A 57049-nucleotide genomic window follows, 5' to 3' on the forward strand; every position below is an offset into this window, starting at 1 on the left:
CGGCCGGCATGTCACGCATTTCATGGGGGGTTCGGGGGGCTCGGCCCCCCGGGCCGGCTCAGCGGTTGAGCAGGGCCGCGCGCATCGGCTCCACCGGCGCTGGGGTGCCGGTGAACAGCTCGAACTGCCGGACTCCCTGCGCCAGCAGCAGGTCGAGGCCGCTGACGATCGGGCACCCGGCCCGCCGGGCCGCCTCGGCCAGCGGCGTCGGCCACGGGTCGTAGACGACGTCGAACACCACGGTCGGCGCGCTCCAGGCGGCCACCGCCAGGGCGTCGGCGCCACCCTTCGGCACGGTGGAGATCACCACGTCGTAGGCGGCCGCGTCGGCGGCGCGTCCCCAGGTCTCGACCGTCATCGGGACGCCGAGCGCGTGCGCGACCGGGCGCAGGTCCTCGCCGGCCTCGGGCCGCCGCACGTACACGGTGACCTCGGCACCGAGGTCGACGGCCGCACCCAGCGCGGCCCGGGCCGTGCCGCCGCCGCCCAGAACGGCCATCCGCGCGGCGCGCTCGGCACCGGCCGTCGTCAGGGCGTCGGTGATGCCGGGCGCGTCGGTGTTGTACGCCGTCCAGCCGTCGGGCCCGCGGACCAGCGTGTTCGCCGCGCCCAGCGCGGTGGCGAGGGGGTCGACCCGGTCGGCGACCTCGAGCGCCACCTCCTTGAGCGGCATCGTCAACGACAGCCCCCGCCACGTCTCGTCGAGGCCCTCGACGAACCCGGCCAGCTCCGCCTCGGCGCAGTCGACGGCGGTGTAGCGCCATCCGTCGAGACCGGCGGCGGTGTACCCGGCGGAGTGCATCACCGGCGACAGCGAGTGGCTCACCGGCAGACCGAGCACGGCGGCCCGGTTCAGCACAACGCGATGCCGTTCGCGCAGGCCTGCCGGATGTTCCGCTCGTGCTCCTCGTTGGTCACCGCGAACGCCGAGTTGCCGGCCTTGTCGATCGCGACGAAGAACAGCCACTCGCCGACCGGCGGGTCCATCGCGCCCTGCAGGGCCGCCTCGCCCGGGTTGTTGATCGGCCCGACCGGCAGGCCGAGCCGGCTCTTCGTGTTGTATGGGCTGCTCTTGTCGTCGAGCTCGCTGGCGGTGAGCTTGCCCGACTCCTTCGGCTGCTTACCGTTGAGCTGGAGCCAGTAGTTCGCCGTGACGTCCATCTCGAGCGGCATGTTCTTCTTGTAGACCCGGTTGTACGCGACCCGCGACACCTTGCCCAGGTCACCCGGCACGCCGGCCTCGGCCTGCGACAGCGACGCCACGATCAGAGCCTCGAACGGGCTGATCTTGCGTTCGGCCTGCACCCGCTCGACGAACTTGAGCTTGGTGGCGACGTCGAGGAAGTGGGTCACCATCTCGGTGAGGATCTCCTTGGGCGTGACCCCGGGGTTGAACTCGTACGTCTGCGGATACAGGAAGCCCTCGATGCTGACCTTGACTTCCTTTTTGTCGGGCCGGTTGAACCAGAAGTCGGGAACGCCCAGCGCCTTAGGGTCCTTCGCCGCCTCCTGGAACTCGGCCAGCGGCAGGTTGGTGGCCTTCGCCACGATGGCCAGCGTGTCGATGACCGTCTTGCCCTCGGGCACCGTGAACTTCAACAGCTGCCGGCTCTGGTCGCGGTCGAGCAGCAGGAGGACCGCGTCGGCGGCGCGCATCTGCTTGCGCAGCTTGTAGACGCCCGGCTGGATCTCCTTGCTGCGCGGGTTGTCCTTGGCCGCCTCGACGAACGCCTTCTGGCTCTTCACCACGTCGAGCTCTTCGAGCTTCGCGCCGATGTCGGTCGCCGACTGGCCCTCGAAGATCTGGACCTGGACCTCGCCGGAGCCGCCGGAGTTGTAGTCGGGCGCGTCGAACAGGCCCGAAAGCTTGTTGAAGCCGAACCAGACGCCACCGACGCCGCACCCGAGAATCGCCACCACCACGATCAGCGCGATCGCGGTCTTCCCGCCGCCCGCGGCCCGGGGACGCCGACGGTGCCGGCCCCGTTCGCCGTCGCCCTCGCCCTCGTCGAAGGACAACCCGAGGTCGTCATTCCTCACGTTCGCCTCCGCTGCGCATCAAGCCAGCCCTGCAGAATCTCGACCGCGGCTGCCTGATCGACCACCGCCCGTTGCTTCTTCCCACGGACGCCACGCTCACGCAGCCTACGCGTCGCCACCACTGTAGACATGCGCTCATCGACGAAACGGACGGGTACCGGTTCGAGGACCGTCGCTAGGCGGTCCGCGTATTCCCTGGTCAGGGCCGCGGCGCGCTGCTCGGATCCGGACAGTGAGACAGGAATGCCAACGATGACCTCGACTGCCTCGAGTTCCTTAACCAGGCCTGAAATCTCAGACATGTCACTGGGTACCTGGTCGGGCTCGACCTTCGTGGCGCGCGGCACGGTGCAGACCGGGGTGGCCAGGATCCCGTCCGGATCACACCTGGCCACCCCGATGCGAACGGTGCCCACGTCGATACCGACGCGTACACCGCGTAAGAAGCTCACGCCTGAGCGACCGCCTTCTCGACGGCGGCCAGGAGGTTCGTCGACTCGGCCGCCGGCACGCCGCCGCCCTGGGCCAGGTCGGGGCTGCCGCCACCGCGCCCGGACAGGGCGCCCTTGACCAGGTCGGAGGCGGAGATCCCGCGCTCGCGCGCCGGCGGGTTGACGGCCACGACCAGCGACGCCTTGCCACCCGCCTTCGCGGTGACCGCGACGACCGCCGGACGGTTCGCCAGCTTGCCGCGGATCTCCTGGGCCAGCGTGCGCACGTCGTTGCCGCCGGCGCCCTCGGGGGCCTCGACGCCCACGTAGGCGACGCCGTTGATGTCACGCGCCTGGTCGGCGAGGCCGGCGGTACCGGCGAGCACCAGCTGGGCCTTGAGCTTCTCCAACTCCTTCTCGGCGTCGCGGAGCTGGGTGATCGTGTTCTCCACCCGGTCGCCGACCTGGTCGAGCGGCACCCGGTACAGCTCGGCCAGCCTGCTCACGAGCAGGTGCTCCTTGGCCAGGAAGTCGAACGCGTCGATGCCGACGAGCGCCTCGACGCGGCGCACGCCCGAGCCGATCGACGCCTCGTGCAGGATCTTCACCAGACCCAGTTGACCACTGCGGGCGGCGTGCGTGCCACCGCACAGCTCGCGGGCGTAGTCGCCGACCTCGACGACCCGCACCTCGTCGCCGTACTTCTCGCCGAACAGGGCCATCGCGCCGATCTTGCGCGCCTCGGCCTGGCTCGTGATGAACCAGCGCACCTCGAGGTCGTCCATCAGGACCTCGTTGACCTGCTGCTCGACGTCGCGCAGCACCGAACCCTGCACCGCCTGCGGCGTGTTGAAGTCGAACCGCAGCCGGCCCGGCGCGTTCAGCGAACCGGCCTGCGTGGCCGACTCGCCCAGGAAGTTGCGCATCGTCTGGTGCACCAGGTGGGTGGCGGTGTGCGACCGCGAGATCGCGCGCCGGCGCGTCACGTCGATCTCGGCCAGCGCCGGAAGACCCGGACGGATCTCGCCCTGCGTCACGACACCCTTGTGGACGATCAGGCCGGGCAGCGGCTGCTGCACGTCCTTCACCTCGACCACCCCACCGTCGACGGTGATCGTTCCGGTGTCGGGCTGCTGGCCGCCGCCCTCGGCGTAGAACGGGGTGACGTCGAGGACGATCTCGACCTGCTCGCCCTCACCGGCCGCCTGCAGGTTCGCGCCGGTGGGCGCGAGCACCGCGCGCACCGTGGTCTCGCGGCGCAGCTCCTGGTAGCCGGTGAACTCGATCGCGCCGCCGGAGTCGAGCGCGGTGCGGTAGGCGGACAGGTCGGCGTGGCCGGTCTTGCGCTGCTGCGCGTCGGCCTTGGCCCGGGCGCGCTGCTCGGCCATCAGCGACCGGAAGCCCTCGGTGTCGACCGTCAGGCCGGCCTCCTGGGCGATCTCCAGCGTGAGGTCGATCGGGAAGCCGAACGTGTCGTGCAGCTGGAACGCCTTGTCGCCGGTGAGCGCGGGCTTGCCGGCCTTGCGGGTCTCGGCGATCGCGGTGTCGAGGATCGTCGTGCCCTGCCGCAGCGTGGCGAGGAACGCCTCCTCCTCGGCGTAGGCGTACGACGCGATGCGGTCGAACTCCTCGGCGACCTCGGGGTACGACGGCGACATGCAGTCGCGGGCGACCGGCAGCAGCTCCGGCAGTGCCGGCTCCTGCCAGCCCAGCAGCCGGATCGCGCGGATGGCCCGTCGCATGATGCGGCGCAGCACGTAGCCGCGGCCGTCGTTGGCCGGCGTCACGCCGTCACCGATGATCATCAACGCGGTGCGGACGTGGTCGGCGATCACCCGCAGGCGGACGTCGTCGGGGTGGCTCTCGGTGGCCGCGTGGCCGCTCTTCGCGCCGTACGTTCTGCCGGTCATCTCCGCGGCGCGGGCGAGCACCGGGCGGACCTCGTCGATCTCGTACATGTTGTCGACGCCCTGCAGCAGCGCCGCGACCCGCTCCAGGCCCATGCCGGTGTCGATGTTCTTCGCCGGCAGCTCACCGAGGATCGGGAAGTCCTCCTTGCCCGATCCGGGACCGCGGAGGTTCTGCATGAACACGAGGTTCCAGAACTCCATGTACCGGTCCTCGTCGACCTCCGGGCCACCGCCCGGGCCGTACGTGGGGCCGCGGTCGAGGTACAGCTCGGAGCACGGGCCGCACGGCCCGGGGATACCCATCGACCAGAAGTTGTCGGCCTTGCCGCGGCGCACGATGCGCTCCTTCGGCAGGCCGATCACCCGGTGCCAGATGTCGATGGCCTCGTCGTCGTCGAGGTAGACGGTCGCCCAGATGCGGTCGCCGTCGAGGCCGTAGCCGCCCTGCTCGACCGGGTTCGTCGACAGCTCCCAGGCGAGCTTGATCGCGCCTTCCTTGAAGTAGTCGCCGAACGAGAAGTTGCCGTTCATCTGGAAGAACGTGCCGTGGCGGCTGGTCTTGCCGACCTCGTCGATGTCGGGGGTGCGCAGACACTTCTGGACGCTCACCGCGCGGTCGAACGGCGGCGTGCGCTGGCCGAGGAAGTACGGGACGAACTGGACCATGCCGGCGTTGATGAACAGCAGGTTCGGATCGTCGATCGCCGGCAGCGGGGCACTCGGGACGACGGTGTGGCCGTTCGCCTCGAAGTGCGCCAGGAAACGCCGGCGGATCTCCGCTGTCTTCATCGTGTCTTTCCTCCGTGGAGACCCCCGGCTGCGGCCGTGGGGAGGAAGCGGGGGCGACCGTGCGGCGCGCCACCACAATAGTTATCGATCGGTTGCGTAGTTTGTGAGCCGTGGGCCGACGGGTGAAGCGGGCATTCCGATACCGCTTCTACCCGACAGCTTCTCAAGCGGCCGAGTTGGCGCGGACGTTCGGGTGTGTTCGCAAGGTCTACAACCTGGCGGTGGTCGCACGTACCGAGGCGTGGAAACTGCGGCAGGAGCATGTCAACTACAGCGCCACCAGCGCCATGTTGACCGCTTGGAAGAAGACCGAGGAACTTGCGTTCCCCAAACAGGTGTCGTCGGTTCCGCTTCAGCAGACGCTGCGGCACCTGCAGTGCGCGTTCACCAGTTTTTTCGCCAAGCGGGCGAGGTATCCGACATTCAAGAGCAGGAAGAGATCGCGCCGGTCGGCCGAGTACACGACCAGCGGTTTTCGCTACCGCGACGGCACCCTGACTCTGGCCAAGATGGCCGAACCCCTCGCCGTCGTGTGGTCGAGGCCCCTGCCCGAGGGCGCGTCCCCGTCGACGGTCACCGTTTCGCAGGATGCGGCGGGCCGTTGGTTCGTTTCGCTGCTGTGCGACGACGTGATCGAGGAGACCGTCGCGCCGAACGCGGCGGTCGGAATCGATGCGGGGCTCGAGAACCTGCTCACCATGTCGACCGGCGAGAAGATCATCAACCTGCGGCACGAGCGGCGTGACCGGATCCGGCTTGCCCGACTCCAGCGCAGCCTCGCCCGCAAAGAGAAGGGCTCGGCCAACCGGACCAAGGCTCGGCTGAAGGTTGCCCGGATTCATGCCCGGATCGTTGACCGGCGGCGAGATCACCTGCACAAGTTGACGACTCGTCTCGTTCGTGACAACCAAACGATCGTGATCGAAGACCTGACCGTGCGCAATATGATCAAGAACCGTAGCCTCGCCCGTGCCATCTCCGACGCGGCGTGGCAGCAGTTCCGCACGCTGCTGGAGTACAAGGCCGACTGGCATGGCCGGACGGTGATCGCGGTGGACCGGTGGTTCCCGTCGACCAAGTTGTGCTCGGCCTGCGGCGCGGTCGTGGAGAAGTTGCCGCTCAACGTGCGCACGTGGACGTGCCGGTGCGGCACCACGCACTGCCGCGACGTCAACGCGGCACGCAACATCCTCGCCGAGGGGCTCTCGGTGGCTGCCTGTGGAGGCGGTGTAAGACCCCAACGGGAGTACTCCCGCGCGGGGCAACCGCCAGCGAAGCAGGAAACCCAGCGGGTGACCGCTGGAATCCCCCGGTTCCAGACAACGGGATGAAGTCAACGGTAGTCGATGCCCTTCTCCGGATGCAGGTCCTCGTCCAGGGTCAGGTTCTCGTCGAAGGCCGAGCGGATCTCTTCCTCGCGCTCGGCCATCGCGTCCCGGACGTCATCCACAAAGGTACGGACCGACTCCAGCACACCCACAGCGCCCTGCTGGACCGAGCCGGCGATCCCCTGCGGGGTGAAGGCCTGCGCCTTCTTCGTGACCGCACGGAAGACGAGAGCACCAACGGCGAGCCCGATGCCGAGCCAGAGCAGGCGACGCATTCTTCTATCTCCTCGGATTGTGGCGAAGCTTCACGGCGCCGGCCGTGTTCACGCGCGTCACCTATGGTCTTTACGCGCGACGGGCCTTGCGCTGACGACGGAGCTCGCTGCGGACGGCCTTGTCCTCGTCGGCCTGGCGGCGGTTCGCGGCGGCCTTGCGCACGCCGTAGCCGAGCGCGGCGACCTTGACCAGCGGGTTCGCCGCCGCGGCACTGACCACAGTGGACAGGTTCGCGACGTTCGTGCTGATGTGCTGGACGTTGTTGGTGATCGCGTCGAGGCGGGCCAGCTGCAGGTTCACGCCGTCGAGCGACGTGTGCACCTGGCCGAGGGCGGTGTTGACGTTGCCGATCGTGCCGTTCACCTGGGTCAGGAGCGGTCCGGTCTGGTCGGCGACGTCGCTGAGCGCCCGCGTGGCCGCGTCGACGGTGTGCCGCAGCTTCAGGATCGGCAGGGCCAACGCCACCACGAGAACGGCGAATGCGATTGCGGCGACGAGCCCCGCGACCTCCAACGGTGACACGGCACTCCCCTTTCCTCGTGTTTCCCCGTGGTCAACGTGGAGACCCTACCGTCCGTAGTGGACATTCGCCTTCCGGGACGGGTGTGTCGTCGGCATTGGGCGCTTTGGGTCAGGCGCCGTTCTCGGTCTCGAACGAGACCCTGTTGATGATCTTGAGGGTGACCACCGTGGGCGGACAGACCGCCTCGGCCAGCGGCGTGGCCGGCTGGTTCGGATCGGGGACCTTGAGCTGCACCTCGCACTCGGGCTGGTACACCCAGAGGTCCAGCACGTACTCGTCACGCTGCCAGCAGCTCTCGACGCCCTGCTGCCCCTCGGCCGGGCAGCCCGCGATCTTCCACGGCACCCAGCCCGCCTTGCGCAGCGCGGTCGTGTAGACGGCGCTGGTCTCGTCGGGCGCGCGCTCCGACCGCAGGATCCGCTGACGCAGGCGGCACTGGCCGATGCACCAGCGGCTGCCGGTCACCTCGTCCTGCGGGTCGCGGGCCGCCCAGCCGGGCACCTCGAGCGCGCCCAGGTGGCCGAGCACCGGGTCGCTGGCCGCTTCCCGGATCGCGTAGAACGTCAGCGGCGCACCGAGGATGGCCAGCACCAGCAGGATGACCGTCGCGGTACGGACCCGACGCACCTCGTCCAGCTCGCGCCGCAGCGCCGCCCGCCGGTTGGTGCGGATCTCCCGCGTCCCGGAGAACAACGGGTCGACGGTGATACCCGGCTCCGCGGCCATCGGCTCATCGTCGAGGTCGGGGAGCTCCTCCGGCTCGGGGGCGGCCTCCGCCGGCGCGTCGGACCGCGGGGTGGCGGCGGGGCCGGCGATCGAGCCGAGCGCCTCGGCCAGCCCGGCGGAGGGCGGTTCGACGTCGTCGATCGGGGCTGTGGGGGCTGTCGCCGTTCCTTCTGCTGTTCCTGACGCCGCACCTTGGGCCGCCTCTTGCGCGGCCTCTGACGCTCGGCGGCGGTCGGCACGGGTGCGGCGGCTCCGGCCGCCGGTCTCGTCCGGCGCCGGGCCGATGCGTGGGCCGGCGGGCTCGTCGGTCGGGCGACGCCGGTCGTCGGCGGGCGACGGGCGCGGGCCGGGCGGCAGCCCTTCACCGGGCGGCGAGGGCCGCGGCACCGGTGGACGAGCCGGAGCCCCGGACGGCCGAGCGGGGGGTGCCGGCGGGACGGACACGCGCGCGGACGGCACTGACGTCGTGGGCGACGCTGGCGGTGCGGGAGGCGCGGGCGGTGCGGGCGGTGCGGGCGGCGCCGATGGTGCGGACGCGCGCGCGGAGGGTGCGGGCGGCCCTGAGGGCGTGGGCGGTGCTGGCTGGGCTGGCGGACGTACGGACGGGGCGGGCGGCGCGGACACGCGTGCCGCTCCGGCGACGCCCGCGACTCCGGCTACTCCCGCCACGCCAGGACCACCGGCAATCCCCGGCGCACCGTATCCACCGGGCGCACCGTGTCCACCGGCGACACCGGCCGGGCCGCCGGGGGCGGCACGTCCGGGATGTGGCGGCGCGACAGCGTGCGCGGCCCTGATCGGCCCCGTCTGCTCGGACCCGACCGGACCCGGCCCGACCGGTCCCGGGCGCCCGGGACCGGAACCGGGGCCGGGGCCGTGTCCCGGCGGCACGGCGCCCGGAATACGGCCGGCCGCCGCGTGCCCCGGCTGACCGTGCGGGCCCTGACCGTGCGGGCCCTGACCGTGCGGGCCCTGACCCGGTGGGACCGCGCCCGGGATACGGCCGACGGGAGGTCCGGCCGGGGGTACCGGCCCACCCGGGATGCGTCCCGCGGGGGGCTGCGCCGGTGGGTGGGCGTTCGGCACGGGGTCACCGGGTAGGCGGCCGACGGTCGCGGCACCACCCGGTATCCGGGCCGGCGACTGCGGCGCGGGGCCGGGGCCGTGCGCCAGGGGTGCCTGTGCGCGGCCGGCGGGGGGCGGGGTCGCGCGGCCGGCGGGGGTGGGTGGGCGGTGGCCGCGGGTGGCGCTGCGGCGTCCGGCCCGGGACTCGTCGTTGACGACCGGGATGTGTTCGGTGGCCGCCTCGGCGGGAGGGACGGGGACGCGGCGGTTCTCGCCGGTGTCGCCGGGGTGTTGCCGGGGGCCCGGAACGGCGCGGCCGTGGGGCTGGGTCGGATCGGGACCGCGGCGGTCCGCGCCGGCGGCCGGCCAGCCGCCCGTGTGCTCGCGGGGCACGGCCGGGTACTCGCCCGACTGGTGGCGCGGCACCGGCGGGAAGCCACCCGTCCGGTCCTGCGGCACCGTCGGGAAGCCACCGGTGCGATCAGGGGCCGGGAAGCCACCGGTCCGGTCCTGGGGCACCGGGGGGTACTCGCCCGACTGGTGGCGTGGCACCGACGGGTACTCGCCGGACTGGTGGCGGGGCACAGCGGGGTACTCCCCCGACCGGTGACGGGGGACCGACGGAACCTCGCCCGTGCGCTCGTCCGCGCGTCGGCGGCCGCCGGTGGAACGGGTGGGCTGGTCGTCCTGGCGGTCCTCAGCGCGGCGGCGGCCACCTCGGGTCGGCGTCTCGTCGTCCCAGCCGGGGTCACGCGGTGTCACACCGTCTCCTCTCCAGCGCCGGACGTGCGGCCCGCGGCTCCCGATCTCACGCCCGTGGCTCCGGCGCCGGCTCCGGGAGCGCCGGAACCCGCGCCGCCACGCACGATACGCCGCAACTTCGGCAGTCGGTCAGCCACCGAACGCTCGGCACCGTGGTCGCTCGGTTGGTAGTACTCGGCGTCGGTCAGGCCGTCGGGGGCGTACCGCTGGGTGACGACGCCGCGCGGGTCGTCGTGCGGGTAACGGTAGCCGGCGCCGTGACCGAGGCCCTTCGCGCCGGAGTAGTGGGCGTCGCGCAGGTGCGGGGGGACGGCACCGCCCCGGCCGGCGCGCACGTCGGACAGCGCCGCGCCTATGGCGACCGTCACGCGGTTCGACTTCGGCGCGGTGGCCAGGTGCACCACGGCGTGGGCCAGGTTGAGCTGGGCCTCCGGGAGTCCGACGTACTCCACGGCGTGGGCGGCGGCGTTCGCCACCAGGAGAGCCATCGGGTCGGCCATGCCGACGTCCTCGCTCGCGAAGATGATCATGCGTCTGGCCACGAACCGCGCGTCCTCGCCGGCGGCCAGCATCCGCGCCAGGTAGTGCAGCGCGGCGTCGGGGTCGGAGCCGCGCATGCTCTTGATGAACGCGCTCACCACGTCGTAATGGGCGTCGCCGGCCCGGTCGTAGCGCAGCGCGGCCACGTCGACCGCCTGCTCCGCGGTCCCCAGATCGATCTCGGCGCGACCGGCGGCGAGCGCCGACGCCGCCGCGGCCTCGAGCGCGGTCAGGGCCTTGCGGACGTCGCCGCCGGCGAGCCGCACGAGGTGGTCCTCGGCGTCGGTGGCCAGGGTCACGGCGCCCGCGAGGCCGCGCTCGTCGGCCAGCGCGCGGCGCACCAGGCCGCGCACCGCGCCCTCGTCGAGGGGACGCAGGGTGAGCAGCACACACCGCGACAGCAGGGGCGAGATGACCGAGAAGTACGGGTTCTCCGTCGTGGCGGCGAGCAGCGTGATGGTCCGGTCCTCGACGGCGGCGAGCAGCGAGTCCTGCTGGGTCTTGCTGAAGCGGTGCACCTCGTCGATGAACAGGACGGTCGGGTCGCCACCCGAGCGGCGGCGCCTACGCGCGGTGTCGATCACGGCGCGCACGTCCTTGACGCCCGCGTTCAGCGCCGACATCGCGACGAACGTGCGGCCGCCGGCCTGCGCGACCAGGTGCGCGATCGTCGTCTTCCCCGAGCCCGGCGGGCCCCACAGGATGACCGACATCGGGCTGGTCCCGGTGACCAGCTGGCGCAACGGCGCACCGGGAGCGAGCAGGTGACCCTGCCCCACCAGCTCGTCGATGGAGGCGGGGCGCATCCGCACCGCGAGCGGTGAGTCGTCGTCGGGTGCCGTGAAACCGTCCGCGGGGGCGGCGGTGGCACCCGGGAGGTCGAACAGCCCGTCATCCACGAGGACCGACCCTAGCCGCTCGGAACCCGCCGCTGCCGTTGTGGTGAACTCGTATGTCGTGGGCTACGAGGTGCTCGGCGGGCGAAGCGCCCTCCTGGAGGCGAGCGGGAACCACCCGTACGTGATGCTCACCACGACCGGCGACGTCACCGGCTACCGGACCGACGGCCTGCTGGCCTGGATCGACCGCGACCCCGCGCGTCCCATGGTGTGGGCCCTCGGCGACGGACCGGCGGCGGTGGAGTTCACGCTGGCGATGGGCGGCGGGGCCCGCTGGGCGCACCTGCCCCACCTGACGCCGGAGCAGGCGGCGCCGCTGCGGTCGGACCTCCACGACGACTGGGACCAGCTGACCACCTGGACGGCACCGCCACCCGTGCCGGGCGAGGCGGCGGTCGGGCCGCTGGACGCCGACGCCGAGGTCGACGCGCTCCTCGACCTCGCGTTCCCGGCCAGCGTCAGCCGGCCCGGCGACCCCCGGGTACGCCGCTGGTACGGCGTCCGGGCCGGCGGAAAGGCCGGCGGAGAGCTGGTCGCGTGCGCGGCGGACCGGTCGCGCGGCGGTGCGGGTCACATCGCGGGGGTCGCCGTCCACCCGGACCACCGGCGGCGCTCGCTGGGAACGGCGGTGACCGCCGCCCTCACCCGGCTGCTGCACGCCGAGTTCGGGAACTGCTCGCTGAGCGTGATGTCCGACGCGTCGGGGCCGCGCCGCCTCTACGAGCGGCTCGGCTACGGCAACCCGCTCGCCCGCACGACGGTGCGACCGGCGCCCTGACGCGCCCGGCGCACCGCATGCGCCCAAGAGACGCCGCCACGACACGCCGCCCACGAGACGGGTGGGAGGTTATCAACATCATCGGGGCCGGATGATGTTCCTGACCTCCCACCCCTCACAAATCAGACGAGCACCGGCAGCTCCACGCCCTCGCGGTGGCGCTGCGGGCTCACGCCGTGCTCGCGCTTGAACGCGGCGCTCAGCGCGAACGCGCTGCCGTACCCCACCTTGCGCGCCACCGAACCGAGCGTCGCGTCGGGTTCGCGGAGCAGGTCGGCGGCCAGGGCCAGCCGCCAGCCGGTGAGGAACTTCATCGGCGGCTCGCCGACCAGGTCGGTGAAGCGGCGGGCCAGCGCGGCCCGCGAGACGCCCGAGCCGGCGGCCAGCGAGGCGACCGTCCACGGGTGGGCCGGGTTGTTGTGGATCATGCGCAGCGCCGGACCGACGACCGGGTCGGTGTGGGCGGTGTACCAGCCGGGCGAGCCGGCGTCGGGACGCGCGAGCCAGGCCCGCAGCACCGCGATGAGCAGCAGGTCGAGCAGCCGGTCGAGCACCGCCTCCTGGCCCGGCTCGTTCTTGACCAGTTCGGCGTTGAGCAGCGGCACCAGCGGCGTGTCGAGGGTGCCGGCGGGCACGGTGAGCAGCCTCGGCAGCACGGTGAGCAGGCGCCGGCTGACCTCGCCCTGCATCTGGTAGCTGCCGACCAGCATCAGCACCTTTCCGTCGGGGTTGGTGCCCCAGGAGCGCACGCCGAGCGTCAGCTCCTCGGTGAGGCTGCGCCCGTCGGGGGTCATGCACTTCTCCCCCGGGTGGATGATCACGTGCGGCGGGGTGGCGAGGTCGTCGGCGACCGTGTACGGGTCGGGGCCGCAGGTCACCATGATGTCGCCGGGGTCGAGGTGCACGGGCTCGCCGCCGTCGTGGCGCACCCAGGCGTCGCCTCGCACCATCGCCACCACGCACAGCGGCGACCGGCTCTGCACGCGCAGGCACCACGGCGGGTCGAGCAGCGCCCGGATCAGGAACGCGTTGCGGGCGCGGGGGCCGTCGAGCAGCGAAGCGAGGGCGTCCATGGCTGTAGACGATCGCGCATGTCGGCGCGGCTCTCAACCATGTTCCGGCAGCACCGGAGCTTGAAGACTTCTCCGCATGACGACACTTGTGATCGGCGGAACCGGCAAGACCGGCCGCCGCGTGGCACAGAAGCTGGCCGACCGTGGCGCGGCGGTGCGCATCGGCTCCCGGGCGGGCAGCCCGCCGTTCGACTGGGAGGACCTCACCACCTGGGAGCCCGCGGTCCGCGACGTGACCGCGGTCTACCTCACCTACCAGCCCGACCTGGCGTTCCCCGGCGCCGCGGAGCAGATCGGGGCGTTCGCCAAGCTCGCGGTCGCCGCCGGCACCCGGCGCATCGTGCTGCTCTCCGGCCGCGGCGAGGAGGAGACGTGGCCGTCGGAGGAGTCGGTGCGCACCAGCGGCGCCGACTGGACCATCCTGCGCTGCAACTGGTTCGCGCAGAACTTCAGCGAGTCGTTCCTGCACCCCGGCGTGATGGAGGGCGTGGTGGCGCTGCCGAGCCCCGACGTGCCGGAGCCGTTCATCGACGTCGCCGACATCGCCGAGGTCGCGGTCGCCGCCCTCACGTCGGACGACCATTCGGGACGGCTGTACGAGCTGTCCGGTCCGCGGGCGATCACGTTCGCCGAGGCGACGGCGGAGATCTCGGCGGCGTCCGGTCGGGAGGTCCGCTACCAGCCGGTGTCGGTCGACGAGTACGCCGCGGCGGCCGTCGAGTTCGTCGGCCCGGAGGCGGCCCCGTCGGTCGCGGCCCTGTTCGCGAAGGTCCTCGACGGGCGCAACTCGGCCGTCACCCCGGATCTCGAACGCGTCCTGGGCCGCCCCGGCCGCGACTTCCGCGACGTCGTCCGCGAAGCGGCCGCGGCGGGTGCCTGGTCCTAAAGGGTGAGAGCCTGCTCCAGGTCCGGGAAGTGCTTCAGGACCAGGGAGCAGTCGAGACGGATCTCGGCGGGGCGCACCAGGCCGCTGTCGGCCAGCGCCGCCGCCGGGACCCGCGACGGGTCCAGCCCGTGTGCCAGGGCCACCCGCACCCCGAGGTCGTGGCGGCTCATCGCCTCCATGCCGGCGACGTTCACCACCCCGGTGAGGTCGCTGGAGGCGAGCGCCACCAGGGCGGCCGCCAGGCCGCCGACCGGCACGGGGCAGCGGATCTCGTCGGTGAACAGGGCGCCGGGAGCGGCCCCCCGGATCATGGCGAGGGCGGTCTCCTCGTGCCGCGACAACGGCGCGACCCCGTCGGAGACCAGCAGCGACGTGCGGACCAGCACGGCGGAACCGCACGCGTGGGACACGGCCGCCTCGCCCGCCGCCTTCGCCGCGCCGTACGGGAACACCGGCGACGGGTCGTCGGCCTCGGTGTACGGCGCGGGACGCCCGCCGTGCAGCGCGTCGGAGCTGACGTGCACCAGCCGCGCGCCGACGGACGCCGCCGCGAGCGCGACGTTCCCCGCGCCCCGGACGTTGACCGGCCAGCTGTCGGCCGGCGCCCCGCCCGCGTTGCCCAGCGCCGCGGCCGCGTTGATCACCGCGGCGGGTCGCACCTCGCGCATGAACGCCAGGACGGCGGCGCGGTCGGTGATGTCGAGCCCCGTCCGGCGGGACGCGCCCACGACCGGCCGGTCGCCGGCGGCCCGCCGCACGGCGGCACCGAGATAGCCGCCGGCTCCGATGACCAGCAGCATCAGGCCGGCGCGACGGGCGCCGCCGCACCGGCGGTGCCCGCGGGAGCTGCCTTGGGCTTCGCGTCGACGCCGGCCTCCAGCCGTTGCTGCGCGGTGATCGGCGTGGGTGCCTGGGTGAGCGGGTCGAAGCCGCCGCGGGTCTTCGGGAACGCGATGACCTCGCGGATCGACTCGTTGCCGCTGAGCAGCATCGTGACCCGGTCCCAGCCGAACGCGATGCCGCCGTGCGGCGGCGGGCCGAACTTGAACGCCTCCAGCAGGAAGCCGAACTTCTCCTCGGCCTCGTCGGGCGTGATGCCGAGCAGGTCGAACACCCGCCGCTGCACGTCGCCGCGGTGGATACGCACCGAGCCGCCGCCGATCTCGTTGCCGTTGCAGACGATGTCGTAGGCGTAGGCGAGGGCGTCGCCGGGTGCGGTCTCGAAGGTGTCCATCCACTCGTCGGTCGGCGAGGTGAACGGGTGGTGCACGGCGGTCCAGCCGTCGTCGGTCGGCTCGAACATCGGTGCGTCGACGACCCAGCAGAACGCCCACGCGTCCTTGTCGACCAGCCCGGCCCGGTTGGCGATCTCGACGCGGGCGGCGCCGAGCAGCTCCTGCGCCTCGCGCCTGTTCCCCGAGGCGGCGAAGAACACGGCGTCGCCGGGCTTGGCGCCGACGGCGTCGGCGAGGCCGCCGAGGTGCTCGGCGCTCAGGTTCTTCGCTACCGGCCCGCGGGCCTCGCCGGTCTCGGCGTCGAGCACCACGTACGCGAGGCCGCGCGCGCCGCGGGCCTTGGCCCAGTCCTGCCAGCCGTCGAGCTCGCGCCGGGTCTGCGACGCGCCGCCGGGCATCACCACGGCGCCGATGTAGCTGGCGGAGGCGAAGACGCGGAACTCGGTCCCCCGGAAGTAGTCGGACAGGTCCGTCAGTTCGACGCCGTACCGCAGGTCGGGCTTGTCGGACCCGTAGCGGGCCATCGCGTCGTGCCAGGTCAGCCGCGGGATCGGGGTGGTGATCTCGAACCCGGCCAGTTCGCTCCAGAGCGCCTTGACGAGCTCTTCGCCGAGGGAGATGACGTCGTCCTGGGTCACGAACGACATCTCGATGTCGAGCTGGGTGAACTCGGGCTGCCGGTCGGCGCGGAAGTCCTCGTCGCGGTAGCAGCGGGCGATCTGGTAGTACCGCTCCATCCCGGCGACCATGAGCAGCTGCTTGAACAGCTGCGGCGACTGCGGGAGCGCGTACCAGGTGCCCGGCTGCAGCCGCACCGGCACCAGGAAGTCGCGGGCGCCCTCGGGGGTCGACCGGGTGAGCGTCGGGGTCTCGATCTCCAGGAAGTTCCGCGCGTGCAGCACCTCGCGGGCGATCTGGTTGGCCCGCGACCGCAGCCGGATGGCGTTCGACGGTCCGGAGCGGCGCAGGTCGAGGTACCGGTAGCGCAGGCGGATGTCGTCGCCGGCGTCGACGTTGTCGTCGACGGGGATGGGCAGCGGCGCCGCCTCGGACAGAACCGTCAGCTCGGAAGCCACGACCTCGACCTCACCGGTCGGCAGCTCGGGGTTCTCGTTGCCGGCGGGCCGCGCGGTGACCTCGCCGACCACCTTGACGCAGAACTCGTTCCGCAGCGCGTGGGCATCGTCTTCGCGGAACACGACCTGCACGATCCCGGACGCGTCCCGGAGATCCACGAAGATGACCCCGCCGTGGTCACGGCGGCGGGCCACCCAGCCGGCGAGCGTGACGGTGGTACCGGCGTGCGACGCGCGCAGCGTACCGGCGTCGTGGCTACGGATCACGGTGTGAGCTCCTGTCGAACGGGTACGGACCGTGGGACATTCTGTCAGGCCTCGTGCTCGTGCAACCCTCCGGCCGCCACGTGGATGAACACCGCGCCCACCTCGTCGATGGTCTCCGGCGTGTCGACGTACCCGTCCACCGGTTTCACGACCGCCTCCAGCGCCGCCTCCTCCTTCACACCGCCGTACGCGACGATGCTGAGCTGCACCGGGCGCTTCGGGTCCATCGCCGCGGCGAGGGCGGACGCCGCGGTGGCCGGCACGGCGCCGCCCTCGTTGCGGCCGTCGGTGAACACGAACACCTGGTTCGGCATGCCGGGGACGTACGCGTCGCGGGCGGCGGTGTAGGCGGCGAGGATCGTGTCGAACAGGTTGGTCCCGGTCTTCTGGACGGTGAGCCCGCCGATCGCCGACGCCCACGCCGCCCGGTGCTGTTCGGTGAGCGGCGCCGGTGCCAGCAGTTCCCGGTGGCCCTCGCCGAAGACCCACAGTCCGGCGCGGGCCTCGTCGGGCAGCAGCGTGCCCAGCGACCGGCCGCCCTGGCGCACCAGGTCGATCACCGGGGTGCCGGTGCCGGGCGTGGGGTTCGCCATCGAGCCGGACACGTCGACGACCATGAGCAGGCTGGTGCGCCGGTCGGCCGGGTACCAGGTGGCGAAGACGTGGTCGACGTGGTGCGCGCCGAGCACGTCGAACGGCTTCGCCGCGAGCGTGGGCAGCGGGCTGACCGCCGCGCCGGCCACCGGCAGCGTGTCGGCCCGGCGCAGCCTGGCGGCCCCGAGCGCCTCGTCGGACCGGTTGCCGCGCAGGGCGTCGAGCAGCCGGGTCACCGCGGCGGCGTTGTCGAGGGCCGCTTCGGTGGGCAGGAAGGTGTACCGCAGCACCGCGCTGCGGTCGGTGCCGGGCAGGTAGGTGAGGCCGGTCGGCGGGTCGGCGAGGAGCGCGTACTCGGCGACGAGGCCGACCTCGCCGGGCTGCCGGGGCAGGGCAGGTCCGGCGCCGGCGACGGTGCGCACCTGGGGCAGGGCGCGGCTGAGGGCGAGCGACGACGCGTCCATGCCCTGCGCCACCCACACGCCCTCGCCGACCGCGCCGGCGCCGACCATGCCCTCGCCTGACCCGGCGGGGTCGCGGACGGCGAGCGTGACGCCGGCCGGGTCGCCGGCGAGCGTGGCCAGCGCCAGCCAGGACCCGCCGGCCTGCTGCACGCGGGCGGCGGTGGCCCGGTCGGCGGCCATGTAGATCGGGCTGGTGGCGAGGACGGTGCCGGAGCCGAGGGTGCCCTTGGCGGCGAGCTTGAGCCGGCCGGCGGCGGCGGTCCAGGAGGCGTCGTCGGGGATCCACAGGTCGGCGCCGAGCTGGGCGGCGCGGGCGGGTGCGGCCCGCCCGTCGACGACGTCGACGGTGACCGAGAGGCAGTCGTCGCCGGCTTCGAGGGCGGGCTTGAGGTACTCGATCACCGGTGCGAACGAGGCGGCGGTGACCACGCGGACGGTCGCCGTGCACCGGCTGGTCGCGGTGTCGACGGGGGTGCCGTGGCGCGCGTAGAGGGCTGCGGCCGCGGTGACGGCGGCGATGACCGCGATCGCGGCGACGGTGGCGACCAGCGGTGCCGCCATCACGCGCCTGAGCCGGTGCCGCCCCATGCGTCATCCCGTTCCGTCGATCCCCGGCAACTTTCGAAGACGACACACTAACGACTACCGCCGTGACAATCGATCGGTCGGGTACCCGCCGTTTCCGGCTATCCGGTCAGCCGCACAATTCCGCCAAATTGCCGGCGGCGGGTCGTAACGCGTCCGAAACTTCTCCCTGCGACGATCCAGACCCCCGCGAGGAGGTGCCCGCATGTTCCTCACCCAGCACGAGCAGGAGCGGCTGATGATCCACGTCGCCGCCGAGCTCGCCTGGAAACGCCGCGGTCGGGGGCTGCGGCTGAACTACCCGGAGGCGGTCGCGGTGGTCACCGCGTTCCTGCTGGAGGGCGCCCGCGACGGCCGCACCGTCGCCGACCTGATGTCCGCCGGCCGCACCGTCCTCACCCGCGAGGACGTGCTCGACGGTGTGCCGGAGATGCTCGCGGAGGTCCAGGTGGAGGCCACGTTCCCCGACGGCACCAAGCTCGTCACCGTCCACGGGCCGATCCCGTGACGCCGGGCGAGATCCTCTTCGGCGACGGCGACATTGAGATCAACGCCGGCCGGTCGACGGTCGCCCTGCGGGTGGTCAACACCGGCGACCGCCCCATCCAGGTCGGCTCGCACTTCCACTTCGCCGAGGCCAACGCCGCCCTCGAGTTCGACCGCGCCGCCGCGGCCGGCCACCGCCTGGCGGTTCCGGCCGGCACGTCGGTGCGCTTCGAGCCGGGGATTCCGCGCGAGGTCACCCTGGTCGCGCTCGGCGGCAGGCGCGTCGTGCCCGGGCTTTCGATCAAGAGGTGACGCACGTGGGTCGACTCTCTCGCGCCAGGTACACGTCCTTGTACGGACCGACCACGGGTGACCGGATCCGCCTGGCCGACACGAACCTGCTCATCGAGGTCGAGCTCGACCACTGCGCCGGCGGCGACGAGGCGGTGTTCGGCGGCGGCAAGGTGATCCGCGAGTCGATGGGCCAGTCCACCGCCACCCGCGCGGCCGGCGCGCCCGACACCGTGATCACCGGCGCCGTGGTGCTCGACCACTGGGGTGTGGTCAAGGCCGACGTCGGCATCCGCGACGGGCGCATCGTGGCCCTGGGCAGGGCCGGCAACCCCGACACGATGGACGGCGTCCATCCCGATCTGGTCATCGGTCCCGGCACGGAGATCATCGCCGGCAACGGGCGCATCCTCACGGCCGGCGCGATCGACTCGCACGTCCACCTGATCAGCCCGACCATCCTCGACACGGCGCTGGCCGCGGGCATCACCACGATCATCGGTGGTGGCACGGGCCCGGCCGAGGGCACCAAGGCCACCACGGTCACGCCGGGCGCGTGGCACCTGGCCCGCATGTTCGAGGCGCTCGACCCGTTCCCGGTCAACGTGCTGCTGCTCGGCAAGGGCAACACCGTGTCGGAGGAGTCGATGTGGGAGCAGCTGCGCGGCGGCGCCGGCGGCTTCAAGCTGCACGAGGACTGGGGCACCACGCCCGCGGCGATCGACGCCTGCCTGCGGGTCTGCGACGCGTCGGGCGTGCAGGCGGCGATCCACACCGACACCCTGAACGAGGCCGGGTTCGTCGAGGAGACGCTGCGCGCGATCGCCGGTCGCGGCATCCACGCTTACCACACCGAGGGCGCCGGCGGCGGCCACGCGCCCGACATCATCACGGTGGCCGCGCACCCGAACGTGCTGCCGAGCTCGACGAACCCGACCCGCCCGTACACCCGCAACACGCTCGACGAGCACCTCGACATGCTGATGGTCTGCCACCACCTGAACCCGACGGTGCCGGAGGACCTCGCGTTCGCGGAGAGCCGCATCCGCCCGTCGACGATGGCCGCCGAGGACCTCCTCCACGACCTGGGCGCGATCTCGATGATCGGCTCCGACTCGCAGGCGATGGGCCGGGTCGGCGAGGTCGTCCTGCGCACGTGGCAGACCGCGCACGTCATGAAGGCCAGGCGGGGGTCGCTGCCGGGCGACGGGCCGGCCGACAACCTGCGTGCCCGCCGCTACGTCGCGAAGTACACGATCTGCCCGGCCGTCGCGCACGGCCTGGAGCGGGAGGTCGGCTCGGTCGAGCCGGGCAAGCTGGCCGACCTGGTGCTGTGGGACCCCGCGTTCTTCGGCGTCCGCCCGCACGCGGTGATCAAGGGCGGCGCGATCGCGTGGGCGCAGATGGGCGACGCCAACGCCTCGATCCCGACGCCGCAGCCGGTGCTCCCCCGCCCGATGTTCGGTGCCTACGGCCAGGCCGCGCCGGCCACGTCGCTGCTGTTCGTGTCGCCGGCCGCGATGGACGACGGCCTCGAGGACCGTCTCGACGTGCGCCGCCGGCTGGTGCCGGTCGCCGACGTGCGCCGGCGGGGCAAGGCCGACCTGCCGCTCAACGACGCGCTCCCGCGCATCGAGGTCGCCCCGGACACGTTCACCGTGACCGTCGACGGCGAGGTGGTGGAGCCGGAACCGGTCGACGAGCTGCCCATGGCCCAGCGCTACTTCCTGTTCTGACCATGACCGTCGCGGCCCTCCTCCTGCTCGCCGACTCCCGGCTGCCCGCGGGCGGCCACGCCCACTCGGGCGGGCTGGAGGAGGCGGTCGAGGCGGGCCGGGTGACGACGGTGGCCGACCTCGCCCTGTTCCTCCACGGCCGCCTGGCCACCGCCGGGCTGGTCGCCGCCGCCTTCGCCGCCGCGTCGTGCCGCCCGTCGCCCGATCTCGCGACGCTCGACGCCGAACTCGACGCGCGGACGCCCTCGCCGGCGCTGCGGAAGGCCTCCCGCTCCCAGGGCCGCGCCCTCCTGCGGGCCGGCCGCGCGATGTGGACGCTGCCGCCCGTGCGCGACGCCCACCACCCGGTGGCACTGGGGATCGTCGCGCACGGGGCCGGCCTGTCGCCCGGCGACGCGGCGCTGGTCGCGGCGTACGGCGCGGTCACCGGGCCGGCCAGCGCGGCCGTGCGGCTGCTCGGCCTGGACCCGTACGCGGTCCAGGCGGTTCTGGCCGGTCTCGCCGCCGACTGCGACGCGACCGCCGCGCGCGCCGCGGACCGCGCGCTCGACGGACACCTGCCCGCCGCGACCGCACCACTGCTCGACCTGGGGGCGGAGCGCCACGCCACGTGGGAAGTGCGACTCTTCGCCTCCTGAGGGGATAACGACATGTCACCACACAACGACCACGGCGGCGATCCGCACGGGGCGCTCGGCCACAGCCACGCCCGCGCGGTGCGCATCGGGATCGGCGGCCCGGTCGGCTCGGGCAAGACCGCCCTGGTCGCGGCGCTGTGCCGGGTGCTCGCCGGCGAGCTGAACCTCGCCGTGGTCACCAACGACATCTACACGACCGAGGACGCCGACTTCCTGCTCCGCAACGGCGTGCTGCCCGCGGAACGGGTGCGTGCGGTGGAGACCGGGTGCTGCCCGCACACGGCGATCCGCGACGACATCGCCGCCAACCTCGACGCGGTCGAGGACCTCGAGCACAGCCTCGGCGGGCTCGACCTCGTGCTGGTCGAGAGCGGCGGCGACAACCTCACCGCCACGTTCAGCCGGGGGCTGGTCGACCGGCAGATCTTCGTCGTCGACGTCGCCGGTGGCGACAAGGTGCCCCGTAAGGGCGGGCCGGGCGTCACCTCGGCCGACCTCCTCGTGATCAACAAGACCGACCTGGCGCCGCTGGTCGGCGCCGACCTCGGCGTGATGGACCGCGACGCCCGCGCCCGCCGCGGCGACGCGCCGACGGTGTTCCTGTCGCTGGTCGAGGACCCGGCGGCGACCCCCGTGGCGGAGTGGGTGCGCTCCTGCGTCGCGGCCCGGGTGTGAAAGCACGCGCCGTCCTGGTCGCCGACGGCGCCCGGCTGACCACCCTCCACGGCGAGCCGCCGCTGCTGCTGCGCCGGACCGGTACCGCCGACGACGGTGCCACGGTCGTGCACCTGGTCGGCGGCGCCGCCGGTCCCCTCGCCGGCGACGACCTCGACCTGCGGATCGAGCTGACCGGCGACGCGGCCGTGGAGGTGCGCTCGGTGGCCGCGACGGTCGCGCTGCCCGGCCGCACCCGCGACTGGTCGACGCTGACCGTCACCGTGCGGGTCGGGCCCGGCGCGACGCTGCGCTGGCTGCCCGAGCCGCTGATCGCGGCCGCCGGGTGCCGGCACGTCAGCCGCGCTCGCGTCGAGCTGGCGGCCGGCGCCCGCCTGATGTGGCGCGACGAGCTGGTCTGCGGACGCCACGGCGAGCAGCCCGGCGACCTGCGGTCGGAGCTGCACGTGCGCTACGCCGGCCGGCCGCTGCTCGCCCACGACCTCGCGGTCGGGCCGGAGGCGCCGGGCTGGGCCGGTCCGGCGGTCCTGGGCCGGGCCCGGGCGGCAGGCTCCCTGCTGACGGTGAACCTGCCGCACCCGGAGAACGCCATGCCCCTGAACGGCCCCGGAGCCCTCACCGTGGCGGTGGGCGAGGACCTCTCTACGGTGTCCGGATCTCTGGTACGCGGTCGATAGCCGGCGGCTCCCACGTGGCCGGGTCGGCCGCGGCCTGGTCGCCCGACCGGATGTCCTTGACCTCGTGCGGCCCGTCCGGCGCCTGGGCCGGGAACCAGACGAACGGGATGCCGCGCCGGTCGGCGTGGCGGATCTGCTTGCCGAACTTCGCCGCGGCCGGCGCCACCTCGGTGGCGATGCCGCGGCGGCGCAGGGCGGCGGCCACGGAATCGCTCGCTGCCCGGGTCTCCTCGCTCGTGACCGCGACCAGGACACAGGCCGGCACCTGCCGCGACGCCGCCAGCGCGCCGGCGCCGAACAGCAGCCCCAGGATCCGGGTGATGCCCAGCGAGATCCCGACGCCGGGGAACCGGTCGGACCCGCTCTCGGCGAGGTTGTCGTACCGGCCACCGGCACCCACGGCGCCGGCCTTCTCGAAGCCGCGCATCTTCGCCTCGTACACCGTGCCGGTGTAGTAGTCGAGGCCGCGGGCGATGCTGAGGTCGGCGAGCAGCAGGCCCGGCACCAGCCCGTTCGCCGCCTCCATCACGACGGTCAGCTCGTGCAGGCCCTCGTCGAGCAGGTCGCTCTTGACGCCGAGTGCCCGCACGCGCTCGGCGAACGACGGGTCGGGCGTGGCGATCCCGGCGAGCGACAGGCACGCGGTGGCCTGCGCGTCGCTCAGACCGAGCGTGTCGCGGAGCTCCGTGGCGACCTTCTCCGGGCCGATCTTGTCGAGCTTGTCGACCACCCGCAGCACCGCCGGCGGGTCGGCGATCTCCAGCCCCTGGTAGAAGCCCTGCGCCAGCTTCCGGTTGCTGGTGTGCACCGTGACCTGCGGGATCGGCAGGGCGGCGAGCGCCTCGGCCGCCACGACCGGCACCTCGTAGTCGTAGTGCAGGGCCAGCGAGTCGCGGTCGACGATGTCGATGTCGGCCTGGCGGAACTCGCGGTAGCGGCCCTCCTGCGGCCGTTCGCCGCGCCACACCTTCTGGATCTGGTAGCGGCGGAACGGGAAGTGCAGCCTGCCCGCGTTCTCCAGCACGTACCGGGCGAACGGCACGGTGAGGTCGAAGTGCAGGCCGAGGTTTTCCTTCTCGTCGCCTTCGGGCGCCGCTTGCAGACGACGCAGCGTGTAGACCTCCTTGGAGGTCTCGCCCTTGCGGAGCAGCTGGTCGAGCGGCTCGACCGCGCGGGTCTCGACGGGTGCGAACCCGTGGAGCTCGAATACGCGGCGGACCCGCTCGACGAACGTGTTCTCGACGAACTGCTCACCGGGCAGCCACTCGGGGAACCCGGACAGCGCTGTCGGCCTGGCCATGACCTACCACCCCCGCCGCGGTGCGCTGTGGGCCCCCCGCAGGAACGGGTTGGTCGCCCGTTCCTGGCCGATCGTCGTCTCCGGACCGTGGCCGGGCAGCACCAGCGTCTCGTCGGCGAGCGGCAGGACGCGGTCGCGCAGGCTTGCCATCATCTCCTCGGTGCTCCCCCCGGGCAGGTCGGTACGGCCGATCGAGCCGGCGAACAGCACGTCGCCGCTGAGGCAGATCGGCGGGACGTCGGCCTCGCCGGGCAGCCGGAAGAGCACCGAGCCCTTCGTGTGGCCCGGCGCGTGGTCGACGGTGATCTCCAGTCCGGCGATGCTCAGGGTCGCCTTGTCGTCGAGCGGCTTCACGTCGTCGGGCTCGACCCACTCGAACCGGCCGCCGAAGAGCTGGGTGAGGTCGGCCGACAGCCCCTTCGTCGGGTCGGCGAGCATCTCGTCGTCGCCCGGGTGGAGGTAGGCCGGGATCCCGCGCTTCGAGCACACCGGCGTCACCGAGAACGTGTGATCGAGGTGACCGTGCGTGAGCAGAACGGCCACGGGGTTGACCTTGTGCTCGGCGAGCACCTCGTCGAGCCGCTGGGTGACCCCGAAGCCCGGGTCGACCACCACGCAGTCCTCCCCCGGCGCGGGGGCGACGACGTAACAGTTAGTACCGAAGGCGTCGGCCGGGAAACCGGCGATGAACACGGAGCTACACCTTTCCGAGGCGCTTAACACGGTATCGGTAGGCACATCTGTAGCCAGACCGAGACAGGTCGCCCACACGACTCCAGGGTTCGGACCGTACACTCGCTCCGGCGTGTCGCGCTTTCCCACGCGCCGCCAGGCAGTTGTCGCAGTCATCTTACGGAGGACCCGCACCGTGGCCCGCACCAGAGACCGCCAACGGGCGCTCGCGCGCGCGAAGCTGGACCGGCAGATCGCCCGACGCGCGGCGGCAGCCCGCAGGAAGCGGCAGATCCAGGCCGGCACGGCAGCCGGTCTGGCGCTGGTGCTGATCGTCCTCGGAGCCCTGTGGTTCGGCGGCGTCTTCGAGGGCGACAAGGATCCGGCGCCCCAGGGCAGCGGCCAGTGCGCCTGGAACGAGAACACCGGCGGCCAGAACGTCAAGGACGTCGGCCGGCCGCCCAACGACGACCTGCCGACCACGGGCATCGAGACGATGACGATCACCACCAACCAGGGTGTGATCAAGGCGGCGATCGACGTCTCCAAGGTCCCCTGCACGGCGGCGAGCTTCTCGTTCCTGTCCGGCAAGGGCTACTTCGACAACACCCCCTGCCACCGGCTCACCACCGACGGCGGCGGCTTCGTGCTGCAGTGCGGTGACCCGTCGGGCTCCGGCAGCGGCGGCCCCGGGTACCGGTTCGCCGACGAGAACCTGCCGACGGCCACCACGCCGCCGAGCACCGACCCGTCCGCGTCGGCCTCGCCGCCGGCCGCCCCGGCACTGTACAAGCGGGGCATGATCGCGATGGCGAACTCGGGTGAGGACACCAACGGCAGCCAGTTCTTCATCGTCTACAAGGACTCGCCGGCGTTCGAGGCCAAGTACACGGTGCTCGGCAACATCACCGAGGGCCTCGAGGTGGTCGACAAGATCGCCGAGAGCGGTGTCGCCGAGGGCTCGGAGAAGCCGGGCGACGGCAAGCCGAAGGTCGAGGTCACCATCCAGAAGCTCACCCTGGGCAGCGGCGACGCGCCCGCGGAGACGCCGAGCGGCCAACCATCGGGCAGCTCGTCGGCGTCGACTCAGTAGGGGCCAGTGCCGGCGGCCGGCCGGCGGGTCGCTAGTGTCCATTCACCAGAAGGAATGTGCAGGGGGAACCGACCGTGACGTCGAACCGGGACCGGGACCGGCGGGCAGCCGCGCGGGCGCGGCTGGAACGCGAGATGGCGCTGCGCGCCGACGCCGCCCGTCAGCGGCGCCGCACCCAGACCATCATCGCCGGCGGTGCGGCCGCGCTGGTGCTGGTCGGTGCGATCGTGTGGATCGCGATCGCCGTCGGCGGCGACGGTGAGAACGCCGACCCGACGGTCGCTCCCGACGCGAGCGGCTCGGTCTCGGCGAGCCCGACGAGCTGCGAGTACAAGCCCCTGGTCGACCCGAGCGCGTCCGCGTCGCAGGAGCCCCTGCCGGCGAGCGTCAAGGAGGTCGGCAAGCCGGAGGCGAACGTGCCCCGGTCGGGCAAGCAGGTCATGACGATCAACACCAACCTGGGTGAGATCGCCATCGAGATGGACCTGGCCAAGACCCCCTGTACGGCGGGCAGCTTCGCGTACCTGGCCGGCAAGAAGTTCTTCGACAACACCAAGTGCCACCGCCTGGTCGCCGACATCGGTGCCCTGCAGTGCGGCGACCCGGGCGGCGACGGCACCGGCGGCCCGACCTACCGCTTCGGTGACGAGAACCTGCCGGTCAACCGGCGCCCGGCCTACCCCGAGGGCGCGGTCGCGATGGCGAACGCCGGTCCCGACACCAATGGCAGCCAGTTCTTCTTCGTGTTCAAGGACAGCCCGCTGCAGGCCCAGTACTCCCTGTTCGGCAAGATCACCAAGGGCATGGACATCATAAAGAAGATCGCCGAAGGCGGCGACGACGGCGCCTACGCCCAACAGGCCGGCGGCGGCCGTCCGAAGACCGAGATCGTCTTCCAGACCGTGACGGTCAGCCCCGTCACCGCATAAGGACCCGTTCGGCGGAGGGGACGCCCGGCCCGGGCGTCCCCTCCGCCGCATCCCACCGCCCTCCCGACCGAACGCCCCCCGACGCCCGCGCGCCCCGCGCTCCCGGCCCCCCGACGCCCCCCGCGCTCCCGGCCCCGCGCCCCGCGCTCCCGGCCCCCCGACGCCCCCGCGCCCCCGGGCCCGCGCTCCCGGCCCCGCGCTCCTGGGGTCTCCGCGCCCCGATCCGCGTCGATCTTGCAGTTGTGGCCGCACCTATTTCCGGCTATGTCGCCCATTTCGGGGGCCACAACTGCAAGATCGGCGGGGGCTCGGACGGCGGACGGCGCGCGGCGGACGGCGACGGCCGGCGACGGGCGTGGCGCCCGGGTCAGTTGCCGGAGGTCACGCGGTAGGCGTCGTAGACGCCGTCCACCCGGCGTACGGCGCCCAGGAGGTGCTTCAGGTGCTGGGGATCGGCCATCTCGAAGCTGAAACGGCTCACCGCAACCCTGTCGCGGGTGGTGCTCACCGTCGCTGAGAGGATGTTGACCTTTTCCTCGGAGAGGACCTTGGTGATGTCGGCCAGCAGGCGGTTCCGGTCGAGCGCCTCGACCTGGATCGACACCAGGAACGTCGACGCCGACGTGGGCTTCCAGGAGACCTCGAGCAGCCGCTCGGGCTGGGCCTTCAGGTCGGCCGCGTTGGCACACGTGTCACGGTGGACGCTGACGCCGCCGGAGCGGGTGATGAACCCGAAGATGTCGTCGTTGGGCACCGGCGTGCAGCAGCGGGCCAGCTTGATGTAGATGTCGGAGTCGCCCTGGACGACGACACCCGGGTCACTCGCCGACGAGCGCACCCGCGGCTGGCGGGTCGGGATCGCCGTCTCGGCGACGTCCTCGACCACCCCCTCGTCGCCGCCGTAGCCCGCGACGAGCCGCTGCACCACCGACTGCGCCGACACCTGGCCCTCGCCGATCGCCGCGTACAGCGCGGCCACGTCGGCGAGGTGCAGGTCGCGGGCGATGGCGTTCAGGGCATCGGACGTGAGCAGGCGCTGCATCGGGAGACCCTGCTTGCGCATCGCCTTGAGCAGGGAGTCCTTGCCCAGCTCGATGGCCTCTTCGCGGCGCTCCTTGTTGAAGTGCTGCCGGATCTTGGTGCGGGCGCGGGGGCTCTTGACGAACCCGAGCCAGTCCTGCGTGGGTCCACTGGTATCGCTCTTCGACGTGAAGATCTCGATGACGTCGCCGTTGGACAGCGTCGACTCCAGCGGCACCAGCTTGCCGTTGACCTTGGCGCCGATGCACTTGTGACCGACCTCGGTGTGCACCGCGTACGCGAAGTCGACCGGCGTCGACCCCGACGGCAACGCGATCACGTCGCCCTTCGGCGTGAAGACGTAGACCTCCTGCGAGGACAGGTCGAAGCGCAGCGCGTCGAGGAACTCCGACGGGTCGGCCGCCTCCCGCTGCCAGTCGAGCAGCTGGCGCAGCCAGGTCATCTCGTCGATGTGCGCGGGCGGACCGGCGATCGTGGCGTTCTTGGTCTCCTTGTACCGCCAGTGCGCCGCGATGCCGTACTCGGCCGTGCGGTGCATCGCGTACGACCGGATCTGCATCTCCACGGGCTTGCCGGTCGGACCGATCACCGTGGTGTGCAGCGACTGGTACATGTTGAACTTCGGCATCGCGATGTAGTCCTTGAACCGGCCCGGGACGGGCTGCCAGTTCGCGTGGATCACGCCGAGCGCCGCGTAGCAGTCACGCACGCTATCGACCAGGATGCGCACGCCCACCAGGTCGTAGATGTCGGCGAACTCCCGTCCGCGCACGATCATCTTCTGGTAGACGGAGTACAGGTGCTTCGGCCGCCCGGAGACCTCCGCCTTGATCTTGGCGGTACGCAGGTCGTTGCCGACCTTCTGGGTGACCTGCCGCAGCAGCGCCTCGCGCTGGGGCGCGTGCTCGTTGATCAGGCGGTGGATCTCCTCGTACCGCTTCGGGAACAGCGTGCCGAAGGAGAGGTCCTCGAGCTCCCACTTGATCGTGTTCATGCCGAGGCGGTGCGCGAGCGGGGCCAGGATCTCCAGCGTCTCCTTGGCCTTCTGCTCCTGCTTCTCGCGGGGCAGGAAGGTGAGGGTGCGCATGTTGTGCAGCCGGTCGGCCAGCTTGATCACCAGCACCCGCGGGTCCTTGGCCATGGCGACGACCATCTTGCGGATCGTCTCGGCCTTCGCGGCGTCGCCCAGCTTGACCTTGTCGAGCTTCGTGACGCCGTCGACCAGCAGCGCGACCTCGCCGCCGAACTCCGAGCGCACCGACTCCAGCGGGTACCCGCAGTCCTCCACGGTGTCGTGCAGCAGGGCCGCGGCCAGCGTGGTGGAGTCCATGCCGAGGTTCGCCAGGATCGTGGCGACGGCCAGCGGGTGCGTGATGTACGGGTCGCCGGAGCGCCGGTACTGCCCGTCGTGCAGCTCGTTGGCCTTGTCGTAGGCCCGCTGCAGCAGCCGCAGGTCGCCCTTGGGGTGCGAGTTGCGGTGCTGGGAGATCAGCGGCTCGAGCACCGAGCTGACCTGCTGGCTCTGCCACGGCGCGTTGAACCGGGCCAGCCGGGCCCGCACCCGCCGCCCGGTGGGCGTGCCGAGCAGCCCGAACGAGCCGGACCCCGGGTCGCCGTTCGGCGCGCCGGACGTCGGCGCCTGGACCTGTGCCGTGCCGTCGGACCCGTCGCCGCCCGGGAACGGCAGGATCTTCGCGCCGTTCTCGGCCGACCCGCCACCGTTCGACCCGTTCGACCCGTTCGTCGCCCCGGCGGTTTCCGAAGCCACCGCCGCGCCCGAACCCCCCGCGGGAGGCGCGTTGTCGCCGGACACCGACCGCTCCTCCTCAGCCACGCCGTCTCCGCCCCCTCGACTCGGACCGGTAACCCGGACCCGAGACGCCATCGTACCCGTCCCTGGCAGCCGCAATAGCCGCTCAGCCGGGGGTATCGGATATGAGGCTCCCGTGAACCTTCCGGCGGTCGGGACCGGTGGTCGGGGCCGGTGATCAGGACCGTGGTCGGGGCCGTGATCGGGACCGGGTCAGGCGACTACCAGGAGGGCGTGCACCTCGCGGGGTGCCAGCTTGGCCCGGGCACCGAGGAACTCCAGCTCCATGAGCACGCTGAACCCGGTCACCGTGCCGCCGGCCCGCTCGATGAGGCCGAGCGTCGCGGCGGCCGTGCCCCCGGTGGCGAGCACGTCGTCGACCACCAGGACGCGCTGGCCGGCCGTGAAGGCGTCGGCGTGCAGCTCCAGGGTCGCCTCGCCGTACTCCAGCGCGTACGTCGCCGCCAGCACCTTGCGGGGGAGCTTGCCCGCCTTACGGACGGGCACCACCCCCACCCCGGCGGCGTAGGCGACCGCCGCCGCGATCACGAACCCGCGGGCCTCGATGCCCGCCACCACGTCGAACCGTCCCTGATGGCGGCTGACGATGGCGTCGATGGTCGCGCGGAACGCCTCGCCGTCGGCGAACAGCGGCATCAGATCCTTGAACATGATTCCGGGCTTGGGAAAGTCCGGAACGTCGAGGACCCTGCTCGCCACCAGCTCGGCGGTCGCCTCGCCGCTGTCGCCCCGTACGGTCACGTGTTCGCCTGCCCTTACCGGCGCTTGCCGCTCTGGCGCTTGCGCGGCGTCTGCCGGCTCGCGCCGCCACCCGGCCGCGAACCGCCACCGCCGGAGCCCGAACGGGCGCCGGAGCCGGAGCCGGCCATCGCCTTGGTGGCCTTCTTGGCGGGCGGGGCCTCGTCGTCGACCTCGTCGACCTCGTCGAGGTCCTCGTCGACCTCGCGGGCCGGCTTCTTGAGGCTGGGGGCGCCCTTCTTCGCGGCGGCCTTGCGCGCCTCGCGGGGGTCGATGCCGGCCCGCCGGGCCGCGACCCGCTGCGCGTGCAGCTTGTAGCGGGTGTCGAGCATCTTGATGTCGACCAGCCACGGCGTGGCCAGGAACATCGACGAGTACGCACCGGTCGCCAGGCCCACGAACAGCACCAGCGCCAGGTCCTTCAGCGTGCCGACGCCGAGCAGGCCGGCGCCGACGAACAGCAGACCCGCGACCGGCAGCAGCGCGATCAACGACGTGTTGATCGAACGCATCAGCGTCTGGTTGACCGCGAGGTTCGCCGCCTCCGGGTACGTGTACCGCGTGGAGCCGAGCAGGCCGCGGGTGTTCTCCTGCACCTTGTCGAACACGACGACGGTGTCGTACAGGGAGAAGCCGAGGATCGTCAGCAGACCGATCACCGTGGCCGGACTGACCTCGAACCCGATCAGCGAGTAGATGCCGGCGGTGAGCACGAGGTCGTGGATGAGCGCGCCGATGGCCGCGATCGCCATGGCCCGTTCGAACCGGATCCACAGGTACGCGGCGACGAGCACCAGGAACACGGCAAGACCGAGCAGCGCCCGTTCACTGACCGCCCGGCCCCACGACGAGCTGACGTCGCTGATCGCGATCTGGCTCTCGGTGACGTTGGCGGCGTCGATGATCGCGTTGACCGCCGCTTCCCGCTGCTCCTCGTCGAGGTTCGGCGTGCGGATGAGGAAGTTGGCGTTCTGGCCGACCGTCTGCACGGACGTGACCGTGACGCCCGCGTCCTCGATCTTGGCGCGGACGTCCTCGACCGACACCCCCGGCTGGACGGGCGCGATGAACTGCGTGCCACCGGCGAACTCGACGCCCCAGTGGAAGCCGCGGAACACCATGCTGCCGACGCACACCAGGATCAGCACGGCCGACGCGATGTACCACCACTTGCGGTGCCCGATGAAGTTGTAGTTCGTCTCGCCCCGGTAGAGGCGGCGCAGAACACCCATGGCTCAGGACTCCTTCGTGCGCAGCGCGCCGCGCCGGCCGGTGGTGGTGGCCGTCTCGGAGGCGGCCCGGTCCGAACGCATGTTGCCCAGGCCGGAGAAGCGCGGCGAGGTGAACGCGTTCGCCCGCGACATCAGTGCGACCAGTGGATGGGTGAAGAGGAACACGACCAGCACGTCGATGATCGTCGACAGGCCCAGCGTGAACGCGAAGCCCTTCACGCCACCCACGGCGAGCAGGTACAGCACGGCCGCGGCGAGCATCAGGACCGTGTCGGCCGAGAGGATCGTGCGTCTGGCCCTCGACCAGGCCCGTGGCACGGCGCTGCGCACCGTGCGGCCGTCGCGCACCTCGTCTTTCAGTCGTTCGAAGAACACGACGAAGGAGTCGGCCGTGATACCGATCGCGACGATGAACCCGGCGACGCCGGCGAGGGTCAGGGCGTACCCGAAGTTGCGCCCGAGCAGCACCAGCGACGCGAAGATCATGGCGCCGGAGACGACCAGGCTCAGCACGACCACCAGGCCGAGCGCCCGGTAGTAGAGCAGGCAGTACAGCACGACGAGCGCGACACCGATCGCGCCGGCGATCAGGCCGCCCTCCAGGGCGGCGAGGCCGAGCGTGGCGCTGACCGTGTCGACCGACTCGATCTTGAAGCTCAGCGGCAGCGAGCCGTACTTCAGCTGGCGGGAGAGCGTGTCGACGTCCTCCTTGGTGAAGCCGCCGTAGATCTGCGCGTCGCCGGCGATGACGCCCTGGATGGTGGGCGCCGACACGACGCGGTTGTCGAGCACGATCGCGACCCGGCGCTGCTCCTCGGGAGCGCTGCCGCCGGCGTAGACGTCGCTGGTGAGCTTGGTCCACTTGTTCTGGCCGTCGCCGTCGAAGGACAGCGACACGACCCAGCCGTTGGTGGGGTCGGTGCCGAAGGTGGCGTCGTCGACGTCGTCACCGAGCACGGCGGCCTTGTCGAGCAGGAACTTCGTGGGGGCGCCGTTCTCCTCGCCGCAGGCGACGACCTCCTCCTCGGGCTTGACGATCGAGCCCGGCGGCCGCTGGTTCAGCTTCTGGCAGCTGATCTGCGGGATGTTGTACTGCATCTGCGCCGGGAGGACCGACACCTCTTCGCCGGTGAGGGTCGTGAACGGCTCGAAGATCGCGGCGGTCTCGCCGGTGACCTGGCTGGGGTCCTGCACCTGCTGGGCGATCTGCAGCACGTCACCGAGCTTGGCGACGACCTGTTCGCGCAGCTTGATGGTCTCCGGGTCGATCGTCGAGCTGGCGCTGGGCGACCCGCTGGGCGACCCGCTCGCCGCGCCGGAGGCGCTGCCGCTGGCCGACGCGCTCGGGGACCCGCTGGCCGACGCGCTCGGGCTCGCCGACGCGCTGGCCGAGCCGCTGGGGCTCGCCGAGGCGCTGGCCGACGCCGTGGCCTCGGGGTCCTCGCCGCTCTGGTCGGCGGTGGAGGAGAGCACCTTGCGGAAGCGGAGCTGGGCCGGCTGCACGAGCTTGCGCAGCTCGTTGGGGTCGGTCTGGCCGGCCACCTGGACGACGATGTTGCGGTCGCCGTCGATGGTGACGCTGGGCTCGGACACACCGCTCAGGTCGACCCGCTCGGCGATGATCTGCCGGGCCTGCTCCATCTGCTCGCTGTTGGGCGCACCTCCCCCGGGCGTGCGGGCCGACAGCGTCATGCTGGTGCCGCCCTGCAGGTCGAGCCCGAGTTTCGGATGGGGCTTCTTGTCGCCGGTCAGGAACACCAGCCCGTAAAGGGCGATGATGATCAACGCCAGAGCCACGAAGTATCGCGAGGGCTTGATCTGCCCTGATGGTGCGGCCACGGTGGTTCGGTCTCCCCTGGATGACAGAAGGGACGGCGCGGGCGGCGGTGCCGGCGCGTCAGTCCTGGTCGATGACCTTCTTGGCGGTGAGGTCCGGCTTCTTCTCCAGATCCGGAGCCGGGTGCGCTTCGGGCTCGGAGGCGAGGTCCTCGTCGACCTCCTCCTCGTCGTCGACGGTCGCGGCGGTCACCACGCGACTGATCGACGCCCGAGAATACGTGTTGAACACGCCCGGCGAGACCTCGAGGACGACCTTCTCGTCGTCGATCTCCGACACGAAGCCGTAGAGGCCGCCGATGGTCAGGACCTCGTCGCCGGGGCCGATGGACCTCTGCATCTCCTCGACCTGCTGGCGACGCTTCTTGTTCGGGCGGATGAACAGGAAGTACATCGCACCGAAGAGGAGCACCATCATCAGCAGCGTGGGAGCGAAGCTTCCGCCACCGCCCTGGCTTTCCGCAGCGAACAACACTTGGCCTTGCCTTCCCTTGACCGGACGGGTGTGTCCGGGCGGTAACCGGTTCGCCACGCGAACCGCGGCGAGTCTAGTCGGTGAAACTCCGCATGACCTCTGTGCCGTTATCACGGCTTCGTCACGCATGCATCACCGGCCGCGCCTGTGCCCTCCCCCGGGACCAACCGCGACACTAGGGGTCCAGATTAAACAAACCCTCCGGGGCCTGTGTGACCGGCGTCGCTATCTGCGGTGGAGGAGTGCGTCCGAGGTGCCGCCACGCGTTCGCGGTGGCGACCCGGCCGCGCGGCGTGCGGGCCAGCAGCCCGGCCCGCAGCAGGAACGGCTCGCACACCTCGGCGACGGTGTCGGGCTGCTCGCCCACGGCGATGGCCAGCGTCGACAGCCCCACCGGTCCCCCACCGAAGTTCTCCACCAGCGCCCGGAGCACGGCCCGGTCGAGCCGGTCGAGGCCCAGCGGGTCGACGTCGTAGACCTTCAACGCGGCGCGGGCGGCGGGCAGATCGACGACACCGGCGCCGCGCACCTCGGCGTAGTCGCGCACCCGGCGCAGCAGGCGGTTCGCGATGCGTGGCGTGCCGCGTGATCGCGAGGCGATCTCCGCGGCGCCGTCGGGCGTGATCGCGATGTTCAGGATCTGGGCTGACCGGCTGAGCACGCGTTCCAGCTCGTCGGGCTCGTAGAAGTCGAGGTGACCGACGAAGCCGAACCGGTCGCGCATCGGCCCGGTGAGCAGCCCGGCCCGGGTGGTGGCGCCGACCAGCGTGAACGGCTCCACGTCGAGCGGGATGGCGGTGGCACCCGGTCCCTTGCCCACCACCACGTCGACGCGGAAGTCCTCCATCGCGCTGTAGAGCAGCTCCTCGGCCGGCCGGGCGATGCGGTGGATCTCGTCGATGAACAGGACGTCGCCGGCGGACAGGCTGGTGAGCACCGCGGCGAGGTCGCCGGCCCGCTCGATCGCCGGCCCGCTGGTGAGCCGCAGCCCGCTGCCCAGCTCGGTCGCGACGATCATCGACAGCGTGGTCTTGCCCAGCCCGGGCGAGCCGCTGAGCAGGATGTGGTCGGGCGGGGACCCGCGGCGCAGCGCGCTGTGCAGCAGGACCTCGAGCTGCTCGCGCACCCGCTGCTGGCCCACGAACTCGGCCAGCCGCTTCGGCCGGACGGTCGCCTCGGCGTCCCGGTCCTCGGGTGCCGCGACGGCCGACGTCTCGTTGCTCACCTGGTCGTCCCGAGCAGGCGGATGGCCTGCTTGAGCAGCACGGGCACCGGCGGCGGCTCGTCACCGACGGTCTCCGCGACGGTCGCGACCGCCTGTTCCGCCTGCGCGGGCGTCCACCCGAGCCCGATCAACCCCTCGCGGACCTGCACCGACCAGGCGGCCGCGATCGGCGACGCGACCGCGGGCACGTCGCCGCCGATGGGTCCGATGCGGTCGCGCAGTTCGAGCACCAGCTTCTCGGCGCCCTTCTTGCCGATGCCCGGCACCCGGGTGAGGGTGGCGACGTCGGCGGTGGCGATCGCGCGGCGCAGCACGTCGGGGTTGTGGATCGCGAGCGCGGCCTGCGCGATGCGGGGGCCGACGCCGCTGGCGGTCTGCAGCAGTTCGAAGAGGTGGCGGGCGTCGTCGTTGGCGAAGCCGTAGAGGGTCAGCGAGTCCTCGCGCACGATGAGACTGGTGGCGAGCCGGGCCTCCTCGCCGACCCGCAGCCCGGCGATCGTGCTCGGCGCGCAGCTGATGGCGAGCCCGACCCCACCGACCTCGACGACGACGCCGTCGGGTCCGATCGTGGTCACCTTGCCCCGGACGCTGGCGATCATCGGTAGCTGCCCTTCTTCGCTGCTGCGGCCGCCTCGGCCAGCTTGTTCTTCACCGCGCCCCGCCAGGTGTGGCAGATCGCCAACGCGAGCGCGTCGGCGGCGTCGGCCGGTTTCGGTCGCTCGGTGAGCCGCAGCAGCCGGGTGACCATGGTGGTGACCTGCTCCTTGCCGGCCTGCCCCGAGCCGGTGACGGCGGCCTTCACCTCGCTGGGCGTGTACATGGCGACGGGCAGCCCGGCCCGCGCCGCCGCCAGCAGCGCCACCGCCCCGGCCTGCGCCGTGCCCATCACCGTGCGCACGTTGTGCTGGCTGAACACCCGCTCGACGGCGATCTGCTCGGGGCGGTGGTCGGCGATGAGCCGGGTCAGCTCCCGGTCGAGGTGCAGCAGCCGCTGCGACAGGTCGGCGCCCGGGTCGGTCTGCACCACGCCGACGAAGACGAGGTCGCCGGGCCGCCCCGGCCGCCCCTCGACCACGCCGACGCCACACCGCGTCAACCCGGGATCGACGCCGAGCACCCGCACGCCCGCCCCTCCCACCACTCGAACATCGGTTCGACCGTAGTGCACCACCAGGCTGGCACCGACACCGACACGCGGCGGCCGGCTCCGCCCCGGTTCGCGACAAACGGTGGTCGATCCGGTGCGCTCTGCCACGCGAGCACCACACCGGATAGAGCGTCGTCCATGCAGGACTCAGCCCCCTCCCCGCGATCTTGGACGTTCAGACACGCCATGGCGGGCAGCGGCGTCCAAGATCGCGGGTGAGGGAGGGGTGGTCAGGCGGTTCAGGAGGGCGGCCCGGATCGTGGGGCGGGAGCCGAACGTCTGTAGGAAGATCGCCTCGCGGGCCAGCCGCTGGGCGTGGTTGTCCAGGCGCACCGAGCGGCTGCCCGTCTGCACCACGAGCGTGGCCGCCGCCCGGAGCACCAGTTCCGAGGCCGCCGCCCGGGCGGTCGCGGTGGCCTCGACGCCGTCGGCGTCAAGGAGGGCCTGGCGGCAGTGGTCCAGCTCCGCGTCGAGCGGGGTCGGGCCGAGGAGACGGCAGCAGCGGGCGGCCACCCCGATCGACAGGAAGCCGTTGAGCAGGGATCCGGCGGCCTCCCGGTTGGTCCACTCGGCCAGCGGCACCGTCGTGAGGAGGCGGTCGGCTGGCACGGGGTGACCGGTGAACGTCACCGTCGCGGTGCGGCTGGCCCGGGTGGTCACCACGTCGACCAGGTTGGCGGAGACCGTCGGGCCGGCCTGGGTGTCGACGAGCAGGTAGTGGACGACGTCGGCGTCGTCCAGCGCGGCTACCTGGACGACGTCCCACCAGGTCCCAGCCGGTGACCCAGTCGACCGGGCCGTCGAGACGGTACCCGCCGTCGGCCGGCCGGACCCGCACCGGCGCCGGCCCGCGCACCGACGACAGCGCGATGCCCGCCTTCGTCACGCCGTCGGCCAGCAGCGGCGCGAGCGGGTGGCCCCGGGCGGCGGCGATGGCCGCCGGGCCGTGGTGCTGCAACCAGACGAACGTGGTCGCCAGGCAGCCGCCGGCCAGGGTCTCCGCGATGGCGGCGGCGGCCGGGAGCTCGTCGGGCAGCCGGTACAGGCCGGCCCGGGCGAGCGCGTCGAAGTGGGCGGCGGGCACCCGGTCGGCGCGGTCGACGTCGAGGGCCGCCGGGAACAGCAGGGTGTCGGCGAGGTCGGCGGCATGGTTAAGGAGGGCGGCCATAGGGCGTCACCGTACTAAGTTCGCGGTCATGGCAACCGGCACGGCGTTCAGGATCCCCATGTGGCGGGCGCTCGCCGTGTTCCGGTTCGCGGCGCTCGCCTACGCCGGCGGGCTGGTGATCTACCGCGCCCACGACTACGAGCACCCGGTCGGCGGCTGGGTGGTGCTCGCCGGCATGGTGACCTGGACGTTCGCCGCCACGTACCTGTACGCCCGCCGCGGCTCCAACCGGTGGCCGGTGCTGGTCGCCGACCTGCTGGTCGCGCTGACGTTCGTGCTGGCCAGCCGGTGGATCGTGGGCGGCGCGCAGTTCCGGGAGGGCTTCTCGATCGTCCCGGTGACCTGGCACGGCGGACCGGTACTGGCCTGGGCCCTGTACGGCGGCCGGCGCCTCGGGCTGATCGCCGCGGTGATTCTCGGCGCCTCCGACATCTATGTGCGGCAGGAGACCGGGCTCAGCACAGTCACCGGCGCGGTGATCATGATCCTGGCGGCGGCCAGCGTCGGGTACGTGGTGCGGCTGGCCACCGAGGCCGAGGACAAGCTGCAGCGGGCGGTGCGGCTGGAGGCCGCGGCCCGGGAACGGGCCCGGCTCGCCCGCGACATCCACGACTCCGTGCTGCAGGTGCTCGCGATGGTGCAGCGCCGCGGCGCCGAGCTCGGCGGCGAGGCCGCCGAGCTGGGTCGGATGGCCGGCGCGCAGGAGGCCGCGCTGCGTGCGCTCATCAGCGAGACCAGGAGCAGGCGGGCCGGCACCGCGGAGGTCAACCTCGTGGCGCGGCTGGAGGCGCACGCCGGTCCCGACGTCACACTGGCCGCGCCGGCCGGCGCTGTGCCGGTCCCCGAGAACACCGCCGAGGCCGTGACGGGCGCGGTGGCCGCGGCCCTCGACAACGTCCGCCGGCACGCGGGCGGGGCACCGCACGCGTGGGTCCTGGTGGAGAGCGAGCCCGGCACCGTGACCGTGACCGTGCGCGACGACGGCCCGGGCATCCCCGCCGGCCGGCTCGACACCGCCGAGACCGAGGGCCGGCTCGGCGTCAGCCAGTCGATCAAGGGCCGCATCACCGAGATCGGCGGCGAGGTGGTGATCTTCTCCGCGCCCGGCCAGGGCACGGAGGTCGAGATGCGCGTGCCAGTACGGTGAGGGCATGAACGCAGTACGGGTGATGGTCGTCGACGACCACCCGATGTGGCGCGACGGGGTGGCCCGCGACCTCGCGGAGGCCGGGTACGACGTGGTCGCCTGCCTCGGCGAGGGTGCGCAGGCCGTGCGCCTGGCCGCCGCGACCCGTCCCGACGTGGTGGTGCTCGACCTGCAGCTGCCCGACCTGCGCGGCGACGAGGTGATCCGCGGCATCCGCGGCGCGCACCCCGACGCGCGGATCCTCATGCTCTCGGCGAGCGGCGAGCAGCAGGACGTGCTCGACGCGGTGAAGGCCGGCGCGGCGGGGTACCTGCTGAAGTCCGCCGGGCAGCAGGACTTCCTCGACGCGGTGAAGCGCACCGCACAGGGCGACGCCGTGTTCACCCCGGGCCTCGCCGGCCTGGTGCTCGGCGAGTACCGGCGGCTGGCCACCACCCCCGCCGACCCCGACGCCCCGGAGCTGACCCCGCGCGAGACCGAGGTGCTCCGGCTCGTGGCGAAGGGCATGTCGTACAAGCAGATCGCCGAGCGGCTGGTGCTGTCGCACCGCACGGTGCAGAACCACGTCCAGAACACGCTCGGCAAGCTGCAGCTCCACAACCGCGTCGAGCTGGCGAGGTTCGCCATCGAGAGAGGCCTCGACGCCGACTGACATGCAAGGTGGTCGGGCTCCCACCGCTTCTATCGCGATGGAGGTGGATGTGGACCGCACGACCGAGGTCGAGTTCACGGCGTTCGTCGCCGGCCGGACGCACGCCCTGTTCCGCACGGCGTACGCGCTCACCGGCAACCAGCACGCCGCCGAGGACCTGCTGCAGACGGCCCTCGCCAAGCTCGCCCTGGCCTGGACCCGCGTCTCGTCCGACCCGGAGGCGTACGCCCGGCGGATCATCTACCGGGAGCACGTGTCGATCTGGCGACGCATGTGGAAGCGCAATGAGGTGTCCACCGCCGACCCGCCCGACCCGCGGGGGCACGACCACACGGGCGCCGCGCTCGACCGGGTGCTGCTGCGCACCGTGCTGCTCACGCTGCCACCCCGCCAACGCGCGGTGATCATTCTGCGGTTCCTCGAGGACCGCAGCGAACAGGAGGTCGCCGACATCCTCGGCTGCAGCACAGGCACCGTCGGCAGCCAGGCGTCCCGCGCGCTCGCGAAGCTGCGCGCCGCGCTCGGCAACACCGAGGGGGTGGCCCGATGACCACGGACTTCGAGCGGCTGCTCCGGGAATCCGTGCACGACCTCGCGTCGGAGGGCCGGCCCGTCGACCTCGGCGGGCCGGCGCTGCGGCGCGCCGACCGGATCCGCACCGTCCGCGCGGTCTCCGCGGTATCGGCCGTGGTCGTCGCGGTCATGCTCGTCGCGGGTGTCGCGGCCGCCGTCAGGATCGGCCGGGCGGACCGGGACGTGCCGCCCGCCGACCCCGTGCCGTCCACGGTGCCGTCGACCGCGCCCTCGGCGACCCTCAGCGCCGAGCCGACCGAATCGGGGGACCCGGAGGAGTCCGAGGAGCCGCGCACCCCGCCGATCCTGGTGGCCGGCGGATGGATGATCCGGGCGGCGCCGAACGCCAACGACACGATGATCGTCTACGACGACGCCGCCGGCCGGTACCGCAGGGCGGGCACCTCCGCCACCGCGCTGCCCTCGCCGGACGGCCGCTACCTGGCGGTCGTGGGCCAGACCGCGATCATCGTCACCACCGTCGCCGACAAGCGGGTCGTGTACGAGCGCAACGCCATCGTCACCGGGGTCCGACCGGTGTGGTCGCCGGACAGCACGCGGCTCGCGTTCGCCACGTTCTCGCCCGAGGGCGTGAAGGTGCGGGTCGCCGAGGTCGCCGTCGCCACCGAGACGGCCAGCGACACGGTGAACTGCCCCGACGGCTGCATGCTCAAGTGGCTCGAGGACGGCGGGCACATCCGCGTCTACACCGGGTCACAGCGCGCCGAGGTGACGATCCGCGGCGGAGCCGTCGGCCGACCGTCGGCGACGCGGGACGACCCGTGCGGGTCGACCGTGCGCGCCTTCCGGATCGACGCCTCCTCCTGGATCTGCGTGACCGGCACCGGCTTCGCCATCACGACCGGTTCCGGCGCGGTGACCGGGCGGATCCCGTTCCCGACGGAGATCGCCGGGATCCCGGTGGCCGGCGACTGCGTCAACTTCGTGCTGTCCCGCGGGACCTGAGCCGGTCCGGGACCGGACAGATCGACATCGGTGTTGTGCCGGCTGCGTAGGGTGAGGGCCTTCGTTTCGCTGCGGAACGGGAGGGGCCCCGATGCGTGCGGTGCGGATGACTGCCGCCCGCAGGCCCGTCGTGCTCGGCGCCGCGGCCGCCGCGGTCTTCGTGGTGCTGGCGTTGGTGGCGTTCTGCACCAACCGGGGCAGCGACCCCACGAGCGGAGGCGGGATCGGTACGGCCGCACCGACCCCGACCGGCGGGCAGGGCGCGTTCCAGGTCGCGCTGGCGAACGACCGGCTCTACCTGCTCGATGGCACCATGTCGGTCACCGCGCTGCGGCGGGTCAGGGTCTCCGACCCGTTCCCGGTGCGGCTGGAGGTGTGCGGCCCGGCGGCGTCGTGCGCGGCATCGCCGGAACCGGCGCCGTCGGCGGTGGGTACGCCCGGTGACACCCAGCAGGGCCGGGTGAAGGTCGGCTCGCACATCGGCGCCGAGCTGACCTCGAACGCCCCCGACGCGGTCGGCATCGACCCGGTCGGGGTGCGGACACAGCCGGTGATCGACCCGGCCGACCGCGCCTCCTGGGAGTGGCACGTCACCCCGACGGCGACCGGCGAGTTCTCCCTCACGCTGGGCGTGACGACGCTGCGTCCCGACGCCGCGACCGCCCTGCTGCCCACCACCTACCTCCGGATCCCGCTGGTCGTCGAGCAGACGATCGGCAACCGGATCCGGTCGGTGGGCCGCACCGCGAAGGACACCGTCGACTGGGTCCTGCAGGTGCTCGCCGCGATGGCCGGTCTCGGCGCCACCACCTGGCTGGTCACGGCGTGGCGACGCCGCCGCGGCACGGTGCCGGCGCACAGCGCGGACCGGCGGACCGAGACGGCCAGCACCGACCCGGAGGTCCGCAGGGCGGCCGTCACCGCGCTGGCGGCGGAGCTTCCCGACGACGCGACCGTCGGCGAACTGCTCGCGGACCGTGCACACCACGACCCCGCGCCCGCCGTCCGGGAGGCGGCGGTGCGGTCGCTGGCCGACCGTAGGCCCGTGGGTGAGCGGACAGTCACCGTCCTGAAGCGGTGCGCGGTCGAGGACCCCGACCCGGACGTGCGGAGGGCCGCGATCAGGGCGGTCGTCGCCGTCGACCCGTCCGTGGACGCCTGGCTGGCCAGCCGGGCCGCCGACGACCCCGACGAGGACGTGCGGGTGGCCGCGGGACGGGAACTGCGGCAACGGGCCACACCGTGACTCTCCGCACCTCCTGCGGGATAGCGGAGAACCGCTCCGGCGCGCGATGATCCGGGGATTGTTTCGCCGGGGCGCACAGACGGGAAACCCACATCGGTGCAGATCGAGGACTGGTTTCTGACGCCGCAGCAGCGGGGCAACCGTCGTACCTCGCTGCCGCCGTGGTGCGAGGGCAGCCTGGCCACCCCGATCGTCGACGGTGCCGACTACTTCAGCCGGCTGGTCGACGAGATCGAGGCCCTCGGGCCGGGTGACCACCTGTTCTTCACCGACTGGCGGGGCGACCCCGACCAGCTGATGCGCGACGACGGTCCCACGATGGTGGAGCTGTTCCGGGCGGCGGCCAAGCGCGGGGTGGTGGTGCGCGGCATGCTCTGGCGCTCGCACCTCGACATCGGCCAGTTCAGCCAGGAGGAGAACCGCGAGGTCAGCGAGAAGCTGGAGGAGGTCGGCGGCGAGGTGCTGCTCGACCAGCGGGTGCGGCGGGGCGGGTCGCACCACCAGAAGCTGGTCGTCCTGCGTCACCCCGACAACCCGCAGCGTGACGTCGCGTTCGCCGGCGGCATCGACCTGTGCTACAGCCGGCGCGACACGTCGGAGCACCTGGGCGACCGGCAGGCCGTGCCGATGTCGGAGAAGTACGGCGAGCATCCGCCGTGGCACGACGTGCAGGTCGAGATCAGGGGACCCGCGGTCGGCTCGCTCGACACGTCGTTCCGCGAGCGCTGGAACGACCCGACGAACCCGGCGAGCCGCCGCCCGGTCGCCTGGCTGGTCGACAAGGTGCGCAAGGCGAACCTGAACCCCGGTCCGCTGCCGCCGCAGCCACCCGACCCCGAACCGGTCGGCCCGCACGCGGTGCAGGTGCTGCGCACCTACCCGGCGACCCGGCCACACTACCCGTTCGCCCCCGACGGTGAGCGGTCGATCGCGCGTGGGTACTCCAAGGCCATCAAGCGCGCCCGCCGGCTCATCTACCTGGAGGACCAGTACATGTGGTCCACCGACGTCGCCCGGTTGTTCGCCCGGGCCCTCAAGCGGAACCCCGACCTGCACCTGGTCGTGGTGGTGCCGCGACACCCCGACGTCGACGGGGCCCTGGCGATGGCACCGAACCAGATCGGACGCGCGCAGGCGCTGGAGGTCTGCAAGCGGGCCGGCGGCGAGCGGGTGCACGTCTTCGACATCGAGAACCACGAGGGAACACCGGTCTACGTGCACGCCAAGGTCTGCGTCGTCGACGACGTGTGGGCCAGCATCGGCAGCGACAACCTCAACCGCCGGTCGTGGACCCACGACAGCGAGCTGGCGTGCGCGGTGCTCGACGGGACCCGCGACGAGCGGGCACCGGCCGACCCGGCCGGCACCGGCGACGGCGCCCGCGTGTACGCCCGCAACCTGCGGCTGCGCCTGATGAGCGAGCACCTCGACAGCACCGACGACGACGCGCTCGTCGACCCGGCGCGGGCCATCGAGGCGTTCGAGGCGTCCGCGAACGCGCTCGACGGCTGGTACGCCGGTGGGCAGGTCGGCGAGCGCCCGCCCGGCCGGCTGCGTCGCCACCACCCGGAGAAGCTCGGTCCGATCGCACGGTTGTGGGCGACCCCGGTCTACAAGATCGTGTACGACCCCGACGGCCGGCCGATGCGCAAGCGGATGCGGCGGGCCTGGTAGAGCATGGTGAACGTCGAGGACTGGCTGCTGTCGGCGGAGGAGCGGGGGAACCCGGCCACGGCGATCCCCGCCCACGTGGCCGGCAACCACGTCGAGCCGCTGGTGCACGGCGCGACCTACTTCGACCGCCTCGTCACGGAGGTCGAGGCCCTCGAAGCCGGTGACCACCTCTTCTTCACCGACTGGCGCGGCGACCCCGACCAGCGCCTGCGCCCCGACGGCCCCACCGTCGCCGAGCTGTTCGCGGCGGCCGCGCGGCGCGGGGTGTGCGTGAAGGGCCTCATGTGGCGCTCCCACCTCGACAAGATGCAGTTCAGCGAGGAGGAGAACAGACATCTGGGTGACGACGTGCGCGCGGCCGGCGGTGAGGTGCTGCTCGACCAGCGGGTACGCCGGGGCGGCTCGCATCACCAGAAGATCGTCGTGCTGCGTCACCCGAAACACCCCGACCGCGACGTCGCGTTCGCCGGCGGCATCGACCTGTGCCACAGCCGGCGCGACGACGCCGATCACGGCGGCGACCCGCAGGCGGTGAACATGTCACCGAAGTACGGCGACCACCCGCCCTGGCACGACGTGCAGCTGGAGCTGCGCGGACCCGTGGTCGGCGTGCTCGACACGTCGTTCCGCGAGCGCTGGACCGACCCGACCCGGCTCGACCTGCGCAGCCCCGTGGCCCTGGCACAGGACAAGCTGACCGGCGCCGACCTCGTCGCCGACCCGCTCCCGCCGCAGCCACCGGCCCCGGAGCCGTGCGGACCGCACACGGTGCAGGTGCTGCGCACCTACCCGTCGCTGCGCACGGCGTACCCGAACTTCGCCCCCGACGGCGAGTTCTCGATCGCGCGCGGCTACTCCAAGGCGATCAAGCGGGCCCGCCGGCTGATCTACCTGGAGGACCAGTACATGTGGTCGTCCGAGGTGGCCGAGCTGTTCGCGCAGGCGCTGCGCGACAACCCCGCGCTGCACCTGGTGGTCGTCGTCCCCCGGTACCCCGACGTCGACGGCGCGTTCGCGCTGCCGCCGAACCAGGTCGGCCGCGCGCAGGCCATCGAGGTCTGCCGGAAGGCCGGCGGCGACCGGGTGCACGTCTTCGACGTGGAGAACCACGACGGCGGCGCCGTCTACGTGCACGCCAAGGTCTGCGTGGTCGACGACGTGTGGGCGAGCGTCGGCAGCGACAACTTCAACCGCCGCTCCTGGACCCACGACAGCGAGCTGTCCTGCGCCGTGCTCGACGGGACCCGCGACGAGCGCGCACCGGTCGACCCGGCCGGCACCGGCGACGGCGCCCGCGTGTACGCGCGGAACCTGCGGCTGACGCTCATGGCCGAACACCTCGACCTGGCCGACGACGCGGCCCTGGTCGACCCCGACGAGGCCGTCCGCACCATCGACGCGGTGGCGGCGCGGCTCGACGAGTGGCACGCCGGTGGCCGCGTGGGTGAGCGCCCGCCGGGCCGGCTGCGCCCCCACAAGCCGGAGCGGTTGGGTTTCCTGACCCGGGCCTGGGCCATTCCGGCGTACCGGCTGGTCTACGACCCCGACGGCAGGCCGTGGCGGCAGCGCCGCCACCAGCGCTGGTGAGCTAGCCAGGTGCCGCGCCGGTCAGGACGGCGTCGACGACGCGCTCGGCCAGGCCGACCTCGTCGATGGCCGGGTTCCACCGCATCGTCCGCTGCACGATCATCGGCGCGGCCAGGACCAGCAGGACGACCTCCACGTCGAGGTCGGGGCGCAGCTCGCCGGTCTCGATGCCGCGGCGCAGCACCCGGCGGGTCACCTCCCGCCGCGGCTCGATCACCTGCTGGTACCAGTGGTGCAGGTCGGGGTTGCGGGCGACCTGAGGCAGCAGGCAGCTCATCACCCGGCCGTTGCGCGGCTGGTCGCTCGGCTGGCCGATCCGCGACATCAGCGTCACCAGGTCGTCGCGCACCGACTCGCCGGCGACCTCCGGCACGGGCAGCTTCAACGACGCCACCGCGTCGACCACCACCTGGTCTCGGCTGGCCCACCGGCGGTAGATCGTGGCCTTGCCGACACCGGCCCGCGCCGCGATCGACTCGATCGACAGCGTCTCCAGCGCCTCGCCGTCGGCGATCATGCCGAGGACCGCGTCGATGATCGCCTGCTCCGACCGGGCACTGCGCGGCCGACCCGGAGCACGCTTGTCCGGGTCGGCCGTCGACGTCATGTCGTCCATTATCCCTGGTTCGCACCGACGGGCTCGGGGGCCGCGCTCACGCCGGTCTCAGCCGCTGGTGGATGCGCGGCGCTGCGGCGCGGCATCCACGCCAGCACGACGGCCGTCGCGAACACCGCGAAGACGGCCGCGACGCCCGCCGCCAGGTGCATCGCGTCGACGAACGCCGCGTTCGCGGGAGCGATCAACGAACGCCCGGCCGGGCCGAGCGCCCCCGCGACACCGTACGCACCGGCGATCGACTCGCTCGCCGCGTGCCGCACCGGCTCCGGCAGCCCGGCGACCGTGTCCTCCATCCCGCCCCGGTAGCTGGCCGCGAGCACCGACCCCAGCACGGCCACGCCCAGCGACCCGCCGAGCTGGCGGATCGTGTTGCTGACCGCCGACCCGACGCCGGCCTTCTCCCGCGGCAGCGTCGACATGACCGACTCGGTCGCCGGCGGCATCACGTTCGCCATGCCGGCGCCCTGCACGAAGAACAGCACACCGAGCACCCACAGCGGCGTGTCCGCCTCCAGGAACACCATGCCGACCAGCGACGCCGTCACCAGCGCGAGACCGGTGGCGCAGACGGCCCGCGGGCCGAACCGCCGTACGAAGCTGGCGCTGCGCGGCGCGAGCAGCAGCTGCGCGACGGCGAACGGCAGCATCATGAGGCCGGTCTGCAGCGGCGTGTACCCGCGCACCAGCTGCAGGTAGAACACGCTGAAGAACAGCGTGCCCATCATCGCGAAGAACACCAGGCCCACCGCGCTGACCGCGGCGGAGAACGCCGGGTTGCGGAACAGCCGGACGTCGAGCGACGGGTTCTTCAGCCGGCTCTCGAACCAGACGAACGCCGCGATCACGAGGGCGCCGACGGCGATCGTGCCCCAGGCGCGGGGCCGGTCGAAGCCGTGCTCGCCGCCGTCGATGATCCCGTAGACGAACAGCACCAGGCCGACGATCGACAGGCCGACCCCGACGAGGTCGATCCGCCCCGGGTGCGGGTCCTTCGACTCCGGCACCAGGAGGGCGATGGCGACCAGGCCGACGACCACGATCGGCACGTTGATCAGGAAGACCGACCCCCACCAGAACCGCTCCAGCAGCAGACCGGCGACGATCGGTCCGATCGCCACGGCGAGCCCGACGGCGCCGGCCCAGACGCCGATCGCCTTGCCCCGTTCCCGCGGGTCGAAGACGTTGGAGATGATCGACAGCGTGGCCGGCATGACGCCGGCGCCGCCGATGCCCATGAGGGCGCGGGCGACGATCAGCTGGGTCGGGTCCTGCGCGTACGCGCTGACCAGCGAGCTGATACCGAACAACGCCAGGCTGACCATGAGCACCCGGCGGCGGCCGAGCCGGTCGCCGAGGACGCCGGCGGTGAACAGCAGACCGGCGAAGACGAGCGTGTAGGAGTTGATCGACCATTCGAGCTCGCCCTGGGTGGCGCCCAGGCCGTGCACCGGGTCGGCGATCACCCCGAGGGCCACGTTGAGGACCGTGTTGTCGAGGACGACGACAAGCAGCGACACCACCAGCACACCGAGGATCGCCCACCGACGCGGATGTCCGGTCACGACCTCACCCCCCAAAGCGATACGGAACCGTCTCGTTTCATCGCGGCCCACGTTAACCACCGACTCCGCGAAACGGAACGGTGCCGTATCGAAAGTGACCCTGATCACGCCCCGGAACCGGTCTGATCGGACACGAGCGGTGACCGGACGGCTGGATGCGACGCAAGTAGCTTGAGATGCGAACCGGGCGGGCGACAATCGGTGTTTCAGGCGCGAGGTGTAGCGACACCCGACGCCTACCGGTGCAGTATGGACGCAAGCGGTACCTAGCGCAGGAACAAGAGGTGCGCAGATGACGGTGGACCCGGGCACGCAGCTCACGGTGCAGCCGGTGGGCGACGATGTCGTGCGGGTCAGCGGCGAGCTCGACATCCGCACGTGCGAACGGCTCGAACGGATGGCCGGCGCGCTCGTCGACAACGGCCACCGGGTCGTGCTCGACCTCGGTGAGCTCACGTTCTGTGACTCCACGGGGCTGGCGGTGCTCGTCCGCCTGCACAAGCGGGCCGAGGCCGCCGGTGGCACGCTGGTGCTGCGGTCGCCGGTGCCGCGCGTACACAACCTGCTGACGCTGACGGGCCTCACCCGGTTGTTCCGCGTCGAGTAGCGGGATGGTCCGACCGTTGGAGCGGCCCGGCGCGTGGGCGATCGCCGCCGGGGCGTTGGTTCCCCTGTTGCCCGGTGCGGTGATCGCCGGGTTCGCGCTGGGTGAGGGCACCGGGGCGGCGCTGCTGCTCGCGGCCGTCGCCGCCGGGTGCGCGCTGGGCGGGCTCACCGCCGGGGTCGCCGCGGGCGTGCTCGCCACGGCCGCCTTCTTCCGGTTCGTGGTGCAGGCCGCCGACCCGGCGCCCCACCTGGTCGGGTTCGTGGTCGCGGCCGGCGCGGTCGTCGCCGTCTACTGGACCGTCCACAGCCGCGCGCGCAGGTACACGGCGAGCACCGAGCGCGCCCGCGACGCCGCCGAGAGCCGGGCCGACCTGCTGGCCGAGCGGGTCAGGCTGCTCGGTCCGATGCTCGACACCGCACCGATCGGCTTCGCGCTGATGGACCGCGACCTGCGCTTCCGCTACGCCAACGGGCACTACGCCGAGTTCACGCGGATCCCGGCCGCCGACCATCTCGGGCGCACGCCGGCGGAGCTGTTCGGCGGCGAGATCGGCCGCACCGCCGAGGCGGTCGTGGCGAAGGTCTTCGAGACCGGCGAGACGCAGGAGTCGATCGTCGTGCCGGTCGAGTGGCCGCACGGCACCCGGCACTACCTGAGCAACCGCTACCCGGTCAGCGACGCCGACGGTCGGGTGATCGGCGTCGGTGTCGGCGCGATCGACATCACCGAGCAGGTCGTCCTGCAGGAGGAGCACCGGCGGGCGCTGGCCGAGCTGACCGCCACCGTGCGCTCGGCGCCGGTCGCGATGGCCCTGCTCGGCACCGACCTGACCTTCCACCAGGCCAACCGCCCTTTCCAGGAGCTCGCCGGCGACCCCGACCGGCCCCTCGTCGGCACCGGGCTCGACGAGGCGACCGGCCTGCCGCCGGTGGTGCGGTCGATGGCCGTCGAGGTCCAGGCGTCGGGCCGGGGCGCGGCCGTCTCCGACGTGCCGCTGTGGGGTGACGGCGTGAGCTTCGCGAACGTCAACTGTTTCCCCGTGCTGGTCGACGACGGGACCGTGGTCGCGGTGGCCCTGATCGTCATCGACGTCTCCGAGCAGCACCGGCTGGCGCGGCTGGAGGCGGAGGCGCAGGCGCTGCGCGCCACCGCCGAGCTCGCCGGCAAGCTGGAGCAGGCCCAGCGGCTGGCCCGCATGGGCAGCTGGGAGGTCGACCTGCGCAGCGGCGAGGTCACCGGTTCGGCGCAGATGGCCGCGATCGTCGGTGACCCGGCGGCGTTCCTGGCCGGCACCGGCAGCTTCGTCGTGCACCCGGTCGACGTCGACCGGATGGGCCGGGAGTTCCGCCGGCTGCGCAACGGTGGCGCGCCGTTCGCGGGCGAGTTCCGGATCGTGCGTCCCGACGGCTCGGTCCTGGACGTGTACGGCACCGGCGAGGTGATCCGCGACGACACCGACACGCCGGTGCGGCTGTGGGGGACGCTGCAGGACGTCACCGTCCAGCGGGCCCAGGAGCGGGCCGCCGACGCGGCGATCCGGTCGGCCGACCTGGCCCGTGCCGAGCTCGAGGCCGAGCACCGGGCGCTGCAGATGTTCGTGCAGGCGATGCTGCCGTCGAGCCTGCCCCGGGCGCCCGAGACCGAGATCGTGGCCGCGTACCTGCCGGTGGTGGAGCGGGTCGACATCGGCGGTGACTGGTTCGACTCGTTCCCGCTGCCCGACGGGCGGTTCGCGCTCGCCGTCGGCGACGTCACCGGTCACGACCTGCGCGCCGCGACGATCATGGGCCAGGTGCGCAACGCCGTGCGGGCGTACGCGTTCGAGGACCCGTCGCCCGGTGAGGTGCTGCGCCGGGTCAACCTGCTGCTGACCCGGGTGTCCGACCTCGACCTGGTGACGATGGTCTACGGCGTGTACGACCCCGTCCGCCACGAGCTGACCTGGGCCAACGGCGGCCACCCCGCCCCGCTGCTGCGGCACCGCGGCGAGGTGGTCGAGCTCCGCGCCCCGGCGGGCCTGATCCTCGGCGTCTTCGCCGACGACGTGCACTACGCCGAGTGCACGGTCCGGCTGGTGCCGGGCGACACCGTGCTCGTCTACACCGACGGCCTGGTCGACCACCGCGCCGGCGACCCGGAGCAGGCGATGCACACCCTGGTCAACCTGCTGGCCACGGGCGCCGGCGCGCCCGACCGGCTGCTGCGCGAGGTCACCGGCCGGATGCTGGCCGGCGGCGTCCAGGAGGACGACGTGTGCCTGTTGGCGCTGCACCGCACGGCCGAGGCCGTGCCGGGCCAGCCACTCGCGACGCACGACCTGGCGCACCCGGGCGCGGTGGTGCCGCCACCGGCGGAACCGCTCCCGGGCCCGGTCGCCTGGGCCGCCTAGGTACAGGCCGCCCAGGTACAGGCCGCCCAGGTACAGGCCGCCCAGGCGCGGTGCGGGTGCCGGCCGCTACCTGCCCGCGCCCACCGGCGCTCTGCGGGTGCGCAGCCCGAAGGCCGTCACCGCCACGGCCGCCAGCGCCGCCACCAGCGGCACCCACAGCGCAACCCGCACCGCGGCCAGCCCGTCGACACCGGCGAAGCCGCCGGGGCCGCGGGGGCCGCCGTCGAGGGCGGCCACGCTCACCGCGGTCACCGCCGACAGGCCGAGCGCCGTGCCGAACTGGATGGCCGTGTACAGCAGGCCGGCGGCGAGGCCATGCTCGGACGGGTCGACGTCGTCGGTGGCGGCCATGGTCAGGGGACCGTAGGCCAGCGCGAAGCCGACACCGAGGAGCACCAGCGTCGGCAGCATCGCGGCGTAGGTCCAGTCGGGGCCGACCGGCAGGAACAGGGCGTACGCGAGGGCCGCCGACACGAGGCCGGCGAACAGGACGCGGGTGTTGCCGAACCGGTCGACCAGCTTCGGTGTCAGCGTCGGCGCCAGCACCGTGTCGAGGGCGACGACCAGCATCGCGAGGCCGGTCTGCAACGTCGTCCACCCGCGCAGTTCCTGCAGGTAGAGGGTCATCAGGAACTGGAAGCCGGCGAACGCCCCCAGGAACGCGGCCGCGGCCAGGTTGGTGCGCGCGAGGGTGGCCGAGCGCAGGATGCCCAGGCGCACCAGCGGCGCCGGTGACCGTCGTTCCACGGTCCCGAAGACGACCAACGACGCGACCGCCGCCGCGAAGACGGCCGCCGTCACGGCGGCGCCGTCGCCGGGGCGCTCCAGGCGGATCACGCCGTAGACGGTCAGCAGCATGGTCGCGGTGATCGCGGCGGCGCCGGCGAGGTCGAACCGGGCCGGGTCGACGCGGACCGTGCGGCCGCCGCCGTGGTCCTTCAGCAGCGGGACCGCGGCCAGCAGGATCAGCGCGGCCATGATGACCGGCGCGAAGAAGACCCAGCGCCACCCGACCGACGTGAGCATCCCGCCGGCGACCAAGCCGAGCGAGAAGCCGCCAGCCGCGGTGCCCGCGTACACGCCCAACGCCTTCGTCCGCTGCGGGCCGGCCGGGAAGTTGCTGGTGATCAGCGCCAGGCCCGCCGGCGTCATGAACGCGGCCGCGACCCCGGTGACGAACCGGGCGAGCAGCAGCGTCCAGCCGGTGGTGGCGAACCCGCCGACGCCGGAGAACACCAGGAAGACGCCCAGCCAGAGCAGGAACATGCGCCGGTGGCCGAGCAGGTCGGCGGCCCGGCCGCCGAGCAGCATGAACCCGCCGTAGCCGAGGACGTAGGCGCTGACGACGCCGCTCAGCGTCCCGGTGGACAGGCCGAGGTCGGCGCGGATCTCCGGCAGCGCGATGTTGACCATCGCGACGTCGATCCCCTCGAGGAAGATCGCGCCGCACAACACGAACAGCACGCCCCACGCGCGCGGTGTGAACATCTGTGGTTCCCCCTGTGCATGCCGGTTCCTTCTTGTAACCATCAGCATCGTCGGGCACCATTCGGGGGCATGGAAGAAGGCACTTCGCAGTCCCCCGGTTACTGCTGTGATACCGACGGCGACCCGTACGACGCCCGGCAGTGGGACACCCGCAACGACTGCGAGGTCCGGCAGATCCTCGACCGGATCGCCGACAAGTGGTCGCTGCTCGTGATCGCCCTGCTCGACCGGCGCACCCTGCGCTTCACCGAGCTGCGGCGGGCCGTCGACGGGGTCAGCCAGCGCATGCTCGCGCGCACCCTGCGTCAGCTCGAACGTGACGGGCTGGTGCGCCGGACCGTCCACGCCGCGGTCCCACCGAGGGTCGACTACGAGCTGACGCCGCTCGGCGCGACCCTGCACACGACGATCCGGGCGCTGGTCGACTGGACCGAGACGCACCAGAACGAGATCGCCGCCGCCCGCGCCGCGTACGACGTGCGCGAGGCGGCGGAGCAGGCGGCGCAGGAGCGGGAGGCGGCCCGGCGCGACGCGATCGCCCGCGACGTGCTCGCCGGACGGCTCTGAGCGGGGCACCGCGCCGGCGGCACGGGGCCCCGCCCGTCGATCAGAACTGGCGGTGGAGCACGTCGCGGGTCACCGTCGCCGCGAGCCGGTCACCGTCGACGACCGCGAAGCGGTAGTGCACCCCGGCCCAGATCCTCGCCTCCCGTAGCTCGGCCAGCGCCGCCGACAGGCTGTGGTAGCGGCGGGTCGTGCCGGAGTCGGCGCTGTAGGCGCTGAACCGCAGGGTGTCGCGGCCGAAGAACGTCCGCAGGGCCGCGACGTTCGCCGAGGTGAAGCACGCGTGCCCCGACGGGTACTCCGCCGACGGCGCGGTGACGCGGAGCGGCGTCCACGCCGGGTCGGCCGTGGTGGCCGGGTTGCCGTCGGTGCCGGCGAGCGGGATCGCGGTGACCGGCCGCCACAGGCTCCAGGTCCACTTCTCCCGGTAGCAGGAGATCAGCGAGTCGGCCACCGACAGGTCGACCATCGCGAACATCCGGGCCGTGCGCATCGTGTCGAGCCGGTGGGTCACCGCGAGCTGGCGCTTGATCTCCCACTCCACCAGGCGCGGGTCGTCCCACCAGATCGCCGCCTCGGTCTGGTCGGCCGTGCGGACCGCGCTGGTGGCCGAGCCGAGCGCCTGGACCTCGTCGAGGTCGCGGGCGTACGCGGCGCTGGTCAGGGCCGGCGGGCCCGGGGTGCGGAAGTCGGCCGCGTCGCGGATCACGAACGGCTTCAGCGTGGCGTACCAGGCGCCGGCCTGGAGGAACCCGGGTGGCGTCGGCCGCCACTCGCCCGGCGCGGTGCCGACCTTCCAGGTCGCGTCGGAGAACGCGCCGTCATCACGGCGGGCCTCGATCATGGCCGCGGCGGCGGCCTCGCCGACGGCGATGCCGCCGCGCTTGGGCCGGCCGTCCGGGATCGCGCCGAGCGCCTCCTCGTACCGCGCGCGCAGCGCCCCGGCCTGTGCCGGGAACAGGGACAGGAGCACGTGGTGCGCCGCGGCGGCGACCGCCGCGGGTGCCGAGTCGCCGCGCCGGCTGGGCGGGGCGACGAGGTACGGCCGGTAGGGCCCGCCCTCGACCGCGTTGACGGCGTCGAAGACGGCGCCCTGCACCATCGCGAAGCTGCGGGCGGCCGCGGTCGGCGACTGCCGGGCCACCTCGAAGATGGCGTCCTGCGCGTCGACGTTCCAGGTGACGACCGCGTTGGGCGCACCGGTGGGTGCGGCCCGGGCGGCAGCTGGCGTGAGCCCGACGGAACCGGCGAGCGCGAGCACGCTCACGATCGCCTTCAAGGACGGAACGGGTCGCGAACGCATCACCCGTCATCTATATCGAAGGCTCCGGTTCACCGTCGTCGATGCGTCGGAAAGTCGACGCGGGTCGCGTCAGCCGACCGCGGCCATGACCTCGTCGGAGACGTCGAAGTTGGCGTACACGTTCTGCACGTCGTCGCAGTCTTCGAGGGCGTCGATCAGCTTGAAGATCTTCGTGGCGCCGTCGGCGTCGAGCGGGACCTGCACGCTGGGCACGAACGACGACTCGGCCGACTCGTACTCGATGCCCGCATCCTGCAGCGCCGTGCGCACGGCGACGAGGTCGGTGGGCTCGCAGACCACCTCGAACGCCTCGCCGAGGTCGTTGACCTCCTCGGCGCCGGCGTCGAGCACGGCCAGCAGCACGTCGTCCTCGGTGAGCTCGGCCTTGGGGACGATCACCACGCCCTTGCGGGAGAACATGTACGACACGCTGCCGGCGTCGGCCAGCGTGCCGCCGTTGCGGGTGAGCGCGGTGCGCACCTCGGTGGCCGCCCGGTTGCGGTTGTCGGTGAGGCACTCGATGAGCAGCGCGACGCCGTTGGGGCCGTAGCCCTCGTACATGATCGTCTGCCAGTCGGCGCCACCCGCCTCGGCGCCGGAGCCGCGCTTGACGGCGCGGTCGATGTTGTCGACCGGCACCGAGCTCTTGCGCGCCTTCTGGATGGCGTCGAAGAGGGTGGGGTTGCCGGCCGGGTCACCGCCGCCCGTACGGGCCGCCACCTCGATGTTCTTGATCAGCCGGGCGAACAGCTTGCCGCGCTTGGCGTCGACGACAGCCTTCTTGTGCTTGGTGGTCGCCCACTTTGAGTGGCCGGACATCAATCCTCCGTCGACTTGGCCCTCCGCGCCATGTCCACGAAGAGCCGGTGTACGCGACGATCTCCGGTCAGCTCGGGGTGGAAGGCGGTCGCGAGGACGTTCCGCTGGCGTACCGCGACGATCCTACCTTCTGACGGTCCGGCGTTGACGCGGCCCAACACCTCGACGCCGTCACCCACCCGTTCGACCCACGGCGCGCGGATGAACACGGCGTGAAAGTCGTCGCCGTCGAGCGTGACGGGCGCCTCGAACGAGTCGACCTGCCGTCCGAACGCGTTACGCCGCACGGTGACGTCGAGCGCGCCCAACGAGACCTGGTCGGGCCGCCCGTCGAGGATCTCCGTGGCGAGGAGGATCATGCCGGCGCAGGACCCGTAGGCGGGCATTCCGTCGTTCACCCGCTTGCGCAAAGGCTCATATACGCCGAAGTCGACCATGAGCTTGCTCATCGTGGTCGACTCGCCTCCGGGGATCACGATCCCGTCGAGGTCGTCGATCTCCTCCGGCCGCCGCACCGGCACGGCGGCTGCCCCGCTGGCCCGGAGCGCGGCGGCGTGCTCGCGTACGTCACCCTGCAACGCGAGCACACCGAGCTTGAGGCGCTCGCTCCGCTCACGCGGCGCCGGGCCCGGCGCGGGCTCACCAGCCACGGGTCGCCAGGCGCTCGGAGTCGGGGAGGGTCGCGACGTTGATGCCGACCATCGCCTCGCCGAGGCCACGGGAGACCTTCGCGATCATCTCGGGGTCGTCGGCGAACGTGGTGGCCTTGACGATCGCCGACGCGCGCTTCGCCGGGTCGCCGGACTTGAAGATGCCCGAGCCGACGAACACGCCCTCGGCGCCGAGCTGCATCATCATCGCCGCGTCGGCCGGGGTGGCGATGCCGCCGGCGGTGAACAGCACCACGGGCAGCTTCCCGGTCTCGGCGACCTCCTTGACCAGGTCGTACGGCGCGCGCAGCTCCTTGGCGGCGGCGAACAGCTCGGTCTCGTCGAGCGTGCCGAGGCGGCGGATGTCGGCGCGGATCTGCCGCATGTGCCGGGTCGCCTCGACGACGTTGCCGGTGCCGGCCTCGCCCTTCGAGCGGATCATCGCCGCACCCTCGGCCAGCCGTCGCAGCGCCTCGCCCAGGTTGGTGGCGCCGCACACGAACGGCACGGTGAACGGCCACTTGTCGATGTGGTTGGCCTCGTCGGCCGGGGTGAGCACTTCGGACTCGTCGACGTAGTCGACACCGAGCGACTGCAGCACCTGCGCCTCGACGAAGTGGCCGATGCGCGCCTTGGCCATCACCGGAATGGAGACGGCGTTGATGATGCCGTCGATCATGTCGGGGTCGCTCATGCGAGAGACCCCACCCTCGGCGCGGATGTCGGCCGGCACCCGTTCGAGCGCCATCACGGCGACGGCGCCCGCGTCTTCGGCGATCTTTGCCTGATCGGAAGTGACCACGTCCATGATCACTCCGCCCTTCAGCATCTCCGCCATGCCGCGCTTGACGCGGGCGGTGCCGGTGACGGGCGTGTGGTTCTCGGTCTGCGCGGACACGGCTGACCCACTCCTTTGAAGATCTTGGGATTCCACCCCATGGTACGTCCGCGCCTACCCCGACGAGCAGGTCCAATCCAAACCACGCGGCCCGCGCCACCTCCGGCACCCGCCCACGCCAACCCGCGCCACCCGTTCCCCGCGCCGCCCGTTCCCCGCACCCCCGCACCCCGCGCCGCCCGTTCCCCGCACCACGCGCCGCCCGCGTCCCGCACCGCACCGCCGAACGCGCCGATCTTGCAGTTGTGGCCCCCGTTATAGCGCGATATCGCGCGATATGGGTGCGGCCACAAGTGCAAGATCGGCGCAAGCGAGCAGCGAGACCGGTCGGCGGGAGCGAGCGGCGCGAGGGGACGGCCCACGCGGACGGCGCACGCGAACGGCTCACGCGAACGGCCCACGCGAACGGCCCACGCGAACGGCGCAGAAAGCGGCAAGCCGGGGGCGGTGGCGAGGGGCGGTCAGGCCTGGGGGTCGTCGATGTCGAAGTACGTGGGGATCGGGTGTTTGCGCGCCAGGCGCAACATCCGTACCAGGCGCCGCCTCCGTAACGCCAGCGCGTCGCGCACGAGGTCGTTGTGCACCTGCCTCGCCAGCGCCACCCGCCGGCTGGCGCGTACCAGGTCGGCGGTCGCGCCGGGCGGGGCGGCGCCGGGTCCGCCGGGGGTCAGCTCGTGCTCGGCGGACGCGGTGAGCACCGGCCGCAGCACCCGGGTCAGATCGTTCTCGGCGGCCTCGCGCTCGTCCGGGTCGGCTTCCAGGGCGACCCGGCCCGCCCACCGGAGCTGGCTGTCACCCAGCGCGTCGGCGGCCTCGACCGCGGCGGCCGCCCGCCGCACGAGGTGCGCGTCGAGCGCGGCCTGGGCGG

General features: G+C 72.6%; 54 protein-coding genes (1 of these 54 cut by a window edge). 23 read left to right on the forward strand and 31 right to left on the reverse strand.

Annotation, left to right across the window (positions count from 1 at the left end):
• Window positions 1-58: 58 nt before the first annotated feature.
• The 4 genes from Voc01_RS45570 to alaS are packed head-to-tail and all read right to left on the reverse strand — an operon-like array spanning window position 59 to window position 5170.
• The gene (locus tag Voc01_RS45570) at window positions 59-859 is read right to left on the reverse strand and encodes a shikimate dehydrogenase (RefSeq protein ID WP_275423821.1); all 801 of its coding nucleotides are present in this window, start codon (window positions 857-859) and stop codon (window positions 59-61) included.
• Complete coding sequence (gene mltG / locus Voc01_RS45575; RefSeq protein WP_203934018.1) at window positions 853-2040, reverse strand: endolytic transglycosylase MltG; 1188 nt, start codon at window positions 2038-2040, stop codon at window positions 853-855. The genes Voc01_RS45570 and mltG overlap by 7 nt, the downstream gene beginning before the upstream one ends.
• Window positions 2037-2492, reverse strand: coding sequence for a Holliday junction resolvase RuvX (gene ruvX / locus Voc01_RS45580; RefSeq protein WP_203934019.1), 456 nt, complete (start codon window positions 2490-2492; stop codon window positions 2037-2039). The genes mltG and ruvX overlap by 4 nt, the downstream gene beginning before the upstream one ends.
• Window positions 2489-5170 (reverse strand): alanine--tRNA ligase, encoded by a 2682-nt coding sequence (gene alaS / locus Voc01_RS45585; protein WP_203934020.1) that lies wholly within the window; start codon window positions 5168-5170, stop codon window positions 2489-2491. Before alaS ends, ruvX begins: the two co-directional genes overlap by 4 nt.
• A gap of 110 nt (window positions 5171-5280) precedes the next feature.
• Here alaS and Voc01_RS45590 point away from each other — a divergent pair, with 110 nt between their 5' ends.
• Window positions 5281-6501 carry an RNA-guided endonuclease InsQ/TnpB family protein gene (locus Voc01_RS45590; protein WP_203934021.1) on the forward strand — a complete coding sequence of 407 codons (1221 nt, stop codon included), beginning with the start codon at window positions 5281-5283 and terminating at the stop codon, window positions 6499-6501.
• A 2-nt stretch (window positions 6502-6503) separates the two neighbouring features.
• Here Voc01_RS45590 and Voc01_RS45595 read toward each other — a convergent pair whose 3' ends face one another.
• The 3 genes from Voc01_RS45595 to Voc01_RS45605 form a co-directional block, all read right to left on the reverse strand.
• Window positions 6504-6773 (reverse strand): hypothetical protein, encoded by a 270-nt coding sequence (locus Voc01_RS45595; protein ID WP_203934022.1) that lies wholly within the window; start codon window positions 6771-6773, stop codon window positions 6504-6506.
• Window positions 6774-6843: 70 nt separating this feature from the next.
• Complete coding sequence (locus Voc01_RS45600) at window positions 6844-7296, reverse strand: DUF948 domain-containing protein (protein ID WP_203934023.1); 453 nt, start codon at window positions 7294-7296, stop codon at window positions 6844-6846.
• 109 nt (window positions 7297-7405) lie between these two features.
• Window positions 7406-8410, reverse strand: coding sequence for a hypothetical protein (locus tag Voc01_RS45605; RefSeq protein ID WP_203934137.1), 1005 nt, complete (start codon window positions 8408-8410; stop codon window positions 7406-7408).
• Window positions 8411-8740: 330 nt separating this feature from the next.
• Here Voc01_RS45605 and Voc01_RS45610 point away from each other — a divergent pair, with 330 nt between their 5' ends.
• Window positions 8741-9124, forward strand: coding sequence for a hypothetical protein (locus Voc01_RS45610; protein WP_203934024.1), 384 nt, complete (start codon window positions 8741-8743; stop codon window positions 9122-9124).
• A gap of 722 nt (window positions 9125-9846) precedes the next feature.
• Here Voc01_RS45610 and Voc01_RS45615 read toward each other — a convergent pair.
• A complete protein-coding gene (locus tag Voc01_RS45615) occupies window positions 9847-11289 on the reverse strand; it encodes a replication-associated recombination protein A (RefSeq protein WP_373873952.1) in 1443 nt (480 codons plus the stop codon).
• A gap of 43 nt (window positions 11290-11332) precedes the next feature.
• Here Voc01_RS45615 and Voc01_RS45620 point away from each other — a divergent pair, with 43 nt between their 5' ends.
• Window positions 11333-12067, forward strand: a complete 735-nt coding sequence (locus Voc01_RS45620; RefSeq protein WP_203934025.1) for a GNAT family N-acetyltransferase — start codon at window positions 11333-11335, stop codon at window positions 12065-12067.
• 122 nt (window positions 12068-12189) lie between these two features.
• Here Voc01_RS45620 and Voc01_RS45625 read toward each other — a convergent pair whose 3' ends face one another.
• A complete protein-coding gene (locus Voc01_RS45625) occupies window positions 12190-13140 on the reverse strand; it encodes an AraC family transcriptional regulator (RefSeq protein ID WP_203934026.1) in 951 nt (316 codons plus the stop codon).
• A 76-nt stretch (window positions 13141-13216) separates the two neighbouring features.
• On the opposite strand from Voc01_RS45625, the gene Voc01_RS45630 reads away from it, so the two are divergent.
• Window positions 13217-14026: an NAD(P)H-binding protein gene (locus tag Voc01_RS45630; protein ID WP_203934027.1), complete on the forward strand. Its 810-nt coding sequence runs from the start codon at window positions 13217-13219 to the stop codon at window positions 14024-14026.
• Here the strand turns inward: Voc01_RS45630 and Voc01_RS45635 are convergent.
• The 3 genes from Voc01_RS45635 to Voc01_RS45645 are packed head-to-tail and all read right to left on the reverse strand — an operon-like array spanning window position 14023 to window position 18250.
• Entirely contained in the window at window positions 14023-14826 is an 804-nt protein-coding gene (locus tag Voc01_RS45635) for a sugar nucleotide-binding protein (protein ID WP_239160960.1), read from the reverse strand. The genes Voc01_RS45630 and Voc01_RS45635 overlap by 4 nt on opposite strands.
• Window positions 14826-16604, reverse strand: a complete 1779-nt coding sequence (aspS, locus tag Voc01_RS45640; protein WP_203934028.1) for an aspartate--tRNA ligase — start codon at window positions 16602-16604, stop codon at window positions 14826-14828. Before aspS ends, Voc01_RS45635 begins: the two co-directional genes overlap by 1 nt.
• Before the next feature lie 44 nt (window positions 16605-16648).
• Window positions 16649-18250, reverse strand: a complete 1602-nt coding sequence (locus tag Voc01_RS45645; RefSeq protein WP_203934029.1) for a substrate-binding domain-containing protein — start codon at window positions 18248-18250, stop codon at window positions 16649-16651.
• A gap of 202 nt (window positions 18251-18452) precedes the next feature.
• Here Voc01_RS45645 and Voc01_RS45650 point away from each other — a divergent pair, with 202 nt between their 5' ends.
• From Voc01_RS45650 to Voc01_RS45675, 6 genes are read left to right on the forward strand one after another with little or no spacing between them, the layout of a single operon-like run.
• Complete coding sequence (locus Voc01_RS45650) at window positions 18453-18755, forward strand: urease subunit gamma (protein ID WP_203934030.1); 303 nt, start codon at window positions 18453-18455, stop codon at window positions 18753-18755.
• The gene (locus tag Voc01_RS45655) at window positions 18752-19045 is read left to right on the forward strand and encodes an urease subunit beta (RefSeq protein ID WP_203934031.1); all 294 of its coding nucleotides are present in this window, start codon (window positions 18752-18754) and stop codon (window positions 19043-19045) included. The genes Voc01_RS45650 and Voc01_RS45655 overlap by 4 nt, the downstream gene beginning before the upstream one ends.
• Window positions 19046-19050: 5 nt before the next feature.
• A complete protein-coding gene (locus Voc01_RS45660) occupies window positions 19051-20760 on the forward strand; it encodes an urease subunit alpha (RefSeq protein WP_203934032.1) in 1710 nt (569 codons plus the stop codon).
• 2 nt (window positions 20761-20762) lie between these two features.
• Window positions 20763-21398 carry an urease accessory protein UreF gene (locus tag Voc01_RS45665; RefSeq protein ID WP_203934033.1) on the forward strand — a complete coding sequence of 212 codons (636 nt, stop codon included), beginning with the start codon at window positions 20763-20765 and terminating at the stop codon, window positions 21396-21398.
• Between the two features lie 12 nt (window positions 21399-21410).
• Complete coding sequence (gene ureG / locus Voc01_RS45670) at window positions 21411-22073, forward strand: urease accessory protein UreG (protein WP_203934034.1); 663 nt, start codon at window positions 21411-21413, stop codon at window positions 22071-22073.
• Window positions 22070-22750, forward strand: a complete 681-nt coding sequence (locus tag Voc01_RS45675; RefSeq protein WP_203934035.1) for an urease accessory protein UreD — start codon at window positions 22070-22072, stop codon at window positions 22748-22750. The genes ureG and Voc01_RS45675 overlap by 4 nt, the downstream gene beginning before the upstream one ends.
• Here the strand turns inward: Voc01_RS45675 and hisS are convergent.
• Together hisS and Voc01_RS45685 are read right to left on the reverse strand one after the other, a co-directional pair.
• Window positions 22716-24050: a histidine--tRNA ligase gene (hisS, locus tag Voc01_RS45680; RefSeq protein ID WP_203934036.1), complete on the reverse strand. Its 1335-nt coding sequence runs from the start codon at window positions 24048-24050 to the stop codon at window positions 22716-22718. The genes Voc01_RS45675 and hisS overlap by 35 nt on opposite strands.
• Window positions 24051-24053: 3 nt before the next feature.
• Window positions 24054-24743 (reverse strand): MBL fold metallo-hydrolase, encoded by a 690-nt coding sequence (locus tag Voc01_RS45685; RefSeq protein ID WP_203934037.1) that lies wholly within the window; start codon window positions 24741-24743, stop codon window positions 24054-24056.
• Between the two features lie 175 nt (window positions 24744-24918).
• Here Voc01_RS45685 and Voc01_RS45690 point away from each other — a divergent pair, with 175 nt between their 5' ends.
• Window positions 24919-25815: a peptidylprolyl isomerase gene (locus Voc01_RS45690; RefSeq protein ID WP_203934038.1), complete on the forward strand. Its 897-nt coding sequence runs from the start codon at window positions 24919-24921 to the stop codon at window positions 25813-25815.
• 74 nt (window positions 25816-25889) lie between these two features.
• Entirely contained in the window at window positions 25890-26744 is an 855-nt protein-coding gene (locus Voc01_RS45695; protein WP_239160961.1) for a peptidylprolyl isomerase, read from the forward strand.
• A gap of 367 nt (window positions 26745-27111) precedes the next feature.
• Here Voc01_RS45695 and Voc01_RS45700 read toward each other — a convergent pair whose 3' ends face one another.
• From Voc01_RS45700 to Voc01_RS45740, 9 genes are all read right to left on the reverse strand, one after another.
• The gene (locus tag Voc01_RS45700; RefSeq protein WP_239160977.1) at window positions 27112-29553 is read right to left on the reverse strand and encodes a RelA/SpoT family protein; all 2442 of its coding nucleotides are present in this window, start codon (window positions 29551-29553) and stop codon (window positions 27112-27114) included.
• Between the two features lie 255 nt (window positions 29554-29808).
• Window positions 29809-30357, reverse strand: a complete 549-nt coding sequence (locus tag Voc01_RS45705; protein ID WP_203934041.1) for an adenine phosphoribosyltransferase — start codon at window positions 30355-30357, stop codon at window positions 29809-29811.
• Between the two features lie 14 nt (window positions 30358-30371).
• Entirely contained in the window at window positions 30372-31586 is a 1215-nt protein-coding gene (gene secF / locus Voc01_RS45710) for a protein translocase subunit SecF (protein ID WP_203934042.1), read from the reverse strand.
• A gap of 3 nt (window positions 31587-31589) precedes the next feature.
• Complete coding sequence (gene secD / locus Voc01_RS45715; RefSeq protein ID WP_203934043.1) at window positions 31590-33383, reverse strand: protein translocase subunit SecD; 1794 nt, start codon at window positions 33381-33383, stop codon at window positions 31590-31592.
• A 100-nt stretch (window positions 33384-33483) separates the two neighbouring features.
• Window positions 33484-33897, reverse strand: a complete 414-nt coding sequence (gene yajC, locus Voc01_RS45720) for a preprotein translocase subunit YajC (protein ID WP_203934044.1) — start codon at window positions 33895-33897, stop codon at window positions 33484-33486.
• Window positions 33898-34072: 175 nt separating this feature from the next.
• Complete coding sequence (gene ruvB, locus Voc01_RS45725) at window positions 34073-35122, reverse strand: Holliday junction branch migration DNA helicase RuvB (RefSeq protein WP_203934045.1); 1050 nt, start codon at window positions 35120-35122, stop codon at window positions 34073-34075.
• Window positions 35119-35721, reverse strand: a complete 603-nt coding sequence (ruvA, locus tag Voc01_RS45730; RefSeq protein WP_203934046.1) for a Holliday junction branch migration protein RuvA — start codon at window positions 35719-35721, stop codon at window positions 35119-35121. The genes ruvB and ruvA overlap by 4 nt, the downstream gene beginning before the upstream one ends.
• Window positions 35718-36245 (reverse strand): crossover junction endodeoxyribonuclease RuvC, encoded by a 528-nt coding sequence (ruvC, locus tag Voc01_RS45735; RefSeq protein WP_203934122.1) that lies wholly within the window; start codon window positions 36243-36245, stop codon window positions 35718-35720. The genes ruvA and ruvC overlap by 4 nt, the downstream gene beginning before the upstream one ends.
• 171 nt (window positions 36246-36416) lie before the next feature.
• Window positions 36417-36932, reverse strand: a complete 516-nt coding sequence (locus tag Voc01_RS45740; protein ID WP_203934047.1) for a hypothetical protein — start codon at window positions 36930-36932, stop codon at window positions 36417-36419.
• 283 nt (window positions 36933-37215) lie between these two features.
• Between Voc01_RS45740 and Voc01_RS45745 the strand changes: the two genes are divergently transcribed.
• From Voc01_RS45745 to Voc01_RS45780, 8 genes are all read left to right on the forward strand, one after another.
• Window positions 37216-37455 (forward strand): hypothetical protein, encoded by a 240-nt coding sequence (locus tag Voc01_RS45745; protein ID WP_203934048.1) that lies wholly within the window; start codon window positions 37216-37218, stop codon window positions 37453-37455.
• A 10-nt stretch (window positions 37456-37465) separates the two neighbouring features.
• Complete coding sequence (macS, locus tag Voc01_RS45750) at window positions 37466-38584, forward strand: MacS family sensor histidine kinase (protein WP_239160962.1); 1119 nt, start codon at window positions 37466-37468, stop codon at window positions 38582-38584.
• A gap of 4 nt (window positions 38585-38588) precedes the next feature.
• Window positions 38589-39236: a response regulator gene (locus Voc01_RS45755; protein ID WP_203934049.1), complete on the forward strand. Its 648-nt coding sequence runs from the start codon at window positions 38589-38591 to the stop codon at window positions 39234-39236.
• Between the two features lie 49 nt (window positions 39237-39285).
• Window positions 39286-39786: a SigE family RNA polymerase sigma factor gene (locus tag Voc01_RS45760; RefSeq protein ID WP_373873953.1), complete on the forward strand. Its 501-nt coding sequence runs from the start codon at window positions 39286-39288 to the stop codon at window positions 39784-39786.
• Window positions 39783-40775, forward strand: a complete 993-nt coding sequence (locus tag Voc01_RS45765; protein ID WP_203934051.1) for a TolB-like translocation protein — start codon at window positions 39783-39785, stop codon at window positions 40773-40775. Before Voc01_RS45760 ends, Voc01_RS45765 begins: the two co-directional genes overlap by 4 nt.
• A gap of 91 nt (window positions 40776-40866) precedes the next feature.
• Window positions 40867-42021, forward strand: coding sequence for a HEAT repeat domain-containing protein (locus Voc01_RS45770; RefSeq protein ID WP_203934052.1), 1155 nt, complete (start codon window positions 40867-40869; stop codon window positions 42019-42021).
• Between the two features lie 96 nt (window positions 42022-42117).
• Window positions 42118-43695 carry a phospholipase D family protein gene (locus tag Voc01_RS45775; protein ID WP_203934053.1) on the forward strand — a complete coding sequence of 526 codons (1578 nt, stop codon included), beginning with the start codon at window positions 42118-42120 and terminating at the stop codon, window positions 43693-43695.
• A gap of 3 nt (window positions 43696-43698) precedes the next feature.
• Window positions 43699-45282: a phospholipase D family protein gene (locus tag Voc01_RS45780; RefSeq protein WP_373873954.1), complete on the forward strand. Its 1584-nt coding sequence runs from the start codon at window positions 43699-43701 to the stop codon at window positions 45280-45282.
• A gap of 1 nt (window position 45283) precedes the next feature.
• Here the strand turns inward: Voc01_RS45780 and Voc01_RS45785 are convergent, their stop codons facing one another.
• Together Voc01_RS45785 and Voc01_RS45790 are read right to left on the reverse strand one after the other, a co-directional pair.
• Window positions 45284-45889, reverse strand: a complete 606-nt coding sequence (locus Voc01_RS45785; protein WP_307781616.1) for a TetR/AcrR family transcriptional regulator — start codon at window positions 45887-45889, stop codon at window positions 45284-45286.
• An 8-nt stretch (window positions 45890-45897) separates the two neighbouring features.
• On the reverse strand, window positions 45898-47463 hold the full coding sequence (locus Voc01_RS45790; protein ID WP_239160963.1) for an MFS transporter: 1566 nt from the start codon (window positions 47461-47463) through the stop codon (window positions 45898-45900).
• A 292-nt stretch (window positions 47464-47755) separates the two neighbouring features.
• Between Voc01_RS45790 and Voc01_RS45795 the strand changes: the two genes are divergently transcribed.
• Both Voc01_RS45795 and Voc01_RS45800 read left to right on the forward strand, forming a co-directional pair.
• The gene (locus tag Voc01_RS45795; protein ID WP_239160964.1) at window positions 47756-48070 is read left to right on the forward strand and encodes an STAS domain-containing protein; all 315 of its coding nucleotides are present in this window, start codon (window positions 47756-47758) and stop codon (window positions 48068-48070) included.
• Between the two features lie 4 nt (window positions 48071-48074).
• Window positions 48075-50459: a SpoIIE family protein phosphatase gene (locus tag Voc01_RS45800; RefSeq protein WP_203934057.1), complete on the forward strand. Its 2385-nt coding sequence runs from the start codon at window positions 48075-48077 to the stop codon at window positions 50457-50459.
• Between the two features lie 66 nt (window positions 50460-50525).
• Here the strand turns inward: Voc01_RS45800 and Voc01_RS45805 are convergent, their stop codons facing one another.
• On the reverse strand, window positions 50526-51947 hold the full coding sequence (locus tag Voc01_RS45805; protein WP_239160965.1) for an MFS transporter: 1422 nt from the start codon (window positions 51945-51947) through the stop codon (window positions 50526-50528).
• 69 nt (window positions 51948-52016) lie between these two features.
• On the opposite strand from Voc01_RS45805, the gene Voc01_RS45810 reads away from it, so the two are divergent.
• Complete coding sequence (locus tag Voc01_RS45810) at window positions 52017-52514, forward strand: winged helix-turn-helix transcriptional regulator (protein WP_203934058.1); 498 nt, start codon at window positions 52017-52019, stop codon at window positions 52512-52514.
• A 40-nt stretch (window positions 52515-52554) separates the two neighbouring features.
• Here Voc01_RS45810 and Voc01_RS45815 read toward each other — a convergent pair whose 3' ends face one another.
• From Voc01_RS45815 to Voc01_RS45835, 5 genes are all read right to left on the reverse strand, one after another.
• Window positions 52555-53814, reverse strand: coding sequence for a vanadium-dependent haloperoxidase (locus Voc01_RS45815; RefSeq protein WP_203934059.1), 1260 nt, complete (start codon window positions 53812-53814; stop codon window positions 52555-52557).
• 69 nt (window positions 53815-53883) lie between these two features.
• Window positions 53884-54633, reverse strand: a complete 750-nt coding sequence (locus Voc01_RS45820; protein ID WP_203934060.1) for a YebC/PmpR family DNA-binding transcriptional regulator — start codon at window positions 54631-54633, stop codon at window positions 53884-53886.
• Window positions 54633-55283, reverse strand: a complete 651-nt coding sequence (pdxT, locus tag Voc01_RS45825) for a pyridoxal 5'-phosphate synthase glutaminase subunit PdxT (protein ID WP_239160966.1) — start codon at window positions 55281-55283, stop codon at window positions 54633-54635. Before pdxT ends, Voc01_RS45820 begins: the two co-directional genes overlap by 1 nt.
• Window positions 55273-56181, reverse strand: coding sequence for a pyridoxal 5'-phosphate synthase lyase subunit PdxS (gene pdxS, locus Voc01_RS45830; RefSeq protein ID WP_203934061.1), 909 nt, complete (start codon window positions 56179-56181; stop codon window positions 55273-55275). The genes pdxT and pdxS overlap by 11 nt, the downstream gene beginning before the upstream one ends.
• Window positions 56182-56642: 461 nt before the next feature.
• Window positions 56643-57049, reverse strand: partial view of a hypothetical protein gene (locus Voc01_RS45835; protein WP_307781617.1) — the 3' portion only. 100 nt of this gene lie beyond the right edge of the window; only the last 407 of its 507 coding nucleotides appear in the window; the start codon falls outside the window, past its right edge — the gene reads right to left on this strand; the stop codon is at window positions 56643-56645.

The organism is Virgisporangium ochraceum (assembly GCF_016863655.1).
Taxonomy (GTDB): domain Bacteria; phylum Actinomycetota; class Actinomycetes; order Mycobacteriales; family Micromonosporaceae; genus Virgisporangium; species Virgisporangium ochraceum.

What these genes read in the sequence shown, in the direction of transcription:
- alaS (WP_203934020.1), bottom strand. Translation starts at nt 5,170, where the DNA reads ATGAAGACAGCGGAGATCCGCCGGCGTTTCCTGGCGCACTTCGAGGCG.
- Voc01_RS45595 (WP_203934022.1), bottom strand. Translation starts at nt 6,773, where the DNA reads ATGCGTCGCCTGCTCTGGCTCGGCATCGGGCTCGCCGTTGGTGCTCTC.
- Voc01_RS45625 (WP_203934026.1), bottom strand. Translation starts at nt 13,140, where the DNA reads ATGGACGCCCTCGCTTCGCTGCTCGACGGCCCCCGCGCCCGCAACGCG.
- Voc01_RS45630 (WP_203934027.1), top strand. Translation starts at nt 13,217, where the DNA reads ATGACGACACTTGTGATCGGCGGAACCGGCAAGACCGGCCGCCGCGTG.
- Voc01_RS45635 (WP_239160960.1), bottom strand. Translation starts at nt 14,826, where the DNA reads ATGCTGCTGGTCATCGGAGCCGGCGGCTATCTCGGTGCCGCCGTGCGG.
- Voc01_RS45645 (WP_203934029.1), bottom strand. Translation starts at nt 18,250, where the DNA reads ATGGGGCGGCACCGGCTCAGGCGCGTGATGGCGGCACCGCTGGTCGCC.
- Voc01_RS45650 (WP_203934030.1), top strand. Translation starts at nt 18,453, where the DNA reads ATGTTCCTCACCCAGCACGAGCAGGAGCGGCTGATGATCCACGTCGCC.
- Voc01_RS45665 (WP_203934033.1), top strand. Translation starts at nt 20,763, where the DNA reads ATGACCGTCGCGGCCCTCCTCCTGCTCGCCGACTCCCGGCTGCCCGCG.
- ureG (WP_203934034.1), top strand. Translation starts at nt 21,411, where the DNA reads ATGTCACCACACAACGACCACGGCGGCGATCCGCACGGGGCGCTCGGC.
- hisS (WP_203934036.1), bottom strand. Translation starts at nt 24,050, where the DNA reads ATGGCCAGGCCGACAGCGCTGTCCGGGTTCCCCGAGTGGCTGCCCGGT.
- secF (WP_203934042.1), bottom strand. Translation starts at nt 31,586, where the DNA reads ATGGGTGTTCTGCGCCGCCTCTACCGGGGCGAGACGAACTACAACTTC.
- ruvA (WP_203934046.1), bottom strand. Translation starts at nt 35,721, where the DNA reads ATGATCGCCAGCGTCCGGGGCAAGGTGACCACGATCGGACCCGACGGC.
- macS (WP_239160962.1), top strand. Translation starts at nt 37,466, where the DNA reads ATGGCAACCGGCACGGCGTTCAGGATCCCCATGTGGCGGGCGCTCGCC.
- Voc01_RS45755 (WP_203934049.1), top strand. Translation starts at nt 38,589, where the DNA reads ATGAACGCAGTACGGGTGATGGTCGTCGACGACCACCCGATGTGGCGC.
- Voc01_RS45765 (WP_203934051.1), top strand. Translation starts at nt 39,783, where the DNA reads ATGACCACGGACTTCGAGCGGCTGCTCCGGGAATCCGTGCACGACCTC.
- Voc01_RS45770 (WP_203934052.1), top strand. Translation starts at nt 40,867, where the DNA reads ATGCGTGCGGTGCGGATGACTGCCGCCCGCAGGCCCGTCGTGCTCGGC.
- Voc01_RS45780 (WP_373873954.1), top strand. Translation starts at nt 43,699, where the DNA reads ATGGTGAACGTCGAGGACTGGCTGCTGTCGGCGGAGGAGCGGGGGAAC.
- Voc01_RS45785 (WP_307781616.1), bottom strand. Translation starts at nt 45,889, where the DNA reads ATGACGTCGACGGCCGACCCGGACAAGCGTGCTCCGGGTCGGCCGCGC.
- Voc01_RS45795 (WP_239160964.1), top strand. Translation starts at nt 47,756, where the DNA reads ATGACGGTGGACCCGGGCACGCAGCTCACGGTGCAGCCGGTGGGCGAC.
- Voc01_RS45800 (WP_203934057.1), top strand. Translation starts at nt 48,075, where the DNA reads ATGGTCCGACCGTTGGAGCGGCCCGGCGCGTGGGCGATCGCCGCCGGG.
- Voc01_RS45805 (WP_239160965.1), bottom strand. Translation starts at nt 51,947, where the DNA reads ATGTTCACACCGCGCGCGTGGGGCGTGCTGTTCGTGTTGTGCGGCGCG.
- Voc01_RS45810 (WP_203934058.1), top strand. Translation starts at nt 52,017, where the DNA reads ATGGAAGAAGGCACTTCGCAGTCCCCCGGTTACTGCTGTGATACCGAC.
- Voc01_RS45815 (WP_203934059.1), bottom strand. Translation starts at nt 53,814, where the DNA reads ATGCGTTCGCGACCCGTTCCGTCCTTGAAGGCGATCGTGAGCGTGCTC.
- Voc01_RS45820 (WP_203934060.1), bottom strand. Translation starts at nt 54,633, where the DNA reads ATGTCCGGCCACTCAAAGTGGGCGACCACCAAGCACAAGAAGGCTGTC.